The following is a 57,181-nucleotide window of genomic DNA, read 5'->3' as shown; positions in this document are numbered from 1 at the left end:
TGTGCCGGGTGAGCGGGGTGAGGTCGGCGCGGGCGAGGTGGGCTTCGCGTTCCGCCGGTGGCAGGTCCGCGAGCAGGACCCGGCCCATGGAGGTCGGGTGGGCGGGGAAGCGGGTGCCCACGGTGATGTTGACGCTCATGATCCGTACGGTGGGGACCCGGGCCACGTACTGGATGTCCGTACCGGACAGCACCGCCATCGACGCCGAGTCGTGCACCTGCTCCACCAGCGCGGCGAGGTGGGGCCGGGCGATGTCGGGGAGGGTCAGGCCCGAGAGCGGGGCGAAGCCCAGTTCGAGGATCTTCGGGGTGGGGCGGAAGAGGCGGCCGTCCGTGGTGAGGTAGCCGAGGTGTTCGAGGGTGATCAGGGCACGGCGCGCGGTGGCGCGGGCCAGGCCGGTGGCTTCCGCCACGGCGGTCAGGGGGAGTGCGGCCCGGCCGGTGCCGAACGCGGTGAGCGTGAGCAGGCCGCGGGCCAGGGACTCGACGAACTCCGGTCCCAGTTCCTGTTTGGAGGCGCGCATCCAGGAGGCGTGGTGTCGGGTGGTGGACGGCCCGGGGGGTACGGGCGTAGGTGCGGTGGTGGGCGGAAACGGCGCGGCCAGGGAGCGTTCCATTTCTGTGACGGCTGCGCGTAGTCGGGGGAATACGGCGGCGGGGAGGTCGCCGGCGGCCAGTCGGCTGGTGTGGCTGACGACGCTCACCGCGCACACCGGGCGGCCCCGTGCGTCGCGTACCGGCATGGCGATGGCGACCAGGCCCGGTTCGATCAGCTGATCGTCCAGTGACCAGCCGGTGGTCCGGGCCGCTTCGACGCGGGAGGTGAAGTCCGCGGTGATGGCGGCTGGTTCGCTGCCGCGGTCCTCGTTCCGACGAGGTGGTACGGCTGGGAAGCCGGCGTCCGTGGGGTCCGCTGCGCGCCGTTCCCGCCAGCGCTGCCAGGCGTCCTCGTCCCAGCCGGCGGCGAACAGCGGGCCGACCGCGACCCGTTCGGCGGGCAGCAGGTCGCCGATGCGGAAGGCGAGTGACATCGCGCGCCGCCGCGTCGCCTGGTGGACGAAGCGCACCCCGTCGCCGTCCGGCACGGCGAGCGAGACCGACTCGTCGAGCGTGTCGGCGAGCCGTTCGGCGGCCGGGGCGAGCCGGTCGGGCAGCTCGGAGGCGGCCAGATAGGCGTTGCCGAGTTCCAGCAGGCCGGGGGCGAGCACCGCGTCCCGGCCCTCGACGCGTACGTGGCCGAGGCGGGCGAGGGTGCTCAGGACGCGGTCGACGGTGGAGCGCGCCAGGCCGGTCGCGCGGACGAGGTCGCCGACGGCCTGCCGTCCGCCGCCCGTGGAGAGCGCGCGCAGTACGGACAGGCTCCGCATCAGCGGGCCCACCGCTTCGTGGGGTGGTGGTGAGGGTGGCGTGTCGGTGGCGGGGTGCGTCATGGGCTCTCCACGGTGCGGAAATCTCGTCGGAACCGTACCCGCCGGGCCGTTGACAGGGCTGGGAGAGGGGGACAAACTCGGGGCGCGCTCAATTATGAACGGAAGTTCACTTGGCGAACATGGGGTACCGGGTGGGGCGGGGTGGTGGCGGCTCCGCCGGGCGCCGCGTTGGCGCCACGTGACGACGTGAGGGCGAGGGCATGGCCGATATCCGTTCCCTGCACCGCGCTGTACGGGACCTGGTGAGCGAGGGGGACACCGTCGCGCTGGAAGGCTTCACCCACCTGATCCCGTTCGCCGCGGCGCACGAGATCATCCGGCAGGGCATCACCGGCCTGACGCTGGCCCGGATGACCCCCGACGTGGTCTACGACCAGCTGATCGGCGCGGGCGCCGCCCGCAAACTGGTCTTCTCCTGGGGCGGCAACCCCGGCGTCGGCTCGCTGCACCGCTTCCGCGACGCGGTCGAGAACGGCTGGCCGCACCCCCTGGAGCTGGACGAGCACAGCCACGCGGGGATGCCAACCGCTATGTCGCGGGCGCCTCGAAGCTGCCGTTCGCGGTGCTGCGCGGCTACCGCGGCAGCCACCTCCCCCGCCGTACGGACACCGTCGCCACCGTCACCTGCCCCTTCACCGGCGAGGAACTGGCCGCCGTGGCCGCCCTCAACCCGGATGTCACGGTCATCCACGCCCAGCAGGCCGACCGGGACGGCAACGTGCAGCTGTGGGGCCTGACCGGGGTGCAGAAGGAAGCGGTGCTGGCCGCCGGGCGGGTGCTGGTCACCGTCGAGGAGATCGTCGAGGGCGCCCTGGAGCCCCGGCCCGGCTCGGTGGTGCTGCCCGGCTGGGTGATCGATGCCGTCGCGCTCGTGCCCGGCGGCGCCCACCCGTCGTACGCTGCCGGGTACTCGGTCCGGGACAACGACTTCTACCAGGAGTGGGACGCGGTCTCCCGCGACCGCGACACGTTCCTGCGGTGGCTCGACGACCACGTTCGGAGTACCACGGAGGGTGGGGCCCGATGAGCGGTACGGACGGCGGCGCGCGCTGCGGCCGCGACGAGCTGATGGAGGTCAACGCGGCCCGCGCGCTGGCCGGCGCGCGGAGCTGCTTCGTCGGCATCGGGCTGCCCGGCACCGCCGCCAACCTGGCGCGCCGCACCGTCAACCCGGGCCTGGTCCTGGTGTACGAGTCGGGGACCATCGGCTCCCGGCCGACGCGGCTGCCGCTGTCGATCGGCGACGGCGAACTGGCCGACACGGCCGACGCGGTGGTGTCCGTGCCGGAGATGTTCAACTACTGGCTGCAGGGCGGCCGGATCGACGTGGGCTTCCTCGGGGCCGCCCAGCTCGACCGGTTCGCCAACATCAACACCACGGTCGTGGACCGCGGCCCGGACCGGCCCGAGGGCCGGCTGCCCGGTGCGGGCGGCGCCCCCGAGATCGCCACGAACTGCGGCGAGGTGCTCATCGTGCTGCGGCACACCCGCCGCAACCTGGTGCCCGCGCTCGACTTCGTCACCACCCTGGGGCACGGCTCCGGACCGGGCGACCGCGCCGCCCTCGGGATGCGCGGTGCCGGACCCACCGCCGTCATCACCGACCTCGGCATCCTGCGTCCGCACCCGGACACCGCCGAACTCGTCCTGACCGCCCTGCACCCGGGTGTGACACCGGCGCAGGCACGGGAGGCGACCGGCTGGGACCTGCGGGTGGCACCGGACCTGACGGTCACTCAGGCGCCGACGGCCGCCGAACTGTCCGCGCTGCGCGCTCTCAAGGGACGAGATCTCCTGATGACTCCACCCAGCGCCTCCGCCGCCCCGCCCACCCCGGCCCCCGAACCGCAGTCCGTCATCGACCGTGAGATCGCCGAGCTGCACACGGCCGCCGTCCGCGCCCGTACGGCCGGTGGACCCGTACCGGCGCACCCCGGGCGCGACTTCGCGCCGTACCGCAGCACCCGTCTGCGCCACCCCGTCCAGCCGTCGGCCGTGATCGACGCGCCGTACGACCCGGAGGCCGTCGAACTGTCCGGGCCCGCCTTCGGCGTCACCGACGTCACCGCCCTGGACGCCGACCTCACCCGGCAGCACGCCGGCGAGCCGCTCGGTGAGCGGATCACCGTCACCGGCCGGGTACGGGACCGTGCCGGACGTCCGGTGCGCGGCCAGCTCGTCGAGATCTGGCAGGCCAACGCCGCCGGCCGGTACGCCCACCGGCACGACCGGCATCCGGCGCCGCTCGACCCGAACTTCACCGGCGTCGGCCGCTGCCTGACGGACGACGAGGGCGGGTACGCGTTCACCACCGTCCGGCCCGGCGCCTACCCGTGGCGCAACCACCACAACGCCTGGCGCCCGGCCCACATCCACTTCTCGCTCTTCGGCACCGCCTTCACCCAGCGGCTGGTGACCCAGATGTACTTCCCCGGCGACCCGCTGTTCCCGTACGACCCGATCCTCGCCTCGTGCACCGACCCGCGGGCCCGCGAACGGCTGGTCTGCGCGTACGCACCGGAACTCGGGCGCGCGCAGTGGTCCCTGGGCTACCGCTGGGACATCGTGCTGGACGGACCGTCCGCCACCTGGACCGAGGAGGACCGCTGATGCCCGCCGCACCCCACGAGGCCGCACCCCACGAGGCCACATCCTCTGAGGCCGTGCCGCGCCGCGAAAAGGCACCCGTCGGCGAACCGCGGCATGAAGGCGTCCCGCAGCAGCCGGGGCCGGGATCGCCCGAAACCCCAGAGACACCCGCGACACCCGCGACACCCGGAACACTCGCCCCCACCCCCTCCCAGACCATCGGTCCCTTCTACGGCTACGCGCTGCCGTTCCCCGGCGGCGGGGAAATGGCCCCGGCAGGCCACCCCGACACCGTCACCCTGCACGGCAGGGTCCTGGACGGCGCGGGGGAGCCGGTGCCGGACGCGCTGCTGGAGTTCTGGCAGGCCGGTCCGGACGGGAGCCTGCGCGGCGCGCCCGGGTCGCTGCGCCGCGACCCGGCGACCGGCGCGGCCATCGGCCGGGACGGCGTGGACTTCACCGGCTTCGGCCGGGTGCCCACCGACGCCGACGGCCGCTATGTCCTGCGGACCCTGCCCGCCACGGCCCCGGCGGGCCGCCCGGTCGCGGCACCGTACATCGCGGTGTGCGTCTTCGCCCGCGGCCTGCTGCACCACCTGTTCACCCGGATCTACTTCCCCGGGGACGCGGCGGCCCACGCGGCCGACCCGCTGCTGTCCCGGCTTCCGGCGCACCGGGCACGCACCCTGGTCGCGCGGGCCGACGGCGAGCGGCGGTACCGCTTCGACATCCGGCTCCAGGCGGCCGGCGCCGGGGGCGGGGCCGCGGACGGCGGCGAGGAGTGCGAAGAGACGGTTTTCCTTGAGTTCCGCTGACCACGGCCTGCTGGCGCCGGGCCGGGCAGGGTCCGCCGTCGAGGCCGCCACCGGCGACGCCGGATACGTACGCGCCCTGCTGAACGCGGAAGCGGCCTTGACCCGGGCGCAGGCAGCGGTCGGGCTGGCGCCCGCCGCGGCGGCCGAGGCCGTCACCGCCGCCGCGCGTGACACCGGCCGCTACGACGCCCGCGACCTCGCGGTACAGGCCCGCTCCGGCGGCAACCCGGTCATCCCGCTCGTCGCCGCGCTCACGTCCGCCGTGGCCGGGCACGACGCCGCGGCCGCCGCGTACGTCCATCGCGGCGCGACCAGCCAGGACATCCTCGACACGGCCACGATGCTGGTCTGTTCGCACGCCCTGGACGCCGTCCTCGGCGACCTGGACGACACCGTCGCCGTCCTGGCCCGGCTGGCGGCCGAGCACCGCGACACCCCCATGGCGGGCCGTACGCTCACCCAGCAGGCGGTGCCGATCACCTTCGGCCTCAAGGCCGCCGGGTGGCGCGGACTGGTGCAGGACGCACGGGACCGGCTCGCCGGCGTACAGGCCGCCCTGCCCGCGCAGTTGGGCGGGGCGGCGGGCACCCTCGCCGCGTTCCACGCGTTCGCGGAGGCGGACGGCGGCGGGCCGGATTCCGGGTCCGGCACGGACCTCGGGCTGCGGCTGCTCGCCGCGTACGCGGCCGAGACCGGCCTCGCCGAACCCCTGCTGCCCTGGCACACCCTGCGCACCCCGGTCGCCGACCTCGCGGGCGCGCTCGCGCACACCGCCGGCGCACTCGGCAAGATCGCCGCCGATGTGCTGGCCCTGTCCCGTACGGAGACCGGGGAACTGGCCGAGGACAGCGGCGGCGGCTCCTCCGCCATGCCGCACAAGTCCAACCCGGTCCGGGCCGCGCTGATCGCCGCCGCGGCCCGGCAGGTCCCGGCCCTGGCCGGGGTGCTGTACGGGTCGCTGACCGCCGAGGACGAACGGCCGGCCGGGGCCTGGCACGCCGAGTGGCAGCCGCTGCGCGACGCCCTGCGCCTGGTGGGCGGCGCGGCCCGGGACGCCGCCGGACTGACCGCGGGCCTGCGGGTGCACCCGGAGCGGATGCGCGCCAACCTCGCCGCGACCGGCGGGCTGATCGTCACCGAGCGCCTGGCGGCCGTACTCGGCGTCCACCTCGGCCGGGACACCGCGAAACGGCTGCTGACCGAGGTGGCGCGCCGGTCGGCCGAGGAAAGCACCGGCCTGGCCGAGTCACTGGACCGCGCCCTGCGCGAGGACCATCCCGCCGTGGCGGCGGACTTCCCCGCGGCACGGCTGCGGGAACTGGCCGACCCCGCCACGTACACCGGCTCGGCCGGAACGCTCGTGGACCGCGCCCTGCGCCGCCCCGGCGCCCACTGTCCGGCACCGTCCCCGCGGGAGCACCCATGACCACATCGCCGAACGCCCGGCCCGGGCCCGCCTTCTCGCTCCCGCACCACCGTGAGGACGGGCCCGCCGACGCGCCCCCGCTCATCCTGGGCCCGTCCCTCGGCACCTCACTCCAGGTGTGGGAGCCCCAGATGGCGGCATTGGCGCGCCGGTTCCGCGTCGTGCGCTGGGACCTCCCGGGGCACGGCGGGACACCGTACGGCGTGCTCACGGGCACGGATACGGGTACGGGCACGGATACGGGTAGGGAAACAGGTACCGGTACGGGCACAGGTACCGGTACGGGCACAGGCACCGGTAGGGGTACGGGCACGGGGCGTACGGGCGAGCCCTGCACGGTCGCCGGCCTCAGCGGCCTCGTCCTCGCCCTCGCCGACTCCCTCGGCATCGACCGGTTCGCGTACGCGGGCATCTCCCTGGGTGGCGCGGTCGGTGCCTGGCTCGCGATCCACCACCCCGAGCGCGTCGCGTCCCTCGCTCTGATCTGCTCCTCCGCCCGCTTCGGCGAGCCCGCGGCGTGGCACGAACGGGCCGCGCTGGTACGGGAGCAGGGCATCGCGCCGGTAGCCGCCGCGGCCGCCGGCCGCTGGTTCACTCCGGCCCGCACCGGGGCACCGGCGGCGGACGCGCTCCTGGCCGAACTGCGGACCGTGGCGCCCGAAGGGTACGCGGCCTGCTGCGACGCGCTCGCCACGTACGACGTGCGTGGCGAACTGGGCCGGATCGCCGCGCCCACCCTCGTCGTCGCCGGCCGCGACGATCCCGCGACACCACCCGCCCACGCCCGCGAACTCGCCGACGGCATCCCGGGCGCGAGCCTGACCGAGGTCGCCGGTGCCGCCCATCTGGCCGGCTTCGAGCAGCCGGTGGCCGTACTCGCCTCGCTCCTTGGCCACTTCACGGCGCACCCGCCGCTGGAGCAGCCCACCGACGACCGCGCGCGGCACGCCGCCGGTATCGCCGTCCGCCGCGCCGTCCTCGGTGGCGACCCTGTCGACCTGGCCGACCGCGTCCTCGCCGAGCACCGCGAAGGAAAGTGACCCCGATGCGCCCCTCAGCCCCCGCCCCCGCCACGACCACCGTCGGCATCGTCGGCGGCGGGCCGGCCGGACTGCTCCTGGCGCGGCTGCTGCACCGCTCCGGCGTCGACAGCGTCGTCCTGGAGAGCCGCGACCGCGCCCACGTCGAGCGGCGGCAGCGCGCCGGAGTCCTGGAACAGGGGACCGCCGACACGCTGCGCGCGTGCGGCGCGGGGGAGCGCCTGGACCGGGAGGGGCTCGTCCACCACGGCATCCAGCTGCGCTACGGCCGCCGCTCGCACCGCGTCGACCTTCCGGCCCTGACCGGCGGCCGCAGTGTGGTCGTGTACGCGCAGACCGAGGTGGTCAAGGACCTCATCGGCCTCCAGCTCGCGGACGGCGGGCCGCTGGTCTTCGGGGCGCGGGCGCTCGCGGTGCGGGGCGCGGACACCGCACGGCCCGTGATCCACTATGCGCACGAGGGTCGCGAACACACTCTGACCTGCGATTATGTTGTGGGCTGCGATGGCTTCCACGGCGTCACCCGTGATGCCGTACCGGCCGGGGCGCGGCGTACGTACGAGCGCGGCTACCCCTACTCCTGGCTCGGCGTCCTCGCCGATGTGCCGCCGTCCTGCGACGAGTTGGTGTACGCGCACTCCGAGCGCGGCTTCGCCCTGTTCAGCATGCGCTCGCCCACCGTCAGCCGCCTCTACCTCCAGGTGCCCAACGGCACCGACCCCGCCGACTGGCCCGACGAGCGGATCTGGGACGAACTCGGCGCCCGCTCCGCCACTGACGGTCCCTGGACACTGGCACGCGGCCCGATCACCGCCAAGTCCGTCCTGCCGATGCGCAGTGTGGTCACCGAGCCGATGCGGTACGGGCGGGTGCTGCTCGCCGGGGACGCGGCGCACATCGTCCCGCCGACCGGCGCCAAGGGCCTGAACCTCGCGGTCTCCGACGTCACCGAACTGGCCCGGGCCTTCGCCCGGCTGCGGGACACCGGCGGCACCGGGCTGCTGGACGACTGGTCCGACTCCTGTCTGCGCCGGGTCTGGCGCGCCGAGCACTTCTCGTACTTCATGACGACGGCGCTGCACACCGCGCCCGGCCAGAGCGCCTTCGACACCCGTCTGCAGACCGCCCAGCTCGACCGCATCACGTCCTCCCCGCACGCCGCCGCCGAACTGGCCGAGAATTACACGGGTCTCCCGCTGGCGTCCGGGCCCTGGTTCGTCCCCGCGGCCGGGGGTACCCGCCGCGGCTCCGGAACACTGCTGGCACCACCGCCGTGACGGAGGTACACGGACATGAGTGAACAGCCGGACGTCGTCGAACTGCTCAAACAGCAGCACCGGCAGATCCGCGAGCTTCTCGACGAAGTGAGTGATTCCAAGGACGCGGACCGCGCGGACGCCTTCCACCGCCTCGTGCGCCTGCTCGCGGTGCACGAGACGGCCGAGGAGGAGGTCGTCCACCCGTACGCCCGCCGGCACATCGACGGCGGCGACCGGGTGGTCGGCGAACGGATCGAGGAGGAGGAACGCGCCAAGCAGACGCTGAGCGAACTGTCGTCCCTGGAGACCGGGGCACCGGAGTTCCACGACCGGTTCACCGCGCTGCAGCAGGACGTGCTGGCCCACGCGGACGCCGAGGAGCGGACGGAGTTCGCCCGGCTGCGGGACGTGACGGACCGGCGCGGCCTGGAGACCCTGGCGCGCGCCGTCAAGGCCGCCGAAGCCCTGGCGCCGACCCGGCCGCACCCCGGCACGGACACCGCGGCCAAGAACCTCGCGGCCGGGCCGGTTGCCGCGGTGATCGACCGCACCCGGGACGCCGTACGCAAGGCCATGGGCAACGCCTGACCCGCCGGGGCCACCGGCCGCCGGGCAGGGCGTCCGGTCGAGCGGCCGGCCGGGTGGCGGCCGGGGTCCTCACCCCGGCCGCTCCCTGACCACCTCCGACGGCTTCTTGTCGTCGCGCAGGCCCAGAAACCGCGGATGGCGCAGCTTGCCGTCCCGCGTCCACTCGGTGAAGCCGATCTGCGCGACCAGCTCGGGCCGTACCCAGTGCACATGCTGCTCGCGCACCTCGTCGGCGAACGGGGTCCGGGGTGTCTCCAGCGCGTCCATCCGGCGGCGCAGATCGCGCAGCAGCCGGTGGTCGTAGCCCGTGCCGACCTTGCCCGCGTACCGCAGCCGCTCGTCCTCGTGATAGCCGACGAGCAGCGCGCCGAAGCCGCTCCGGCTGCCCGCGGGCTCGGTGAACCCGCCGACCACCAGCTCCTGGCCCGCCTCGCACTTGAGCTTGAGCCAGTCGGGGGAGCGGCGGGGCACATAGCGCCCGTCGGCCCGCTTGGCGATCAGTCCTTCCCAGCCGCGGGCGCATGCCTGGTCGAGCTGTTCCCGGCCGCCCGCGTTGCGGTGCGGCGTCAGCCGCAGCGGCCGGCGGAACTCCAGCGCCCGCCGCAGCAGTGATTTACGGGTCCGCAGGGGCAGCCGCGCGGTGTCCTGCCCGTCCAGGCGCAGCAGGTCGAAGAGGTAGTACGTGACGGCGACGCCGCTCGCCCGCGCCCGGTCCGGGTCGGTGAGCTGTATCCGCTGCTGGAGGCGGGCGAAGTCGGTGCGGCCCCGGTGGAAGGCGACGATCTCGCCGTCCACGGTGAAGTCGGCGCACGGCTGCTTCGCCAGTGCCTCGATGATCTCCGGGTAGGTGTCGTTCAGTACGTTGCCGTTGCGGGACAGCAGCCGTACGCGGTCGCCTTCCCGTACGGCCAGTACCCGGATGCCGTCCAGCTTGCGCTCGAAGACCCAGCCGTCGTCGAACTCCCGCCGGTCGCTGAGGACCGCCAGCATGGGGCGGACGGCCAGTTCCGCACCGGGCGGCGCGGCGGTCAGCAGGCCGTGCTGGGCCGCGGGCAGCCCGTCGAGCAGGGAACTCACGCGTGGCCTTTGCCTTGGGTGCTCTTGCCGTTGCTGTTGCCGGATCGCCCGCCGTCCTTGCCGGACTTCTTGCCGTCCGCGCCGGACTCCTCCGCGACGTCCGCGGCCACCTGTTTGAGCGTGTGCCCGCTGAGCGCCGAGCGGGCCCGCTTCGGGTCGGGCGTGCCCTGCCCGTCGGCCTGTTCGTCGGCCGCCTTCACCAGCAGCCACGATTCCCGCTCGTCGCTGTCCGGGCCGCCGCGGAACCGGGTGAGGGCATAACCGCCGCGCAGTTTCTTCCCTTCCAGCCAGAATCTCGCGTGGCCCTTTTCCAGGGATTCGGCGAACGGTACGGATCGGCCTTTCTTGTCGTGCGACATCGGGCGGTAGTGGCCCTGGTCCCACACGATGACGGTGCCGCCACCGTACTCGCCCTCCGGAATGACACCCTCGAAATCCCGGTAGTCCAACGGGTGGTCCTCGGTGGGCATGGCCAGCCGTTTGTCCTTCGGGTCCGTGGACGGGCCTTTCGGTACGGACCACGACTTGAGCACCCCGTCGACCTCCAGCCGGAAATCGAAGTGCATGGTGCTCGCGTCGTGGATCTGGACCACGAACCGCGGCTCCCCGGAGGACTCCGACGAGCCGCCCCGGGGCTCCGAGGTCCGGTCGAAATGCCGCTTGGACAGATAGGTCCGCAGCGGTCCCTCACTCATCGCCGGCCTGCCGGTTCAGCGGCCGAGCGCCTTGGCCAGCTGGTCCTTGTTCATGTTCGACCGGCCTTCCACCCCGCGCTGCTTGGCCTCGTTGTAGAGCTGGTCGCGGGTCGGGCCCTTGGAGCCGGTGCGGTTGCCGGAGCGCTGGCCGCCGCGCTCGGGCGCCGACTTGCGGTCCTGGGTCGAGGACTTGCTGGCCGACTTGGACTCGCCGGAGCGGGCGCGTTCCTTGTTCACGGTGCGGGCGGCGATCTCCTTCGCCCGGCCCTTGGACGTACCGCGCTTTTCGGCGCCTTCCTTGATGTGCTCGTACTGGCGCTCACGCTTGGAGTTCGATCCTGCGGGCATGGTGCTTCTCCTCTGTCTCGCACACGCCCCGGACACGTACGGCGTACCTGTCCGGGGCCTGCCGTAAACCGTTTCTGGGTCTACGGTTACCCGTGAACGGAAGCCTGTAACGAATGGCTCCCGCGACTGCCCCGACGGGCCGAACCCGGCGGAACACAAGGATGGTCACGGGCCCGTTCTCACGCACCGGCCTTGCGCGCCCGGACGCACCGGATGAATTCCTCCGCGTACGGCAGGGCGACGAAAGCCCCCACCCCCGCCGCGATCCCGGCGAGGTATTTCTTGGGCAGCGGCCGTTCCTTGGGCAGCAGTTTCCAGGCGTCCGGCTGCTTTCCGCCGTGCGCGAGGTCGCGTACGGACTCCCAGTGCAGGCAGGACGTGATGATTACGGCCGCCAGCGGCAGTACCTCCAAGAAGCTGTGGATGTGCTGTTCCACCGGCCGCACCTCGCGGTCCTCGGTGGCCACCGTCACGTCCCAGATGGCGGTCGCGCTGTGCACGGCGGCGGCCCCGCCCATCATCGACAGCACCAGCGGGTTGACGCGCGCGACCAGCCCGGCCAGCACCGGCACCCCGGCCTCCGCCATCATCAGCGCGTGGATCGCCGACTCCTTGACGCCGGTGGTCTTCTCGATGTTCGTACGCCGGTGCATCACCCAGTCGGCGACGGCCGGCACGAACCACATGGGCAGTACGCCGTACATCAGGACGCGCTGGGTCGCGTTCTCCACGTCGTCCGCGCCGGGGGCGGGCCGCAGGGCCCGCCCCCGCCGCCAGTGCCGCCAGTCCTTCAGCGCCGTCAACCTGGCCACGGGTCCTCCTCGCGATTCGACTTGGTCGGTGTCGGCCGGGGGCCGGGGCCCGGCATCCGCCGCCGGGCCCCGGCCCGCCGGTCAGTCCTTGCCGTCCCCGCGGCCCTTGCCGCCCGGCAGGAATTCCTGGATCTTCGCCTTGACGCCCTGCTTGAGCACCCCGGCCGTCTCCGGGTCGCCCTTGAGGATCGCGCTCGCCGCCGCCTCGATCTGGTCCAGCGTCGCGTGCGGCGGGATCGGCGGCACGTTGGGGTCGGTACGGAAGTCGATGACGAACGGCCGGTCGGCGGCGAGCGCCTGCCGCCACGCGCTCTCCACCTCCTCGGGCCGCTCGACCCGTACGCCGCCGAGGCCGATGGAGCGCGCGAAGTCGGCGTACGGCACGTCCGGGATGCGCTGCGACTCCTCGAACTGCGGCGCCCCGGACATGGCCCGCATCTCCCAGGTCACCTGGTTGAGGTCCTCGTTGTTCAGGACGGCCACGATCAGCCGCGGGTCGCTCCACTCCCGCCAGTACTTGGACGCGGTGATCAGCTCCGCCATGCCGTTCATCTGCATCGCCCCGTCACCGACGATCGCCAGCGCGGGCCGCTCCGGATGGGCGAACTTGGCGCCGATGACGTACGGCACGCCCGGCCCCATGGTGGCCAGCGTCCCGGACAGCGAACCGCGCATCGAGCCGCGCAGCCGCAGGTGCCGCGCGTACCAGTTGGCCGCCGAGCCGGAGTCCGCGGCCAGGATCACGTCGTCGGGCAGCAGCGCGTCGAGGGCGTGCACCACGTACTCCGGGTTGACCGGGTCGGCCTCGACGGCGGCGCGCCGCTCCATGACCGTCCACCAGCGCTCGACGTTCGACTCGATCTGCTCCCGCCACTTGCGGGCCTTCTTGTGCTTGAGCAGCGGCAGCAGCCGCTCCAGCGTCTTGTCCGCGTCGCCGACGAGGTTGACCTCGAAGGGGTAGCGCAGTCCGACCATGAACGGGTCGATGTCGATCTGCACGGCGCGGGCCTGCCCGTACTCGGGCAGGAACTGGGAGTACGGGAAGCTGGAGCCGATCACCAGCAGCGTGTCGCACTCCTGCATCAGCTCGTAACTGGGCCGGGTGCCCAGCAGCCCGATGGCGCCGGTCACATACGGCAGCTCGTCGGAGAGCGCGTCCTTGCCGAGCAGCGCCTTGGCCACCCCGGCACCCAGCACCCCGGCGATCTCCTCGACCCGCTCGCGGGCGCCCCGGGCGCCCTGCCCGACCAGGATCGCGACCTTCTCGCCCGCGTTGAGCACCTCGGCGGCGCGCCGCAGCTCCTCGTCGGCCGGCACCGGCGCGTACGGCGACACGCCCAGGCTGGACGGCACCATCTTGAACTCGTGCGTCGGCGCGCTGTACTCCAGCTCCTGCACGTCGCCGGGGACGATGATCGCGGTGACGGTGCGCTTGGCGTAGGCGGTGCGGATCGCCCGGTCGATGACGTTCGGCAGCTGCTCGGGGACGGTCACCATCTCGCAGAACTCCGACGCGACGTCCTTGTACAGGGCCATCAGGTCGACTTCCTGCTGGTACGAGCCGCCCATCGCGCTGCGCGCGGTCTGGCCCACGATGGCCACCACGGGGACGTGGTCCAGCTTCGCGTCGTAGAGCCCGTTCAGCAGGTGGATCGCGCCGGGTCCCGAGGTCGCCGCGCACACGCCCACCTTGCCGGAGAACTTGGCGTACCCGACGGCCTCGAAAGCGGCCATCTCCTCGTGCCGGGCCTGCACGAACTTCGGCTGGTTGTCCGCCCGTCCCCAGGCCGCGAGCAGTCCGTTGATGCCGTCCCCCGCATAGGAGAAGACATGGTCGACGTCCCATTCGCGCAGGCGCTGGAGGATGTGGTCGGAGACTTTGGTGGTCATGCGGTTCTTTCCTCTCCCAAATCGCGACGGCGGGTGCCGGCCCGGCTATCCGTGTGCCCGTCCCTGCCTTACGGATGCACGGCCGAAGGAACGGTTCTCAAACGGACGTACATCTCACAAACGGACATCCGATTCCCGGCCGCGATCAGCGGTGCGGTCTGCGCACCAGCAAACGGGTGACGGCCGCCAGCGCGCCGCCGGCGGCCACGGCCGTGGCGGCGGTCAGCAGGCGTCCGGTGCCGGCCGCGGGCGGCGCGGGGCGGTCGGCGGTCCGCTCCGGATGGTCGGCGGGCAGCCGCCGGTCGAGCCCCAGGGCCAGGGCTTCGGCCAGGTGCACGGGCCGCCGCCCGGTGCCGCCCTGCTCGATCTGCGTACGGCAGCTGAAGCCGTCGGCCAGCACGAGCGCGCCGGGCGGGGTGTCCCGTACGGCGGGGAGCACACCCTGTTCCGCGATGGCCTTCGAGAGCCCGTGGTGCCCGCGCTCGAAGCCGAAGTTCCCGGCGAGTCCGCAGCAGCCGGCGTCCAGCACGTCGGCGTCCACCCCGGCCCGGCGCAGCAGTTCCCGGTCGGCGTCGAACGCCAGCACCGCGTGCTGGTGGCAGTGCGTCTGCACGGTCGCCGACCGGTCCAGTGACGGTGGCTGCCAGCCCTCGGAGGCGTGGTTGACCAGCTGCTCGGAGAAGGTACGAAACTGCCGCGCCAGCCGCTGCACGTCCTCGTCGTCCGGCATCAGCTCGGGCGCGTCGGCGCGGAAGACTGCGGTGCAGGACGGCTCCAGCCCGATGACGGGCGTGCCGGCCTCCATCCACGGCCGCAGTACGTCCAGGGTCCGCCGCAGCACCCGTCCGGCCGTGTCCAGCTGGCCGGTGGAGATCCACGTCAGCCCGCAGCACACCGCCCGCTCCGGCACGGCGACCCGGAATCCGGCGTCCTCCAGGACCCGGACCGCCGCCTTGGCGACACCCGGATGGAAGTACGTACTGAACGTGTCGGGCCACAGCACGACCGTCCGCGGGTCCGCCGGGTCCGGTTCGCCGGTGCCGCGCGCCCGCCACCACTGCACAAACGATTCCCGCGCGAAGACCGGCGCGTCCCGCTCGGCGGCCACCCCGGCCACCCGCTTGCCGAGCCGGGCCAGCCCCGGCGCGTTCAGCGCGGCGTTGACCAGCCCCGGAGCGAGCCGGGAGAGGCGGGCCCACAGCGGCAGCCAGCCCATCGAGTAGTGCGCGGCGGGCCGCAGCCGCCCCGCGTAGTGGTGGGACAGGAACTCCGCCTTGTACGTCGCCATGTCGACACCGACCGGGCAGTCCGACTTGCAGCCCTTGCACGCCAGGCACAGGTCCAGGGCGTCCCGTACCTCGGTGGAGCGCCAGCCGTCGGTGACCGGGGAGTCCGCGTGCCCGCCCAGCATCTCGAACAGCAGCCGGGACCGGCCGCGGGTGGAATGTTCCTCCTCGCCGGTCGCCCGGTACGAGGGGCACATCACGCCGCCCTCCTGCGTACGGCAGTTGCCGACGCCGACGCAGCGCATCACGGCCTGCGTGAAGCTGCGGTCGTCGTCCGGGTACGCGAAGTGGGTCTCCAGGCTCCGCGGCCGCCACCCGGCGCCCAGCCGCAGGTGCTCGTCGACCCCGGCCGGGTGGACGACCTTGCCGGGATTCATCCGGTCGTCCGGATCGAACAGCCGCTTCAGCTCCCCGAACGCCGTCATCAGCCGCTCGCCGAACATCCGCGGCAGCAACTCCCCGCGCGCCTGCCCGTCACCGTGCTCGCCGGACAGCGACCCGCCGTACGAGACGACCAGGTCGGCCGCGCGGAAGAGGAAGGCGCGGAAGTCCGCGACACCGTCGGCGCTCTTGAGGTCGAACGGGATGCGGGTGTGCACACAGCCCTGCCCGAAGTGCCCGTACAGCGCCGCGTGGTCGTACCCGAACTCCGCGAAAAGCCGGTGCAGGTCCCGCAGGTAATCGCCGAGCCGGTCCGGCGGCACGGCGGAGTCCTCCCAGCCCTCCCAGGTCTCCCGGTCGTCCGGCGGCCGGGCGGTCACCCCGAGCCCCGCCTCCCGCGCCTTGAGCATCTTCTGCTCGCGCGCCGGATCGTCGGAGAAGGCCACCGACGCGTCGTCCTCGGACCGGCCGATCCCGTCCAGCAGCGCCTGGCACTGGGTGTCCACCGCGTCCCGGCTGTAGCCGCCGAACTGCAGCAGCAGCCAGCCGTCGCCCTCGGGGAAACGTTCCAGCGAATCCAGGTAGGCACCTTCTTCCCGCATCAGCTGCGCCATCCGGCCGTCTATGGCCTCCAGCTGCGTCGGGTCGCCGTGCTCCAGCAGACGGGGCACGTCGTCGGCGGCCGTGCAGATGTCCGGGTAGCCGAGGACGAGCATCGCCTCGTAGGGCTGTACGGGGACGAGCTCCAGCTCCGCGCGCAGGACGGTGACCAGCGTGCCCTCGCTGCCCACCAGCGCGCGGGCGAGGTTGAAGCCATGCTCCGGCAGGAGCGCGTCCAGGTTGTAGCCGGAGACCCGCCGGGGAATGTCGGGAAAGCCGCGGCGGACATCGGCCATGTAGCGCGTGGCGAGGCTGCGCAAACCCTCATAGAGCTGCCCCTTGCGCCCGCCCCCGGCCACTGCCTCCTCGTACGCGTCCTCGGACGTCGGGCCGACCCAGCAGCGCAGCCCGTCGTACGTCAGGATCTCCAGCCGCCGCACGTTGTCCGCCGTCTTGCCGTACGCCTGCGCGGACGCGCCGCACGAGTTGTTGCCGATCATGCCGCCCAGCGCGCAGTGGCTGTGCGTCGACGGCTTGGGCCCGAACTTCAGCCCGTGCGGCGCCAGCAGCCGGTTCAGCTCGTCCAGCACGATGCCGGACTCGACCACACACGTACGGCGGTCGGGGTCCACGGACAGTAACGCGTTGCAGTACTTGGTCCAGTCGATGATCACGGCGGTGTTGGTGCACTGCCCGCCCAGGCTCGTCCCGCCGCCCCGGGACAGCACCGGCGCGCCGAACTCGGCGCACACCGCGACGGCCGCCGCGCCCGCGTCCGTGGTCCGCGGCACGACCACGCCGATCGGCACCTGCCGGTAGTTCGACCCGTCGGTGGCGTACGCGCCCCGGCTGCCCGCGTCGAACCGCACCTCACCGTCCACGCGGGTGCGGAGCGCCGCCTCCAGCGCCTCGGAACGTCCGTCCGGCCACTGTGCGGGGTGGCGCCCGCTGCCGTCCGCCCCCGCCGTCATCGCCGTTCCGGCGCCGCGAGCAGGCTGCCGTCCAGCCGCTCGACCAGGTCCGCCGGACCGTCGTACACCTCGTGCGCGCCCGCCTCCCGCAGATCGCGCTCCGGGAAGCCGCCGCTGAGCACCCCCAGGCACGGCACACCGGCGCGGTGGCTGGCCCGTACGTCCCAGACGGTGTCACCGATGAAGACGGCGGAGTCCGCGGCGACGCCACTGTGTTCCAGGGCGCTGTGCACCAGGTCGGGAGCCGGCTTGCTCGCCGACACGTCGTCGGAGCTGGTGACCGCGGTGATGGCGTCCTCGGCGTCCAGCGCCCGGCGCATGGCCTCCAGCTCGGGGCCGTGCGCCGAACTCGCCAGCACCACCGTCCAGCCGCGCTTGGCGCAGGCCCGCAGCAGCTCGGCCGCGCCGTCGAGCGGGGCCAGCCGCTCCCAGTACTGGGCGAAGAGCGTGCCGTGCGCCGTCCGGATGGTCTCGTCCTCGTCGCCGTCCCGGTCCTCGCCGAGCAGATGGCCGATCAGATGGTCGGACCCCATGCCGATGGTCCGGTGGATGTCCGCCATGGCCACCCGGTGGCCGGACTGCCGGAACGCCTCCCACCAGGTGACCGCGTGCAGGTAGGTACTGTCGACCAGCGTTCCGTCGACGTCGAAGAGTGCGGCTCCGCGTGAGCTCACCGTGATTCCTTCCGCGAGGGCCGGCCGCGCACGGATCCGGCCGTATTGCCTTGTTGCCCGCCGCCCGGACCCGTGCGAGCCGGGCCGGTCGCCGGTCAGCGGGAGGGCGGCGCCACCTTCCCGCACTGGTTGAGACGCCCGGCGGCCCGGTCGTTGAGCGCGCTGAACACCTTGCGCAGCCGCGAGGCGGGCGCCCGCCCGCCGTTCTCCACCGCGACCCCCTCGGTCACGCCCGGCTCGCCGACGGCGTCCCGCGGCAGGACCCGCGCCAGCACCGACGACAGGCGGGTGGTGGTGACGGGCGCCAGGCCGTGCGCCTTGGCGGCGAGGTGGGCGGCCGGGGTCAGGACGACGCGGGGGCGGCGGCGCTGTACGCCGGAGACGATGCGCTCGGCGGCGCGTCCGGCGTTCATCGACAGGACCGGCGTGCCCGCCAGCGCCGAGAACCAGGCGTACTCCCTCGGCGCGTCCCCGCCGAACTGCGCGTGCAGATGGGACCCGGTCCGCATCAGCCCCGGATGCACCGCCGTCACCGACACGCCGTACCCGCTCTCCTCCGCGTGCAGCCCCTCGGCCAGCGCGGCGACCGCGAACTTGGCGCAGGAGTACGGCAGCAGATGCGGTACGGCCAGCAGGCCGCCGACCGAACCGATCAGCGCCAGCCGCCCGCCGGCCGGGCTGCGCCGCAGGTGGGGGAGGGCCGCCAGGGACGTGTTGAGCGCACCGTCGAAGATCGTCTCCATGGCGTCGTGGAACGCCTCGTGGCCCATCGACGCCGACGGGCCCACCTGGATGACCCCGGCGTTGGCCAGGACGACATCCAGCCCGCCCTCGCGCGCCGCGACGTCCTCGACGACGGCCGAGACCGCCGCCCGGTCACGGACGTCGCACACCGCCGTACCGACCGGCGGACCACCGGGCCGGCGCAGCGACCGGGCCGCCTCCTCCAGTTCCTTCCCGTCGCGCGCCAGAATCGTCACCCGGCAGCCACGCGCCGCGAGCTGACGGGCCAGCAGCAGGCCCAGGCCGCGCGACCCGCCCGTCACCAGGGCCGAAAGCCCCGCGATCGGCGGCGCGGCAGCGAAATGCGGCATGACCGGTCCTTTCACCTCGCCCCGTGGGTCCTCCGGCGTGCCCCGTACCGTCCCGTCACGGGGTGAACAGCACCTTGATCGCGCCGTCGGTCTTCTTCTGGAACATCTCGTACGCCTCCGGCGCCCGGTCCAGCGGCAGCCGGTGGGTGGCGAAGTCGTCCACGCCCAGCGGGTCCTCGTCGGTCAGCAGCGGAATGATGTCGTCCGCCCAATGGCGCACATTGGCCTGGCCCATCCGGAACGTGAGCTGCTTGTCGAACATCACCAGCATCGGCATCGGGTCGCTCATCCCGCCGTACACGCCGCTGATGGAGATCGTGCCGCCGCGCCGCGCCATCGCGATCGCCAGATGCAGGGCGCTCAGCCGGTCCACCCCCGCCTTGCTCATCAGCTTCTCCGCCCAGCGCGACGGCATCAGCCCGGCGGCCTGCTGCGCCAGCTTCCCGGCCGGGCTGCCGTGCGCCTCGGTGCCCACCGCGTCGATAACGGCGTCCGGGCCGCGGCCGCCGGTGACGTCCTTGACGGCGTCCAGCAGCCCGTCCTCGTCGTCGAACGCGTCCAGGTCGAAGACGGTCGCCCCGTCGCGGCGCGCCCGCGCCAGTCGTTCGGGTACGTGGTCGACGCCGATCACCTGCTCCGCGCCCAGGTGCCGGGCGATCCGGCAGGACATCGCGCCGATCGGCCCCAGCCCCAGGACGGCGACGCTGCTGCCCTTGGTGACACCGGCGTACCGAACGGCCTGCCAGGCGGTGGGCAGTACGTCCGACAGATAGACGAAGCGGTCGTCGGCGGGGCCGTGCGGCACCTTGATCGGCCCGTACTGGGCCTGCGGTACGCGCAGGAACTCGGCCTGCGCGCCCGGTACCGAACCGTAGAGCTTGGTGTACCCGAACAGCGCTGCGCCCGAGCCGTGCTCGCGGACCTGCGTGGTCTCGCACTGCGTCTGGAGCCCGTCACGGCACATCCGGCAGCTGCCGCAGGCGATCTGGAAGGGGATCACCACCCGGTCGCCCGGGCTGAGGTTCGTCACCTCGGAGCCGACTTCCTCCACCACCCCCATCGGCTCGTGCCCCAGGATGTCGCCGGGGGTCATGAACGGGGTGAGGACCTCGTACAGATGCAGGTCCGAGCCGCACAGGCCACTGGACGTGACCTTGATGACCGCGTCGGTCGGCTTCTTGATCTGCGGGTCGGGGACGTTCTCCACGCGGACGTCGCGCTTGCCGTGCCAGACGTTCGCTCGCATCGCGGATCTCCTTGTTCTGGCGGCCGGCCCACCGGACAGCCCCGGTCGGGGATCGTCGACCTCCGGCAGCACAAAAGCCGCCTTTGAGTCTAAAACGGTGTTCTCCGTCGTGGCAGCTCCAGTACCCGGATCGCCCGGGCCGAATCGTTTCCGTACGCCGCCGACACGGACCCCGGCAGCCGCCGAACGGGTTTTCCCGGCCCGGAAAGGGTTACCCGCCGCAGCACCCAAGGGGGCGACCCACCAGCCACCCACCCCGGCCCTCCGCGGGCCGTCGAGACCGCACGGAGCCCCGATGACCGACTACGGATACTTCCTCTCCTGCGAGGAACACAGCCCGGCGGAGCTGGTCGAACAGGCCCGCATGGCGGAGCAGGCCGGCTTCACCAGACTGTGGATCTCCGACCACTTCCACCCGTGGAACGACGCACAGGGCCAGAGCCCCTTCGTCTGGTCGGTGATCGGAGCACTGTCCCAGGTCACCTCACTGCCCGTGGAGACCGCGGTGACCTGCCCCATCATGCGGCTGCACCCCGTGGTCACGGCCCAGGCGGCAGCCACCAGCGGAGTGCTCCTCGACGGCCGCTTCCGCCTCGGCGTGGGCAGCGGCGAGGCCCTCAACGAGCACATCCTCGGCGACCACTGGCCGCAGGCCTCGGTACGCCTGGAGATGCTGGAGGAAGCCGTCCAGGTGATGCGGCAGCTCTTCGAGGGCGGCGAGGTCAGCCACCACGGCAAGCACTACACCGTGGAGAACGCCCGGCTCTACACCGTGCCCGACGAACCGGTGCCCATCGACGTCTCCGCGTTCGGCCCCAACGCCACCGAACTGGCCGCCCGCGTCGGCGACGGCTTCGTGACCATGACCCCCGACGCGGACGCCGTCGAACGCTTCCGGCGGGGCGGCGGCGGCAACAAGCCCGTCCTGGGCGGCGTGAAGGTCTGCTGGAACCCGGACCGCGACGAGGCCGTGCACACCGCGCACCGCCTGTGGGCCAACGAACAGCTCCCCGGCGAACTGCCGCAGATCCTGCCCACGCCCCGCCACTTCGAGCAGGCGTCGCAACTGGTCACCCCCGAACGCGTCGCGGAGGCGGTCACCTGCGGCGACGACGTGGACGCCCATGTGTCCGCGCTCCGCGCGTACGCCGAGGCGGGGTTCGACACCGTCTACGTCAACCAGATCGGCCCGGAACAGCGGGGGTTCTTCGACTTCTACCGTACGAAGGTGCTGCCGCAGCTCACGGACTGAACCGCGCCGGCGGACCGAACTGCGGGGCCGGAGTGGCGGGCCGTGTGCGACGGACGTGGCCGCCCGTCCGGCGCACCGCCGTCACCCGGCCTTCCGCCGGCCGGCCGCCCGGTGCCGCGCCACCGCCGCCCGCAGCTCCGTACGCACCGGTCCCGGCGCGACGGGCCCGGCGGCACCCGCGACCACCTCACCGGCCACCTCGCGGATCTTCGTGTTCGAGCGCTGGGACGTCTGCCGCAGGATGTCCCACGCCTGTTCGGCGGAGCAGCCCTCGGTGGCCATCAGGATGCCACGGGCCTGGTCGATCACCGGCCGGGTGTCGAGCGCCTGGCGCAACTGCGCGTTCTCCGCCCGCAGGTGACCGACCACCGCGTCGTCGGGGCGTGTCACCGCGTCGTCCGGGCCACCAGACGCCTCCTTCGCCTTCATGCGCCGCGCACCCGAGGCGGTGACGAGCCGCAGGGCCGCCAGGGAGCGCCGCCTCACTGCGGCTCCTGAACCGCCGCCGGCACTCCGACAGGCGCCACGCGGCCGAGGAACTTGCCCGGCTGGGGTGTGCCGGGCCACTTGCGGGCCAGTTCCATCACGCGCCGGGGCTGCCGGCGCAGGTTGAGGGCCCGCACGGGGATGCCGCGTCGCTCGCCGTAGGCGTCCAGGCGCCGCAGGAAGTGCAGTCCGGCCGCGTCCATGAACGTGACTCCGGTCATCTCCAGCACCACACTCCCCAGGCCGGACGGCAACGCTTCGACCGCCTCGTCCAGGACCGGCACGGTGCCGTAATCGATCTCGCCCCGTACGGTCAGGACGGCACACGGGCCGAACAGTTGGGTACGGACCCCCAGGGCATCCGGACCGGCCAGGGAAGACCGGTCTGTCTGTAGGGACATGGCCCCATCGTGGCAGGAGTCAAACCGGTCTGTCCACGCCTACACTGGGGCCCACCATGACGACCGAGTGCGCGCCGGCGGCGTCGCACGCCGGGGCTCGTCCCGGCGCCCGCGAACGGGTGCTGAGCGCCGCCTATGACCTGTTCTCGCGCCGCGGGATCCGCGACGTGGGGGTCAACGAGGTCATCCACCGCTCCCAGGTGGCCAAGGCCACCTTCTACCGGCACTTCCCCTCCAAGGACGACTTGGTCCTGGCCTTCCTCGACCGCCGCGAACAGCGGTGGACCCACGGCCTGGTGGAGGCCGGCGCCCGGCGGCGCGGCGACACCCCCGAGGAACACCTGCTGGCCGTCTTCGACGTCTTCGACGAGTGGTTCCGGCACGCGGACTTCGACGCCTGTACGTTCATCAACGTCCTGCTGGAGATGGGCTGGCAGCACCCACTGGGCCAAGCCAGCATCCGCTACCTGGACAACATCCGGACCCTCGTACGCACCATGGCGGAGGAGGCCGGCCTGCGCGACTGCGACGCCTTCGCCCGCTCCTGGCACATCCTGATGAAGGGCTCCATCATCTCCGCGGCCGAGGGCGACCGGCACGCCGCCCGGCGCGCCCAGGCGATGGCGCGGTGCCTCATCGAACAGCACCGGTGAGGGACGGCGTTCCCCGGGGCGCGTGAGCCGCCCCGGCCGTACTCTGAGAGCATCCTCGAATGATCAAGAGCGGCCACCGGGCGGCGCGGCGGGGTGCCGCCACCGAAGCCCCGGCCTTCCGCGGGGAATTCGAGACACACCTGACCGTACGGGACACGGGCACGGCCACCCTGGACGGGCCCGCCGGCCTGGAGGCCCATGCGGCCGCGCGCGGCCTGAAGTGGGTCCACATCGTGCTGGACCGCGGCGCCACGCCCTCCCAGCCGATGCTGACCCTGCGCGACAGCGGACCGGAGCGGCACATCCGCGCCCGGGCGGCGGCCGAGGCCGCCGAGCTGCGCGCCGCCGGTTTCGACGTGGTCCGTACGAAGATAGAGACGACGCCGTGGGCCGACGGCGTACCGGTCACCGACGAAGCGGCGGCCGCCCTCGGCCCGGACTTCTACTTCGAACACCACGTCAAACTCCTGCTGGCCCCCGCCGGACCGGCCACCCCGCACCCGTACCCCGGCCTCACGTCCCTCGCCTGCCGGCACGCCGCGCATCTCTCCCGCAACGCACGGCGGGTCCGTGCCGACGGACGCGAGGAGCGCTTCGTGACCCAGCGCTGCCGCGCGGTCGGCCGCGACACCGCGGAACGGCGCCTGACCGCCCTGCTCGCGGAACTGCGCGCGACCGGCCATGACATAGCCTCCACCGAACGGGTGTTCGTCGTCCTCGACAGTGCCGCGTCGCTGGACGACGGCTGGATCGACGAGCAGCACGGGGCGGGAGCGGGCGCATGACGCAGCCAGGACAGCAGGGCACCGACTGGCGGGCCTTCTCCTTCGGACCCTGGCCCGGTACGGCCGTCGTCCCCGCCACGCCTCCGGACGAGGCGACCCGCGCCGCGATGGACCTCCCGGCCACCCTGCTGCCCGTGCCGGGCGGCGGAGCCGTCCAGCCGCCCGTGTTCGATCCGTCGGTCTGCCACCGCGCCCATGCCATGCGGCTCGGCGAGCCCCGGTTCGCCGACGCGGCCACCGGCGAGCGGTGGTACGCCGCCCGTCGGCACGCCCTGCACCACGCCCTGACGGCCGTCGCCGGGTCATCGTGGGCCGACCACCTCGTGCTGCGCGGAAGCGCTGCTCAAGGCCTGGTTCGGGGCCGAGGCCCGGGAGCCCGGCGATCTGGACTTCGTCGTCGTGCCGTCGGCCTGGAGCGAGGCGGACAGCCGCACGGACCGCATGATCGGTGACATCGCCCGGGCGGCCGAGGACGTGTCCCTGCGCGGCGGCCCGGTGCGGCTGGACGCGGGCGGCGCGATCGGCGACGAGATCTGGACGTACGACCGGGTCCCCGGGCGGCGGCTGGTCATTCCGTGGACGGCCCACGACGAGGACGTGCCGCCGGGCACCGTGCAGCTCGACTTCGTCTTCAACGAGGAACTGCCCGCCCCCGCCGCTCCCACCGAGGTCCCCGGCCCCGACGGCACGGAACCCGCCCGTATCGGTGCCGCGACCCCCGAACTCTCCCTCGCCTGGAAGATCCTGTGGCTGGTCTCCGACCGCTTCCCGGAGGGCAAGGACCTGTACGACGCGGTCCTGCTGGCCGAATCGACCGAGCTGCCCTTCGACCTGCTCCGGGCCGTCTTCCGTGGCGTGGACGACGGGTTCTACGACCGCTGCCCGGTCCTCCTGGAAAGCCTCAGGCGGACCGAACAGGACTGGGACGAGTTCCGCAAGGACCACCCGGAACACGACGACTTCGCCGAGTACGCGTACGTCGACCGCCTCGTCACGGCCCTCACGCCGACCTTCACCTTCGACGACGGCAGCGGCGCTTCCCCCGCCTACCAGCAGCGGGCCGCCTGGCTGGCACCACTGACACAGGAATGCCGGGACATCCTGGCGCTACGGGGCATGGACGCGGTCCAGGAACACCTGGCGAAACGGCACGTCCCCGTCGACAGCGCCATGGTCGTCACGGCGGAACTGCTCGACGGCCCGCTCGGCGACCGGTTGGCGACCACGGCCGAGGCCGTGGCGGCGTACCGGACGGCCCACGCGGAGCCCCGGGAGAGGGAGCGGGTGGTGGACAGCCTGTACGAGGCGGTGCACACGCTCGTACCGACCGAGGACGAGACCGACGAGTGAACCGAGGACGAGTGAACCGAGGACGAGTGACACGGGAAAACCGGCGGACCGGAATTCGTTGGCGCCGGGTTCCGCGGCCGGTCTAAGGTGAGGCCGTTCCCCACGGTGGCCGTCGGCCGCCGTGGCCGGCTGTGGAAGAACCAGGAGGTGTGACCCGATGGCTGTCATTGCGCTGGGCGCTGCCCGCATTCAGAAGACCATCAGTTCCACTTCCGTGGTCTCCGGCTGACCTTTCCACACTTTCCGCCGCGCGCTGGGCGCGTGGGGCCGGGGCCACCCTTGTGAAGGGTTTCCCTTGCAGTCGTCTTCCGTTTCATCCTCCGCTTCGCCGCACCCGCTGACCTCCTACGGCTGGGTCGACGACATCGCGGAGAGTTTCGCCACCCATGCCGCACAGGGGTACGTGCCCGGCCGGGTCATCCGTGTCGACCGCGGGCGGGTGGACGCCGTGATTCCCGACGGGGACGGCGTCCGGACCGTGCTGGCGGACACCGCGCTGGTGGCGACCAGCGACCCCATGCGGGTGCCGTGCACCGGCGACTGGGCCGTGATCGACCTCGGCGAGGTCGGCGCGGGCCGGGACGGCGCGGTGCGGGCGCTGCTGCCGCGGCGTACCGCGTTCGTGCGGTCCACCTCCTCCAAGCGGTCCGAGGGGCAGGTGCTGGCCGCCAACGTCGACCACGCCGTGGTCGCGGTCTCGCTCGCCGTGGAGCTGGACCTCGGGCGCATCGAACGCTTCGTCTCCCTGGCCTGGGAGAGCGGGGCGCAGCCGCTGGTCGTCCTGACCAAGGCCGACCTGGCCGGCGACCCCGCCGGGCTGGCACACCTGATCGCGGATGCGGAGACCGCCGCGCCCGGAGTGCAGGTGCTGGCGGTCAGCTCGGCCACCGGCGAGGGACTCGACGTCCTCGCGGCGGTGGTCGCCGGCGGCACGACCGTCCTGCTCGGGCAGTCCGGCGCGGGCAAGTCCACGCTCGCCAACGCCCTGCTGGGCGAGGACGTCCAGGACGTACGCGCAGCCCGCGACCGGGACGGCAAGGGCCGGCACACCACGACCACCCGCGACCTGCTGGTCCTGCCCGGCGGCGGGGTGCTCATCGACACCCCGGGGCTGCGCGGCGTCGGCATGTGGGACGCCGACGCGGGCCTCGCGCGCGCCTTCTCGGACGTCGAGGAACTGGCCGCGCGCTGCCGCTTCCATGACTGCGCGCACGCTACGGAACCGGGGTGCGCGGTGCTGTCGGCCGTGGACAGTGGCGTACTGCCGCAGCGGCGCCTGGAAAGCTACCGCAAGCTCCTGCGGGAGACCGAGCGCATCGTGGCCAAGACGGACGCCCGGCTGCGCGCGGAGATCCGCAGGGACTGGAAGCAGAAGCAGGCGCTGGGCCGGCACATGGGGGAGCGGAAGAGGGGAGCCAGGGGCTGAGCCTCGCTCCCGACCGTGGTGTCCGATATCCGCCAGTGAGCGTCCGGGCAGTGGCGCACACTGGAACCTGTGATGGATGACGAGACCAGGTACGAGGCGGTGTCCAGCCGGGACGCGCGCTTCGACGGGGAGTTCTTCTTCGCCGTCGTGACGACCGGGATCTACTGCCGCCCGAGCTGCCCGGCCGTCACCCCCAAGCGCGCGAACGTACGGTTCTACGCGTCAGCGGCGGCGGCTCAGGGCGCCGGGTTCCGGGCCTGCCGCCGGTGCCGCCCGGACGCCGTGCCGGGATCGGCGGAGTGGAACGTCCGGGCCGACCTGGTCGGCCGCGCCATGCGCTTCATCGGCGATGGCGTGATCGACCGGGAGGGCGTCGGCGGTCTCGCGCGGCGGCTGGGCTACAGCGCGCGCCAGGTGCAGCGGCAGCTCACGGCCGAGCTGGGCGCCGGGCCCGTGGCCCTGGCGCGGGCCCGCCGTGCGCACACCGCGCGGCTGCTGCTCCAGACCACCGGCCTGCCGGTCACCGACCTGGCCTTCGCCGCCGGATTCGCCAGCATCCGGCAGTTCAACGACACGATGCGGGAGATCTACGCCAGTACGCCGAGCGAGCTGCGCGCGGCGGCAGGCACGGGCGCGTCCGGCGGCGGCGCGCGGCACGGCGCGCCCGCCGGGGTTCCCCTGCGGCTGGCCTACCGGGGCCCGTACGCGGCCGCCGAGATCTTCGACTTCCTCCAGGCGCGCGCGGTGCCCGGCGTGGAGGAGGTGCGCGGCAGGCGAGGCGCCCGTACGTACCGCCGTACCCTGCGCCTGGACCACGGCAGCGGCATCGCAGAGATCGACGAGCACACCGGGGCCCGGCAGCCGCGCCGGCCACGCGCCGGACTGGTGTGCCCGGCCGCCCGGGGCGCGGACGGCGGCTGGCTGGAATGCCGCCTGCACCTGACCGACCTGCGGGACCTGTCCACGGCCGTCCAGCGGCTGCGCCGCCTGTTCGACCTGGACGCCGACCCCTTCGCCGTCGCCGAGCGACTGGGCGCCGACCCGCTGCTCGGCCCGCTGGTCGCGGCCCGCCCGGGACTGCGGTCGCCGGGCGCCGCCGACCCCGAGGAACTGGCCGTACGGACCGTCCTCGGACTCGGCGGGCAGCCCGAGCGCACTGCCGAGCTGGTACGGGCGTACGGCAAGCCGCTGGACACGGCGGACGGCGCGCTGACCCACCTTTTCCCCGAGCCCGCCGCGCTGACCGGCGACGGAGTGCCGGAGGCGGTGCGCGCTCTGTGCGCCGCGCTCGCGGACGGCACGGTCACGCTGGACGCGGGCGCGGACCGGGACGCCGCCGAACGGGCGCTGCGCGGTCTGCCCGGGGTGAGCCCGGCGGCCGCCGCGTACATCAGGATGCGGGCACTGGGCGACCCGGACGTGGGGCCGGTGGGCGACGGCGGCGGCCCGTCCCCGGAGACGTGGCGGCCGTGGCGGTCCTACGCCCTGCACCATCTGTGGCAGGCGGCGGGCACCCTTCACCCGGATCAGCTCACGATGACCGCGCCCGTCCAGGCACCGACCACCAGCAGGCAGGCGAGAAGTTCGGTCAGCACGGCGAACCCGATGGACCGCATGACCGTACGGATGGCCGCCCACGCGTCGCCGTGACTGCCCAGCCGCGACCGTTCCAGCAGGTAGAGCACACCGACCGAGCCCGGTACGGCCCCCACCACGGGCACCAGGAAAAAGCCCGCGATGCCCGCGACGCCCGACAGCAACAGCGTGCGGTACGGCGCGCCCGCGGCCCCCAGGTCACGGGGCGGCAGCAGCCACTTGAGGACCTGGTTGAGCAGCAGCACGGCGCTCGCACCGAACAGGACGTACCAGGCCAGGGCGGTCTGCTCGGTCATCGCCCACCACAGCACGCCCGCCCAGACGATCGGCGGCCCCGGAACCCCGGGAATCAGCACGCCGAGCAGGCCGAACAGGAAAACCAGCCCGACCGCGAGCAACTGCCACACGCCCATGGACCCAGCCTGCCGGAAGCGGGACGGGCGCGCCCCTCGGCCGGTGCGGCGGCGTCGCTCGGCCGCAGGTGCGCGGCTGCCGCACAGGCTAGAGAACGGCGCGGTCGAGCGGGCCGGCGTCCCGTTCCATGGCACCGGTCGAGGACCTGGCCCCGATCCCGTCCACCCATGCGTACAGCCCGGACGCTCCCCGCACCGGGCACTGTTCCCACGTTCGTACGATGGCGGAGACGTTGTGGCGCACGGCACTGACAGCCGGTCACAGCGCGGCGCGGAGGCGTGGGGCCGCCGGTCTCGCCGTGGCGGGACGCACCGCCGACTGAAACGTCTCTGTGGCGGATACCGGCCTGGCGCCCCCAGCCCCCTCCGTGGCGCGTACCCGCCGGGCCGCCCGCCCGGCGGTCCTCCGTGCCCTGTTTCCGGGCCGCCGGCCGGTGGACAATACGCCGCATGAACCCACAGGGGGATCGGCGCCACCATGAGAACTCCTGGTGGCGGGAGTTGTACGAGGACGACAGCGAAGCGGCGCGGGACACCGGCCCCGTGACGGCCCCGGACTCGCTCGACGACCGTGTGGACTCCGCCTTCCGCGCGGTGGGCCAGGCACTGGAGGCGTCCGGCGCCCCCTCCCCGGCCCCCGAGCCGATGGCTCTGCCCGCCGCGGACCCGGGCGCGCTCGACGACCTCGTGCCGGACACGGAGCTGGACGGCGCCGGGTACGGGCCGCTCACCCTGCGCGCCGCCTCGCTGCGCGGCGAGACCGCCCGGCACCGGGCCGAGCCGCGCGGGGACGCCCTGCTCACCGCCCGGTTCGGCGCCGGGCAGCAGGCGCTGATCATGGTCGCCGTGGCCACCGCGGCCCCCGGCGACGGCCCTGCGTACGCGTACGGTGGCGCCCATCGCGCCGCCCGCGACATGTGCCACTGGATCGGCGGCGCCGTCGGCCGCAGCTACACCCGGCTGGCCGAGGACATCCGTACGGGCAACCGCGGCGCCTTGAAGTCCGGCCTGCACCGGCTCACCGACCGTGGCTACGGCAAGCTCCGCGCGTACGCGGGCGAGCACGGCATGGAGCCCGAGCAGTACACGGCCGCGCTGCGCTGCATGCTGCTGCCCGCCGATCCGGCCTGCCGCACCCGGGTGTTCTTCGGCGTCGGCGCGGGCGGCTTCTTCCGGCTGCGCAACGGTGTCTGGCAGGACCTGGAGCCCCCACCGCCCCGGGAGGATCCGGCGGGCGGCCCGGCCATCGGGTTCGGTGCCGAGCCGCCGGGGGACGAACCCGCCGAGGGTGAGGCGTGCGGGCAGGAGCCGCCCGGCGCCGCGCCGCCGTGGCCGGTCCCCGGCGACCCCGCCCTGGACGAGTCCCGCCAGGGTCCGCGGCCATCCGGCACTCGCCCTGGCCTGCACCAGCCGTCCGGCACCCGCCCCGACCTGCACCAGCCGTCCGATACCCGCCCCGACCTCGTCCGGCCGCCGCTGGACCTGGGTGACACCCTCCCCGGCCTGCCCCGCGTCCCGTCCGGGCAGCCGTGGCAGCCGCCGTACGAGTCCGTGCTGCGGACGACGCCGGAGCCGTTCCGCTTCCGGACCTGTGTGACCCGGCCGGGCGACGCTCTGCTGCTGTGCAGTGCCGGGTTCGCGGGCCCGCTGACCGAGGCGGCCGGGTTCGCCGGCCGGCTGGCGGCCCGCTGGGCGGGGGCCGGGCCGCCGGGGTTCGCGGCGTTCCTGACCGATGTCCGGCTGCACGCGGAGGGGTACGGGCAGGACCGCACGGCCGTGGCGGTGTGGGAGGCAGGGGAGATGGGGGAAGCGGCGGGGCCGGAGTGACGCGGCAGGCGTAGTCGGGCCGGACAGAAGTCCGGGGGAGTGGTAGAACCGAAGGAATGCCGCAGAACGGGCCATTGTCGGGCATGCGTCTGCCCCTCGGTCCAGTACCGGAGGAGCGAGGCGACATGGCGAAACAGACCGTGGCCGGGCAGTTCGTCGACATTCTGGTGCGCGCCGGCGTGCGGCGGCTCTACGGGGTCGTCGGCGACAGTCTCAACCCCGTCGTCGACGCGATCCGCCGCAACGCCGCGATCGACTGGGTCCAGGTCCGCCACGAGGAGGCCGCCGCCTTCGCGGCGGGCGCCGAGGCCCAGGTCACCGGCCGGCTGACGGCCTGCGCCGGCTCCTGCGGCCCCGGCAACCTGCACCTGATCAACGGCCTCTTCGACGCCCACCGCTCGATGGCCCCGGTGCTCGCGCTCGCCTCGCACATCCCCTCCAGCGAGATCGGCACCGGCTTCTTCCAGGAGACCCACCCGGACCGGCTGTTCACCGAGTGCAGCCACTACAGCGAGATGATCTCCACCCGCGACCAGATGCCGCGGGTGCTGCAGACCGCCGTCCAGAACGCCATCGGGCTCAGCGGCGTCGCGGTCGTCTCGCTGCCCGGCGACATCGCCGACGAGGAGGCGCCCGAGCGGTCCATCGAGACCGCGCTGGTCACCTCGCGCCCCTCCGTGCGCCCCGGCGACGCGGAGATCGACCAACTGGTCCGGATGATCGAGGACGCCGGCAAGGTCACGCTGTTCTGCGGCAGCGGCACCGCGGGGGCGCACGCCGAGGTGATGGAGTTCGCCGAGCGTCTGAAGGCTCCGGTGGGCCACGCGTTGCGTGGAAAGGAGTGGATTCAGTACGACAATCCGTATGACGTCGGCATGAGCGGGCTGCTCGGGTACGGCGCGGCCTACGAGGCGACGCACGAGTGCGACCTGCTGATCCTGCTGGGCACGGACTTCCCGTACAACGCCTTCCTGCCGGACGACGTCAAGATCGTGCAGGTCGACGTGCGACCGGAGCGGCTGGGCCGCCGCTCCAAGCTGGATCTAGCGGTCTGGGGCGACGTACGTGAGACGCTGCGCTGCCTGAACCCGCGCGTCACGCCCAAGAAGAGCCGCAAGTTCCTCGACCGGATGCTAAAGAAGCATGCCGACGCCCTGGAAGGCGTCGTCAAGGCGTATACGCGCAAGGTCGAGAAGCACACGCCGATCCACCCGGAGTACGTCGCCTCCGTGCTGGACGAGGAGGCGGCCGACGACGCGGTCTTCACCGTTGATACGGGGATGTGCAACGTATGGGCCGCGCGCTACATCAGTCCCAACGGGCGGCGTCGCGTGATCGGTTCGTTCACCCACGGCTCGATGGCCAACGCCCTGCCGCAGGCGATCGGCGCGCAGTTCACCGACCGCCGCCGCCAGGTCGTCTCGATGTCCGGCGACGGCGGTTTCACCATGCTGATGGGTGACTTCCTCACCCTCGTCCAGCACGACCTGCCGGTGAAGGTGGTCCTCTTCAACAACTCCTCGCTCGGCATGGTCGAACTGGAGATGATGGTCGCCGGCCTGCCCGCGTACGGGACCGACAACCACAATCCGGACTTCGCCGCCATCGCGCGGGCGGCCGGGGCCCACGGGGTACGGGTGGAGAAGCCCAAGGAACTGCGCGGCGCGCTGCGCGACGCCTTCCGGCACAAGGGCCCGGCGCTGGTCGACATCGTCACCGACCCCAACGCCCTGTCCATGCCGCCGAAGATCAGCAAGGACATGGTCCAGGGCTTCGCGCTCTCGGCCGGCAAGATCGTGCTGGACGGCGGTGTCGGCCGGATGCTCCAGATGGCCCGCTCCAACCTCCGCAACATCCCGCGCCCCTGAGAGCCGGCGCCTGACGGACGTTCTCCGAGGTGAGCCGCGGGCACATGCCTGCGGTCTGCCGTTGCGCCGTCTCGCGGGCCGAAGCATGGCGCCGGGCCCGATGGGAATGCATGACCGTGAAGCTGTTCGAGACCACGGCACGGAAAAGCGTACGGGGCGGGGAGGATGAAGCGTCAGTCTGTGCGGCGCGAGGACAGGGCCGGACCGGTGGACGGACGCGCCGGCGTCCGCAACGGGACCCGGCTGCCGGGGAAGATGGAGCGCACACTGCGGCGTGCGGACCTGACGGCGGTGGCCGGCGTACGCGCCGAACTGCGTCAGCTGCTGCGCCAGTGGGGGGAGCACGCGGACGCCGACATAGCGGAACTGCTCATCAGTGAGCTGGTGACCAATGCCCTCGTCCACACCAACGGGGGTGCCGTCGTGACCGCCACGGTCACCGACCGGCTGCGGGTGGAGGTACGGGACTTCGTCGGGCGGCGGCCCAGACTGCGCCCGCCGACGACGGACGGCACCTCGGGAAGGGGACTGATGCTGGTGCACTCCCTCGCGGACGCGTGGGGGGTCAAGGCCCACGGCGTGGGCAAATGCGTCTGGTTCGAGCTGGGCGGCGGACCGGCCTGACAAAAGGCCGGGGGTGCGGGCACGGTCCGCCGCGGGTCAGCCGAACTGCTTCTCGATCTGGGCCAGTTTCTCTTCCAGGGAGTCCAGCCTGGGCAGTGCCTGGGTGTCGTCCTCGGCGGTCAGGTCCACGGTCCGCTGGTACGGGCCCGCGGGATCGGCGCCGGGGGCGTGCACGGCCTTCAGCGCCGGGCGGGAGGCCGGCTGCAGAGGGTCGGACCCCGCGGGCAGCGGTCCGGGCGGCAGGGATTCCGGGCCGCCGGATATCGCAGGTTCCGCGCCGGCCTGCTGGGCAGCGGCGGGGGTGCCGTGTGCCGTCGGGACGCCCGCCGTCAGCGGTACCTGCCGGCCGCCGCGGCCGCGGCTCCAGTGGCGGTGCTGGCGGTTGATCGCCTTGATGCGGGCGCGGTCCAGCTTGTCCCGCTCCCGCCTGCGGTGACGGTTCTGCTCCTTCTGCCGCCGGTCCTCGCGCACCTCTTCGACCGCTTCGTCCAGTGTGCGTACGCCTTCCAGCAGCATCAGCGACCAGGCGCCGAAGGTCTCCCGGGGGGCCCGCAGCCACCGTACGACGCGGATCTGCGGCAACGGGCGCGGCACCAGGCCCTGTTCACGGAGCGCGGCCCGCCGGGTCTGCTTGAGCGCCCGGTCGAAGAGGACCGCCGCCGACAGGGACATCCCGGCGAAGAACTGGGGCGCGCCGTCGTGGCCGAAGCCCCTGGGCGCGTGCACCCAGTTGAACCAGGCGGCGGCGCCCGCGAACAGCCAGACGAGCAGCCGTGAGCCGAGGGCCGCGTCACCGTGGCTGGCCTCGCGCACGGCGAGCACGGAGCAGAACATCGCCGCTCCGTCGAGCCCGAACGGCACCAGGTACTCCCAGCCTCCGGAGAGGTTGAGGTTGGTCACGCCGAAGCCGACCAGCCCGTGGAAGGAGAGGGCCGCCGCCACCGCCGCGCAGCAGAACAGCAGCAGGTACGAGGCGGTGCCGTACACGGCCTCCTTGCGGCGCCGGCGTTCCTCGGTGCGCTCCCAGGAGTCCTCGCCGCCCGCCGTCGCTTCGGCCGAGCGCTTGCCGCGCAGGAGCACGAACACGGTGGAGAGGATGCCGACGAGCAACAGGATGCCCGGCGCCAGCCAATTCAGCGATATATCGATAATTCTCACCCTGGGACCCCTTGCTTCGGCGAACGCGGTTTCGCGCGACATCCTGGCGGAATCCGTCCGCCCGTCCGGGGGTTTCCCGGCAAGAGAACGCCTAGGGGGCGTGGAGGCCTACGGATAGGTGTGTTCGGCTCGAACTCCCGCAAGGGCGAGCAGGTTTGAGTTCGAATCCGACGACTCGATCGGGTGGTGTGGGTGTCAGGTGGTTGCGGTGAGGCGCTTGATGCGATCCGCGTCGCACGTACGCGGGCAGGTCACACAGGTGTCCTCCGGGCGCAGCGTGTAGAACATGCAGCAGCTCGCCCGGTCCCGGGTGGGCAGCGCCGCGCCGTCCGGACCGGTCAGCTCGCGGAAGGCGGCGCTGCCCGGGTACGGGGCCGTGCCGCCCGGCAGCAGCCGCTTGAGCTCGGCCACCGCGCGCTGCTCCTCGCCCAGCAGATGGCCCAGGTACCACAGGCCCTCGGCGATCTCGTCCGACACCATGCCCCACAGGGCCCGGGGCCCGCGCCGCATACGGGGCCGGAACGCGTCCAGGACCGGCCCGAGGTGCTCGGCGACCGCCTCGCGCACCTCGGCGCGCAGGGCCTCCTCGCCCCGTACGACCCGGGCGCCGGGCAGTTCCGCGGCCGGGTCGCCGGGAAGGCACGCGAACGAGCGGACGCGTACGGCCATCCGGCCCTGCTCGCGGTGGTGGGCGACGTCCTCGACGGACAGCCGCGGCACCCGGCGGTGCAGGAACCAGGGGATGGTGATCAGCAGGCAGGCGGGCCAGGCGTAGCGGTGCAGGGCGAAGGTGGCGACGACGTCGGGGCGGGCCCGTCGGCCGTAGTCCTGCACCACCTGTGCGTCGTCCCAGGCCAGGAAGGCTTCCAAAGTCGCCGGGTCGGTGGTCAGGCCGGCGGTCGTGACCCAGCCCTCGCCCGGGGGCGGCGCGGTCTCCCAGCCGGTCACCCGCAGGCCGGGAAACACCTCGGTCAGCCGGGCGTACGCCCCGGTGAAGGGCTCGATGCGCGGCCGGGCGGCGAGCAGAGGGGCCATACGGGACACCACCGATATCGCGGTCGTTGGCAGGTAAGGCTTACCTTACCCGATCTTCGGTGGTTTTGAGCCGGGTTTGAACTGTCACAGGGGGCGCCTAAGGTGCTGGAGGACGTGAGGAGGAACCCGCATGGAGCAGGGCAGAGCGGAACCGGCGCCGCGGCTGCGCGCACAGGTGCCCGCGCAGGGCGGCTCGCAGCCCGTGCGGGGCGAGCACACCGGGCACGACGGGCGCCCGGCGCGTCCCGCCGCGCACACCCTCCCCGACGCGCCCCCGGACACGGCGTACGAGCACCGGCCCGGCGTACCGGACCCCGCCACGGCGTTCGTGCCCGCGCCGATGTCCCCTCTCACCGCCGTACCGGGGACGGCTCCCGGCGGCCCACGGGGAGGGACGGTGGCCGCGCACGCTCCCGGGACCGACGCCGCGCCGCGCAAGCAGCCGCAGCGGCATTCCGTGCGGGGCCAGGTGCTGGCCGCCCTCCGCGAGGCCCTCATATCCGGCGAACTGGTCCCCGGCGAGGTCTATTCGGCCCCCGCGCTCGCCGTCCGCTACGGAGTCTCCGCCACGCCCGTACGCGAAGCCATGCAGCTGCTCGCCGGCGAGGGCGCCGTCGAAGTCGCCCCGAACCGCGGTTTCCGCGTCGCCGAGCGCACCCACCGCGACCTCGCCGAGCTGGCCGAAGTCCGCGCGATGCTGGAGATACCGGCGCTGCTGCGGCTGGCGCGGGCACTGCCGGCCGAGCGGTGGGAGGAGCTGCGCCCGCTGGCCGCCGCCGGTGTCGCGGCCGCCGCCCGCGGTGACCGGGCCGGTTACGCCGAGGCCGACCACGTCTTCCACCACGCGCTGCTCGCACTCACCGGCAACCGCCAGCTCCTGCTGGTCGCCGACGACCTGCACCGCCGTACGCAGTGGCCGGCGCCCGGCGGCCGCGCTCCCCGCACGGCCGACCTGCTGGCCGCCGCTTCCGAGCACACGGCGCTGCTGGACGCCCTGATGGCACGGGAGTACGCGATCGTCGAGCGGATCGCCCGCGAACACCTGGCCGCGGCCCGCCGCCCGCACTGAGCGCGCAGTGCTCCACGAGTCGCAGTGCTCCGCGAGCCGCGGCACCGCGCGCTCCAGAGGACGGCGGAGCCCGGCCGGACGCCTCTCCCCGGCGGCGTACTTCAGGGAAGCAGCCGCTCCAGGGGCAGCGCCGCCACGTCCGCCGCGGGCCTGGAGAGATAGAGGTCCGCGTGGTAGAAGCCGTCCGACTCCTTGCCCTCGGTGTCCAGACCCCGCGCCTGGAGCGCGCCGAAGGCGGCCCGGCGCTCCGCGAGGTCGGCGAACCGGCGCTGGCGGAAGGTGCGCGCGGGCAGCCGCTCGGTCACCAGGCCCGCGTCCGCGAGCAGCGCGGTGACCGGCGCGTACGACACGGTCCGCAGGACGAAGGCGGCGACCCAGGGCGCGGTGGGCGTACAGGCGAGCAGCCGCCCGAAGGTGGTGGCGGAGATGTAACCCACGCCGCCCGTCACGGTGATCAGATCGGTGCCGGCCATGGTGCGGCGCAGCCGCTCGGAGGGCTCGGCGGCCTCCAGGTTCTCGGCGAACCCGGCGTCCAGCAGGCCGACGCGCTCCGCGTAGCCGACCGCCTGGCCGGCCGCGTCGATGCCGATGGCCCGTACCGCTTCCGGACGGCGGAGCTCGTCGAAGAACGCCCGGTCCTCGACGGCCAGCCGGCCCGGCGGCAGTCCGCCGGTCTCCTGGGTGTCGGTGTACCGCTCGTACAGGTCGACGAGGCCCAGCTTGTGGTTCAGCAGCGCGGCGTTGACGCCGTAGGAACAGCACAGGTCGACGACCTGGAGCGGTGAACGTTCGGTCCGGCGCCGTTGCAGGGACTCGGTCAGGGCGCGGAAGACGCCCTGGCCGTGGTGCGGGATCTGGTAGTCGAGCGGACCCAGCGTACGGAAGTACGTACGCGGGTCAGGACAGTCGTAGATGGCCTCGAAATCCGCCTTTCCCCAGTCCGGGCCGGCCGATGGGTGCGGTGCTCCTGCTGCCAAGGTGTGGCCTCCTGAAAGGCGCTGCCGAAGGTTGGGAGTCAACCGCACCAGCATCCAGTGCCAAGTCGCACACGGACAGTGCGACTTGAGGCCAAATTCGGGGTGCGAGGGACGGGCGGAGCGGAATATGCCCCGTCGCGCGCCCGGCCGCCGGTGGCCGGGCGCGCGGATGCGGGCGCCCGCGGTCCCGTCTACGAGGGCGCCGGTGCCACCGGGACGTCGGCCAGGTGCCCGGCGAGCCAGGTCGGTACGCCGTCCATGAGGCGGAAGAGGCGGGCGGCCTCCGCGCGCAGTCCCTCCGCTTCCTCCGGTGGTGCCGCGTCGGCGAGCGCGACCAGTGCCGGTGCCGTGCCGACCAGGAAGCCCAGCTCCTCCCGGATGCGCAGCGACTCGCCGAAACCGCGCCTCGCGTCCGCCAGTTCGCCGTCGCGCAGGGCCAGTCCGGCGAGGTGGCGCCAGGTGGAGGACAGCAGCAGGGTGTCGCCGTGCGTGGTGGCGCCCGCGTGGGCGCGGCGGTAGGCGGCGCGGGCGGACTCCGGGCTGTCGGCGACGTGTTCGGCCATCAGGCCGCGCCGGAAGTCCAGCAGCGGGCGGCCGGGTGCCGTCGGCGCCAGCAGCGCCGCGGCGCGGCCGAGCGCGGAGCGGGCCTCGTCGGCGCGGTCGCGTACCCCGAGGACCGTGGCGGCGTACGCCAGCTGGCCGCGCTCGCAGGCCGCGGCGCCCCGCTCGTCGTCGTCGCGGGCCAGCGCTTCGGCGGCGCGCAGCGCGTCCTCGGCCGCCGACCACCCGGTGGCGGTGAACATGCAGCGTTCCACGAGGAGCGCGGCACGGTGGATCGCGTACGGGGGGAATCCCGCCGCGTGTGGTTCCAGCAGCGCCGCCGCGTCGTCCCAGCAGCCGCGCGACCGCAGCCGCCACACGGCACGGTCCAGGGCGTCCGCCCCGGCCGCCGACCTGGCCGCCGGGATTTCCGGCACCGATTCCGCGGGATCCGCTGTTCCCGCGGACTCCGCGGCTCCTGACATGGCGGTGTCCGCCACATTGCCCTCCCCGAGCGCACCGTTGAGCTGGACCTGAGAAGCAGTGGGCGCATCTCAGCACGGATTCCGCCGCCCGGCCAAGGGGGAAGGTGAATGATTTCACAATCTCTTGGGTGCCGTCCGGGGTTGACGAGACGCTCCGGGAACGGGCAGGGCGTGGCGCTCCGGAGGGATCGGGGTGCCGGGCGCACCGTCCGGCAGAGCTGCCGGGATACGCCCGAACGGGTGACGGCGCTCCAGGGGCCCCGGCATTGACTGACGCAAAGTCAACTGGCAAAGCACGCCGACCCGTTGCGTGTCGGCCGCCGGATGGCGCATACGAGCCATTCCGGCATGGCCGGATGTGCACCCCGCCGCCCGGCGCCGCGGTGACCGGCGTCCGAGGCGGCGCGGCGGGCCGCCGCTCAGCTCATCCGCAGCGCCAGGAAGAAGTCCAGCTTGTCCTCCAGGCGGGCCAGATCGCGGCCGGTCAGCTGCTCGATGCGGCCGACCCGGTAGCGGAGGGTGTTGACGTGCAGGTGGAGGCGGGTGGCGCAGCGGGTCCAGGATCCGTCGCAGTCGAGGAAGGCTTCCAGGGTGGGGATCAGCTCGGCGCGGTGGCGGCGGTCGTAGTCCCGCAGCGGGTCCAGCAGGCGGGCCGTGAAGGCGCGGCGTACGTCGTCGGGGACGAAGGGCAGCAGCAGGACGTGCGAGGCCAGCTCCTCATGGCCCGCCGCGCAGACCCGGCCGGGGCGGGCGGCGGCGACCCGGCGGGCGTGCCGGGCCTCCTCCAGGGCGCCGCGCAGGCCCTCCGCCGAGTGGACGGAGGCGCTGACGCCGATGGTCAGGCGGCCGTCGTCGGCCAGGCCGCGGGTGAGCGGTTCCCGGACGACGGACAGCAGGGTGTCGGCCTGGAGGCCGGTGGCTGAGGCGTCCCGCGCGTCGCCGTCCTCCGGTACGGCCGGCAGCGGCACCAGGGCCACCGCCTCGTCGCCGGTGTGCGCGACGGCGATCCGGTCGGACGGGTCGGGCCCGAACGTACCGGGGTCGACCAGCACCTCTTCCAGGAGCGTCTGGGCGACCGGCCCGCCGGGCACGTCCCCGCCCTCCCACTCGACGCGGGCGACGACGACCTGCCAGTGCGGTGCGGTGCCCAGACCGGGCAGCAGCACCGGGGCGGCCACCCGCAGGCGGGCCGCGATCTCGGCGGGCGCGGCCCCCGTCTGGACCAGTTCGAGGACCTCCTGCGCGAGGCGTCTGCGTACCGTACGGGCCGCGTCGCGGCGGTCGCGTTCGACGGCGATCAGCTGGGTGACGCCGTGCAGCAGGTCCAGGCGCTCCTCGGCCCAGTCGCCCGCGTCCGCCTCGACGGCCAGCAGCCAGTCGGACAGCACGGTCTCGCGCAGGTCCCGGCCGGTGCCGCGGATGGGGAACAGGGAGTACGTGGTGCCGCCGAGCGGGAGCCGGTAGGGGCCGCGGCGGCCGGTGCGGGACGCGGCCAGGTGTTCGCCCGCCAGCCGCGCGCCCGTCTCGGCGGGCAGCTCGGGGCCGGATCCGGCCAGGGTGGACCCGGCGATCTGGCGGCCGGTGGGGGACAGCACCCAGGCGCGCAGGTCCAGGTCGGAGCCGAGCAGGTCCAGGACGACCTCGGGGCCGCCGCCGGTGGGCCCGGAAGTCATCAGGCGGCGGTGCCGGTCGACCACGGCGGCCAGGTCGCCGGCGCGCTCGCCGGAGACCTGCCGTACGACGTACTCGGTGATCGACGCGAAGGAGACGTCCTCGACGACGGAGAACAGCGGCAGGCGGTGCCGGGCGCAGGCCACCACCAGGTCCTCGGGCACCGAACCCAGCTCGGCCTCGCCCGCGGCCAGCCCGGCGACCCCGGCCGCGGCCAGGATGCGGACGAACCGCTCGGAGTCCTCCGGCTCGCGGCGCCAGGCCAGCCCGGTCAGCACCAGCTCGCCGCCGGACAGGTAGCGGCTGGGGTCGCGCAGGTCGGTGGTCATCACGCCGCGCACCGTACGGTCCAGTTCCTCCTCGCCGCCCAGCAGCCGCAGGCCGAGAGTGCCGGTGTCCAGGAGTGCGCGGAGCCGCATGGTCTCTCGCCCGCCGTTCTTTGCTGTCCGGTGTTGCCGGTGGAATGCCGCGAGGTTTCTGGGCCCCGCCTTTCGTTCGAATCTACAAGACATGCGCCGTGGCCAGCCAACCGCTTCATGGTTTCGGTGACTGCACCCGGCGGGTCCCCGGCGCGTTCACTGGGCCCAACCGCGTAAACACGACATGAACAGCCCGGTGGACGCGAGGGCCGAAGGGCCTCTTCCCGGGCAGCGGACGACCCGTTTTCGCCAGCGGAGCCGGCGCCGGCCGGCCCGGCGCGGCGACGCACCGAAAAGACGTAGTAGAAGAGAGCCTCGAATGGACTTCCTTCGCCCCGCCAGCTGGGAGGAGGCGCTCGCCGCCAAGGCCGAGCACCCCACCGCTGTGCCGATCGCGGGCGGCACCGATGTGATGGTCGAGATCAACTTCGACCACCGCCGTCCGGAGTACCTGCTCGATCTGAACCGCATCGATGACCTGCGGGAGTGGGAGGTGGGCGAGGAGACCGTGCGGCTGGGCGCGTCCGTGCCGTACACGCAGATCATGGAGCACCTCCGGGCGGAGCTGCCCGGCCTGGCGCTCGCCTCGCACACCGTGGCCTCCCCGCAGATCCGCAACCGCGGCGGCGTCGGCGGCAACCTGGGCACCGCTTCCCCGGCCGGCGACGCCCACCCGGCGCTGCTCGCCTCCGGCGGCGAGGTCGAGGCGGAGTCCGTACGCGGCCGCCGCATGATCCCCGTCGACGACTTCTACCTGGGCGTCAAGCGCAACGCGCTGGAGCCGGACGAGCTGATCCGCTCCGTGCACCTGCCCAAGGCGGACGGGCCGCAGCAGTTCTCCAAGGTCGGTACGCGCAACGCGATGGTCATCGCGGTGTGCGCCTTCGGCCTCGCGCTGCACCCGCGCACCCGGACGGTACGCACCGGCATCGGCTCGGCCGCGCCCACCCCCGTACGGGCCAGGGCCGCCGAGGAGTTCCTGACGGCCGCGCTGGAGGAGGGCGGCTTCTGGGAGTCGGGGCGGCCCGTTCCGCCGTCCGTGGCGAAGCAGTTCGCCGAGCTGGCGGCCGGTGCCTGCAACCCGATCGACGATGTGCGCGGCAGCGCGAAGTACCGGCGCCACGCGGTAGGGATCATGGCGCGCCGCACCCTCGGCTGGACCTGGGAGTCCTACCGCGGCAACGAGAGGAGCGCCCAGTGCGCGTGAACTTCACCGTCAACGGCCGCGAACAGCAGGCCGACGACGTCTGGGAAGGCGAGAGCCTGCTGTACGTGCTCCGCGAGCGGATGGGCCTGCCGGGTTCGAAGAACGCCTGTGAGCAGGGCGAATGCGGTTCCTGCACGGTCCGCCTGGACGGCGTGCCGGTGTGCTCCTGCCTGGTCGCGGCCGGTCAGGCCGAGGGCCGCGAGGTCGTCACGGTCGAGGGGCTCGCGGACTTCGCCGAGGAGCGCGCGCGGCGCGGCGGCTGCGCCACCGGCGCCTGCGGTACCGCGTCCGGTACGAGCACGGACGCCGCGCAGCGCTGGCAGGCCAAGCCGGCGGGCACCGACGGCCGTACGGGTGAACAGGCCGGACTGTCGCCGATCCAGCAGGCGTTCATCGACGCGGGCGCCGTCCAGTGCGGCTTCTGCACGCCCGGCCTGCTCGTCGCCGCCGACGAACTGCTGGAGCGCAACGCCGAGCCGTCCGACGCGGACATCCGCGAGGCGCTGTCCGGCAACCTGTGCCGCTGCACGGGCTACGAGAAGATCCTCGACGCGGTCCGGCTCGCCGCCGCCCGCGGCGACGCGCAGACCACCGGAACGGGGGCCTGACCATGGCCGGAGTCACCCGCACACCCACCCACCTCACCCAGGGCGGCAGGACCGACGCGGGCATCGGCGCGTCCACGCTGCGCCCGGACGGCACCCTCAAGGTGACCGGCGAGTTCGCGTACTCCTCGGACATGTGGCACGAGGACATGCTGTGGGGCTTCACCCTGCGCTCCACCGTCGCGCACGCCGAGATCGTCTCCATCGACACCTCGGAGGCGCTCGCCCAGTCCGGCGTCTACGCGGTCCTGACCTACGACGACCTGCCCACGGACGTGAAGAACTACGGCCTGGAGATCCAGGACACGCCCGTACTGGCGCACGGCAAGGTCCGCCACCACGGCGAGCCGGTCGCGCTGGTCGCCGCCGACCACCCGGAGACCGCCCGCCGCGCCGCCGCCAAGATCAGAATCGAGTACGCCGAGCTGCCGCTGGTCACCGACGAGGAGTCGGCGACCCGCGAGGGCGCCCCGCTGGTCCACGAGAACCGCGACGACCACCACGCCGGGCACGTACCGCACCCGAACATCGTGCACCGCCAGCCGATCGTGCGCGGCGACGCCGAGGCGGCCGCCCGCCGCGCCGACGTGATCGTCACCGGCGAGTACGTCTTCGGCATGCAGGACCAGGCGTTCCTGGGCCCGGAGTCCGGTCTCGCGGTGCCCGGCGAGGACGGCGGCGTCGACCTGTACGTCGCCACCCAGTGGCTGCACTCCGACCTGCGCCAGATCGCGCCGGTCCTCGGCCTGCCCGAGGACAAGGTCCGGATGACGCTCTCCGGCGTCGGCGGCGCCTTCGGCGGCCGCGAGGACCTGTCGATGCAGATCCACGCCTGTCTGCTCGCGCTGCGCACCGGCAAGCCCGTGAAGATCGTCTACAACCGGTTCGAGTCGTTCTTCGGACACGTCCACCGGCACCCCGCCAAGCTCTGGTACGAGCACGGCGCCACCAAGGACGGCAAGCTCACCCACCTCAAGTGCCGCATCGTGCTGGACGGCGGCGCCTACGCGTCCGCCTCCCCGGCCGTCGTCGGCAACGCCTCCTCCCTCGCCGTCGGCCCGTACGTCGTCGACGACGTGGACATCGAGGCCATCGCCCTGTACTCGAACAACCCGCCCTGCGGTGCCATGCGCGGGTTCGGCGCCGTCCAGGCGTGCTTCGCGTACGAGGCGCAGATGGACAAGCTGGCGAAGGAACTGGGCCTGGACCCGGTCGAATTCCGGCAGCTCAACGCCATGGAACAGGGCAGCCTGCTGCCGACGGGCCAGGAGGTCGACTCCCCGGCGCCGGTCGCCGAACTGCTGCGCCGCGTCAAGGCGATGCCGCTGCCGCCGGAGAACCAGTGGGAGACCACCGAGGGCGCCGACGTCCGCGCGCTGCCCGGCGGGCTGTCCAACACCACACACGGCGAAGACGTCGTACGCGGCATCGGCTACGCCGTCGGCATCAAGAACGTCGGCTTCTCCGAGGGCTTCGACGATTACTCCACCGCCCGCGTCCGCATGGAGGTCGTCGGCGGCGAGCCCGTCGCGACCGTGCACACCGCGATGGCGGAGGTGGGCCAGGGCGGCGTCACCGTCCATGCGCAGATCGCCCGTACCGAACTGGGCGTCGAGCAGGTCACCATCCACCCGGCGGACACCCGGGTCGGCTCGGCGGGCTCCACCTCCGCCTCCCGGCAGACCTATGTCACCGGCGGCGCGGTGAAGAACACCTGCGAGAACGTGCGCGAGAAGGTCCTGGAGCTGGGCCGCCGCAAGTTCGGCTCGTACCATCCGGCCTGGGCCACCGCCGAACTCCTGCTGGAGGGCGGCAAGGTCGTCACCGACGGCGGCGAGGTGCTCGCCGATGTGGCGGACGTACTGGAGGACGAGGCCGTCGACCTCGAACTCGAATGGCGGCACCGCCCCACCGAACCGTTCGACCTTCGCACCGGCCAGGGCAACGGCCACGTCCAGTACTCCTTCGCCGCACACCGCGCGGTCGTCGAGGTGGACACCGGACTCGGCCTGGTCAAGGTCATCGAACTGGCCTGCGCCCAGGACGTCGGCAAGGCGCTCAACCCGCTCTCCGTCGTCGGCCAGATCCAGGGCGGTACGACGCAGGGCCTCGGCGTCGCGGTGATGGAGGAGATCATCGTCGACCCGAAGACCGCGAAGGTGCGCAACCCCTCCTTCACGGACTATCTGATCCCCACCATCCTCGACACGCCGACCATCCCGGTCGATGTGCTCGAACTCGCCGACGAGCACGCCCCGTACGGGCTGCGCGGCATAGGCGAGGCCCCCACCCTGTCGTCCACCCCGGCCGTCCTCGCGGCGATCCGGAACGCGACCGGGCTCGAACTGAACAAGACTCCGGTCCGTCCGGAGCACCTCACCGGCACATAACCGTACCGGCGGTACGGCCGTACGCGGGCCCCACCCCCGTACGGCCGGACCGCCGCCGGCACCTGGGCCGTCCCCCGGGTCGTGCGGCCGATGTTTCATCCCAAATCTCGCGGCGCGGTGCGCGCGTGACGCGAGGGCCCCTATGAACCTTGGGAGTCAGGCACCATGACCCAGCAGTTCCTGGAGCCGAGGACCACGGCGGAAGACGCGGGCGCAGGCACGTGTCAGCCCGCCGGCCGGTCCTGGCTCGACCGGTACTTCCACATATCCGACAGAGGATCGACGGTCGCGCGCGAGGTGCGCGGCGGCATCACCACCTTCATGGCGATGTGTTACATCCTCCTCCTGAACCCCCTCATCCTGTCCACGCCGGACGTCGAGAAGAACACCCTGGCGAGCGCCGGGGTGGTGACGGCCACGGCGCTCGGCGCGGCGGTCTGCACCCTGCTGATGGGCTTCGTCGGCAAGGTGCCGCTGGCCCTGGCCGCCGGGCTGAACGTTTCCGCGGCGCTGACCTCGCAAGTAGTCCCGCACATGACATGGCCGCAAGCCATGGGGATGTGCGTGCTGTACGGCGTCGTCATCATGCTCCTGGTGGTCACCGGCCTCCGCGAGCTGATCATGAACGCCATTCCGCTGGCCCTCAAACACGCCATCACCATGGGCATCGGGATGTTCGTCGCCCTGCTCGGCCTGGTGAAGGCCGGCTTCGTCGGCAAGGGCACCGGCGGCCCCGTACAGCTCGGCCCGACCGGCGAACTCTCCGGCTGGCCGGTCCTCTTCTTCGCCGTCACCCTGCTGCTGATCTTCATGCTGCAGGCCCGCAACGTACCCGGCGCCATCCTCATCGGCATCGTCGTCGGCACCCTCCTGTCCGTGCTCGCCACCACCCTCGGCGGCCTCACCGACAAGGACTGGGGCGGCGCCTCCCCCGAACTGCACGGCAGCGCCGTCGCCGCACCCGACTTCGGGCTCTTCGGACACGTCGAGTTCGGCGGGTGGGACCAGATCGGCGCGATCACCGTCGGCATGATCGTCTTCACCCTGGTGCTGGCCGGCTTCTTCGACGCCATGGCCACCATCATCGGCGTCGGTACGGAGGCCGAGCTCGCCGACGACAAGGGCCGGATGCCCGGCCTGTCCAAGGCCCTGTTCGTCGACGGCGCGGGCGGCGCCATCGGCGGCGTCGCCGGCGCTTCGGGCCAGACCGTGTTCATCGAATCGGCCAGCGGCGTCGGCGAAGGCGCCCGCACCGGCCTGTCCTCGGTCGTCACCGGCCTCTTCTTCGCGGCCTGCCTCTTCTTCACCCCGCTCACCCAGCTCGTGCCCGCCCAGGTCGCCGCGGCCGCCCTCGTCGTCATCGGTTCGATGATGATGAGCGCCGCCAAGCACGTGGACTGGAGCGACCGATCGGTGGCCGTCCCGGTGTTCCTCACCGTGGCGCTGATGCCCTTCACGTACAACATCACCGCGGGCGTCGGCGCGGGCGTCATCGCCTACACCGCCATCAAGACCGCGCAGGGCAAGTGGCGGGAGGTCGGCGCCTTCATGTGGGTACTCGCCCTGATCTTCCTCGTCTACTTCTCGCTGCACCCCATCGAGAACTGGCTGGGCGTCAAGTAACGCCCGCCCCGCCACACCACCCGTAAGGAGACCGACATGCTGGACATCGCCGAAGAGCTGCACCGGTGGGCCCGGCAGGGACGCCCCTTCGCCGTGGCCACGGTCGTGGCCATCAGCGGCAGCGCGCCCCGCCGGCCGGGCGCCGCCCTGGCCGTCGACAGCGACGGCACGGCGATCGGGTCGGTCTCCGGCGGGTGCGTGGAAGGGGCGGTCTACGAACTGTGCCAGGAAGCGCTCCGGACCGGGGAAACCCTCCTCGAACGCTTCGGCTACAGCGACGAGGACGCCTTCGCGGTCGGCCTGACCTGCGGCGGCGTCATCGACATCCTCATCACTCCGGTACGGCCGTACGACCCGGACGCAGCGGAGGAGGACGGCGGCGCCCGCACGGAAGACGGTACGGACCGTTCCGCCACCCTCGCCGCCGCCCTGGCCGCCGCCGCCTCCGGCGAGGCGGCGGCGGTGGCCCGGGTCGTCAGCGGCCCGGCCCGCCTCCTGGGCGGCGCCCTGCTCGTACGCCCCGACGGCAGCGTCACCGGCACCCTCGGCGGCCACCCGGACCTGGACCGCACCGCCGCCCACGAGACCCGCGCCCTGCTGGACGCGGGCCGCACCGCCACCGTCGAGATCGGCGCCGACGGCTCCCGCTGCGGCGAACCCGTCCTGCTCCTCGTCGAGACCTCCGTACCCGCCCCCCGCATGATCGTTTTCGGCGCCATCGACTTCGCCGCCGCACTCGTACGCGCCGGAAAATTCCTCGGCTACCACGTCACCGTCTGCGACGCCCGCCCCGTCTTCGCCACCCGCGCCCGCTTCCCCGACGCGGACGAGATCGTCGTCGACTGGCCCCACCGCTACCTCGAAACCCAGAACCTAGACGCCCGCACCGCCCTCTGCGTCCTCACCCACGACGCCAAGTTCGACGTCCCCCTCCTCGAACGCGCCCTACGGCTCCCCGTCGCCTACGTCGGCGCCATGGGCTCCCGCCGCACCCACCTGGACCGCCTCGCCCGCCTCCGCGACACCGGCCTGACCGAACTCGAACTCAACCGCCTCCGCTCACCCATCGGCCTCGACCTCGGCGCCCGCACCCCCGAAGAGACCGCCCTCTCCATCACCGCCGAAATCATCGCCAACCGCCGCGGCGGCACCGGCACTCCACTCACCGGCGCGCATACGCCCATCCATCACGACAACTCCGCTTCCCTGGGGCGGATAGGGCCGGCTTCGGTGGCGTGAGGGGGGCGGGGCCGACGGCAGCGGCGGTCCCGCGGGCTCAGCAGGACGGCGAGCACGGCGGTCAGGAGCGGGACCAGGAGCGCGGTGCGGTAGGCGGTGAGCAGACCGCCGTCACCGGGGGCCGTGGCGGCGCCCGCGACGGCCGTGGCGACGGCGGTGGCCGCCGACAGGCCGAGCGCGGCGCCGAACTGCAAGGACGTGTACAGGAGCCCTGCCGCCAGCCCCTGCTCGTGCTCGGCGACACCCTCCGTGGCGGTGATGGTGAGCGGCCCGTGGACCAGCGCGAAGGCGATACCGATCAGCAGGAGGCTCGGGAACATCGCCGCGTACGCGCGGTCCATGCCGAGCGGCAGGAAGGCGGCGTACGCGACGACCGCCAGCAGCAGACCGCCCAGGATCACCCGCGCGGTGCCGAACCGCCGGACGAGCCGGGGCGTCAGGACCGGCGCGAGGACCACGTCGGCGCCCATGGCCAGCATCGCGAAGCTCGTCTGCAGCGTTGACCAGCCGCGCAGTTCGCGCAGGTAGAGCACGGCGATGAACTGGAAGCCGAAGAAGCCCGCGGTGAACAGCAGCCCGGTGAGGCCGGCGCGCACCAGTGACCGCGTACGGAAGATGCCCGGCCGCACCAGCGGCGCCGCCGACCGGCGTTCGATCAGCACGAACGCGAGCAGGAGGACGAGCGAGGCGGCGAGGCCGGCCATGGTCTGGACCGGCGGGGCGTGGGTGGCGCGCTCGACGGTCAGGACGACCAGGAGGATCGTGACGGTGACGGTGACAGCGCCGGGGAGGTCCAGATGGGGGCGAGTCGCTCTAGGCCCCGCCGTACGCGGAATGAGCGGCAGCCCCGCGGTGAGGATCACAGACGCCAGGACGACCGGGGCGAAGAACACCCACCGCCAGTCGGCCGCCGTGAGCAGGCCCCCGGCGACCAGGCCGACCGAGAAGCCGCCGCCCCCGGTGCCCGAGTAGACCAGCAGTGCCTTGGTGCGCTGCCGTCCCGCGGGGAAGCCGGTGGTGATGACGGACAGTCCGGCGGGCATCATGAACGCGGCGCAGGTGCCGGTCACGAACCGGGCCAGGACGAGCGTCCACGCGTCGCCCGCGAGTCCGCCGAGGCCGGAGAAGACCAGGAAGACCGCGAGCGGCAACAGAAACATCCGCCGCCGTCCGAACAGGTCGGCCGTCCGCCCGCCGAGCAGCATGAAGCCGCCGTAGCCGAGCACATACGCGCTCATCACCCACTGCAACTCGCCGGTGGACAGTCCGAGATCGGCCCGGATGGACGGCAGCGCCACGTTCAGCATGGCGACGTCGATGCCCTCCAGGAAGATCGCTCCGCACAGCACCAGCAGTACACCCCAACGGCGGCCGCTCATACGGCCGTCGTCCCCGGGCGGCAGGGTGACGGTGGTGAGGTCCATGGTGCGGTTCTCCCCGTGCCGGTCGGTTACCTCTTGTTACCGACCGCATCTTGCGGCACCGTGAACCACCATGGAAGAAGGCACTTCGAAGTCACCCGGGCACACCGGAGTAACCCGTCCGGCCGAGCCGTGCGGCGACGGCGTATACGGCAACGGCACCACCCCCGGAGCCGAGTGCGACTACGACGCCCGGCAGTGGGACGTACGGGAGGGCTGCGAGGTCCGGCAGATCCTGGACCGGGTCGCCGACAAGTGGTCACTGCTCGTCATCGCGCTGCTGGACCGCCGTACGCTGCGCTTCACCGAACTGCGCCGCGAGGTCGACGGCATCAGCCAGCGGATGCTGACGGTCACCCTGCGCCAGCTCGAACGCGACGGCCTCGTCCGCCGCACCGTGCACGCGGTCGTCCCGCCCCGGGTCGACTACGAGCTGACACCGCTGGGCGCGACCCTGCACGACACCATCCAGGCACTGGTCACCTGGACCGAGGAGCACCAGGGAGAGATCGCCGAGGCGCGCGCCGCGTACGACGGCCGCGAACGGGACCCGGCGCAGGAGGGCTGACGGGGGGAGAGGACTCAGCGTGCGGCGTGCAGCACCAAGTCCGCGACCAGCGCCCGGTGATCGGTGCCCGGCAGGTCGAGGAAGCGGGCGATGCGTGGGTGCAGGGCGTCGCTGACCAGGATGTGGTCGATCTGGGCGCCGAGTACGGGGGCGGTGCGGGCGGGCCAGGTCGGGGTGCGGGGGCTGCCCGTGCCGGAGGCGCTGTCGTGCAGGCCGGTGTCGAGGACGGCCCGGAACGCGGCGTGGTCCTGGGAGGAGTTGAAGTCGCCCGCGATGATCAGCGGGTCGGGACCGCGGGCGGCCGCCAGGTCGCGGAGGCGGCCGAGTTCGGTGCGCCAGGTGGCCAGGGAGGCGGGCAGCGGCGGCATCGGGTGGGCGACCTGGAGGCGCAGGCGCCGGCCGGCGACGGTGACGGCCGCGCGGGGCATGGCGAGTTCACCGGTGACCCTGCCGTCCGGGGTGAGCGGGTACCGGCTCAGTACGGCGGAACCTTCGGATGCGCCGTGCCCGGTGAGCAAGCGGTACGGATAGGCCGCGCGCACCTCGGGGGAGTCCAGGGCCGTGGCGCAGCGGTCCGGATCGCATTCCTGGACCGCGACGAGGCCGGGCCTCTCCCGGGCCAGTGTGGCCAGCAACCCGTCGGTCGCCCGGCCGAATTCGAGGTTCGCGGTCAGGACCCGGAGCCTGGCGATGGCCGGTCCGTGCGGCGGGGGCGTGCCGGAGCCGTACGAGGGGATGAACGCGGCCGTGCCGAGCACGGCGGCGGCGGACCAGAACAGGCCGGGGCGCCAGCGGGCCACGAAGGACAGCGCCAGGCCGAGCCCGGCGGGCATCAGCAGCCAAGGCAGGAAGGCCAGCAACTGCGGTACGGGTGTCACGCCGTCCGAACCGGCGGCGCGGAAGAGCAGGGGGACGGTGGCAATGAGGAGAAGTACGCCCGCGACGGCCGTGGCCGCCCGCCGCCGTGGTGCCGCGCCGCTGGGAACGGCCGATGAATTCCCCGTCGCCATAGGACGATGATGCCGTACCGGCCGACCGGTGCGAGGTGAATCACACGGGTGCTTGGGGAATTCTTGGCCGAAAGGGGAGAGGCCGGCGGGCCGGGTATGGCATTATTCGGTGGTGAGGGTGCCGGAGCATGTGGTGCCCGGGTTTGTGTCCGCGCGAGCAAGGAGGTGATCGGGATGAGTCCCGAAGGAAGTCCTTGCCGCAGCGTTGCAGTGTGCTGACTGCTGATTTCACCGTGAGCTGAGCTGACACCGGCGCCCCGTAGGGGCCCGGTGTGCCGCCGCGCTGTGTGCCCGTTCTGCTGGGAACTGCCGAGGGGTGCTGTCCTCTGCTCCCGGTCGGTGTTTCGCCGCGTTCCGTCTTTCCATGCCCATTTCCGTGCGTCGTGCGTTGACCCGCCGTGCACGGAAATGCGTACGACTGTGCCGTGGTGAATTCCAGCGTGCGCTCTTTTTCCTTTCCCGTGATGTCACCTCACCGATAACCGAAATTCCCTGTGCCGGGGCCCCGCGCCACCGGGCCATGCCGTCATGCCCCGGTGCCGCCGCGCCCCGCACGGAGGGAGGTTCTGTCATGACCAATCTGCTCACCTCTGAAAAGCTCGCGCCGCCGGGCCGTCGTCCGCCCCGCCGGGAGCGGAAGGCCGCCGAGCTGGCGGCCCGTACCCGTGCCGTCGCTGAGAACCTGGCCGCGATCAGCGCGCGTCCGGCGTCCCGGGTCCTCCAGGATCTGCACGCCGGGCGCGACGGCCTGCTCCATGAGGACGCCGTGGTCCGCCTGGAGCGTTACGGCCCCAACGTCATCGCGCACGAGCGGCCGCCGCGCTGGTACGTGCAGCTGGCCAAGGCGTTCTGGAACCCGTTCATCCTGGTGCTCGCCGCCCTGGCCGCCGTCATGTACGTGCAGTGGCTCCAGGTCGCGGACGAGGAGCCCTTCGACCCGAAGATCCCGATCCTCGGCGCGATGGTGCTGATCAGCGCACTGCTGCGGTTCTGGCAGGAGTACCGTTCGGGCAGCTCCGCCGCCGCGCTGCGCGCCCTGGTCACCACGACCACCGCCGTACAGCGCCGGGCAGGGCGGGCACAGGCCCCGACCACCGTCGAGATCCCCGTGGCGGACGTCGCCCGCGGCGACATCGTCAAGCTGGCCGCCGGTGACCTCGTACCGGCGGACCTGCGGCTGTTGTCCGCCAAGGACCTCATGGTCGCCCAGGCCGCGCTGACCGGTGAGTCGCTGCCGGTCGCCAAGGCCGACACCCGGACCGAGGACGGCGGTCAGCATCTGACCGCCGATCCGGCGGAGGCGGACAACCTGGCCCTGGCGGGTACGTCCGTGACGTCCGGTACCGCGGCCGGTGTCGTCGTGGCCACCGGCCGGGACACCTACTTCGGGTCGATGGCCGGTTCGCTGGCGGGCGAGCGCCCGGAGACGGGTTTCGACGCCGGGGTGAAGAAGGTCAGCTTCCTGCTGATCCGGTTCATGCTGGTGATGGTGCCGCTGGTGTTCGCCGTCAACGGCCTCACCAAGGGCGACTGGGCCGAGGCGGTCACCTTCGCGGTGGCCGTCGCGGTGGGGCTGACGCCGGAGATGCTGCCGATGGTGGTCACCACCAACCTGGCGCGCGGCGCGGTCGCGATGGCGAAGCGCAAGGTCGTCGTCAAGCGCCTGAACGCCATCCAGAACCTCGGCGCGATGGACGTGCTGTGCACGGACAAGACCGGCACGCTGACCGAGGACCGCGTGGTGCTGGACCGTTACCTCGACGTACGCGGGCACGAGGACGGCGAGGTACTGGAGTACGCCTACCTCAACAGCCACTTCCAGACGGGGCTGCGCAACCTCATGGACCAGGCCGTCGTCGACCGGATGCACGAGGCCGAGGAGGTGGTCGTCGATGCGCGGTTCACGCTGGTCGACGAGGTCCCCTTCGACTTCGCGCGGCGCCGGATGTCGGTGGTGCTGCGGCGCAACGACCTCGAAGGGCCGGCCGCCGAACACCTCCTCGTCACCAAGGGCGCGGTGGAGGAGGTCCTGGCGCTGTGCACCCATCTCGTCGACGACGGGCGGCGTGTGGAGCTGACCGAGGCGCTGCGCCGGCAGGTCACCCTGACGGCCGAGGATCACAACCGGCGCGGACTGCGGGTCCTGGCGGTGGCGACCCGTACGCTGCCCGCCACCCGTGAGACGTACGGCGTCGACGATGAGACCGGGCTGACCCTGCGGGGCTTCCTGGCCTTCCTCGACCCGCCGAAGCGGGACGCGGCCGAGGCACTGCGGGCCCTGGCTGACAGCGGCATCGCCGTCAAGGTCGTCACCGGCGACAGCGAACTGGTCGCGGCGCGGGTGTGCGACGAGGTCGGCATCGAGGTGGGCACCGTCGTCACGGGTCCGTACCTCGATCTCCTCGACGAGCCGGAGCTGGCCGCGCTGGTCCGTACGACGACCGTGTTCGCCAAGGTCACCCCCGTGCAGAAGGCCCGGATCGTCCGCGCGCTCCGGGGCGCCGGGCACACCGTCGGCTTCCTCGGCGACGGCATCAACGACGCCGCCGCGCTGCGCGAGGCGGACGTCGGGGTCTCGGTCGACACGGCCGTGGACATCGCCAAGGAGTCCGCGGACATCATCCTGCTGGAGAAGGACCTGACCGTCCTCGGGCAAGGCGTTCTCCAAGGACGCCGGACCTTCGGCAACACCATCAAGTACATCAAGATGACGGCCTCCTCGAACTTCGGGAACGTCTTCTCGGTACTGGCCGCCTCCGCCTTCCTGCCGTTCCAGCCGATGCTGGCCACCCAGCTGCTCGTACAGAACCTCTGCTACGACATCTCGCAGCTCGCCACGCCCTGGGACCGCATGGACGAGGAGTACGTACGCAAGCCGCGGACCTGGGACGCCCGGGGCATCGGCCGCTTCATGCTCGTCCTGGGGCCGACCAGCTCGGTCTTCGACATCACCACCTTCCTGCTGATGTGGCACGTCTTCGGGGCGGACAGCGAGGCGCACCAGGCGCTGTTCCAGTCCGGCTGGTTCGTCGAGGGGCTGCTGACGCAGACGCTGGTGGTGCACATGCTGCGCACCCGCAAGATCCCGTTCGTCCGGTCCCGGGCCACCCGGCCGGTGCTGCTGATGACCGCCCTGGTCATGGCGTTCGGCATCGCCCTGCCGTTCTCGCCGCTGGCCCCGGCACTCGGCCTGCAGGCGCTGCCGCTGGGCTACTTCCCGTGGCTGGCCGGGACGCTGCTGGCGTACTGCCTGCTCACCCAGGGCGTGAAGACCTGGTACATCCGCCGGTTCAACACCTGGCTGTGAACCGCCGATGGAGAAAGGGGGCCGCCTCCGGGCGGCCCCGCACCGGCGCATCGAGGAGGAGCGCGGATCATGGTGAACGAGTGGCAGCTGGCCGGCAACATCGCCGCCGGCCTGGGATTCGGGGCGGTCATCGGCCTGGAGCGGCAGTGGCGTGCCCGGATGGCGGGCCTGCGCACCAACGCGCTGGTCGCCGCCGGTGCCGCGCTCTTCGTCCTGCTCTCGCAGTACGGCTTCGCGGCCGCGACCAGTACCACGGGGTACGACGGTTCGCGGGTCGCCGCGCAGATCGTCTCCGGCATCGGCTTCCTCGGCGCCGGCGTCATCATGCGTGACGGACTGAACGTACGCGGCCTGAACACCGCCGCCACCCTGTGGTGCTCGGCCGCGGTCGGCGCCCTGGCCGGCACCGGGCTGTACGTGGTCGCGGCACTCGGCACGGCCGGTGTGGTCGGCGCGAACCTGGTGCTGCGCCCGCTGGGCCGGCGGATGGACCGGGAGCCCGGCGGCGGCGCGGAGATCGCGACGGATTACTACTTCGAGGCGGTGTGCGCCGAGCAGGAGGAGGCACACATCCGGGCGCTGGTCGTGCAGGCCGTCAGCCGCCCGGGCTTCCGGCTGCGGGCGGTGCACAGCCGCGACGACGGCGCGGCGCGGCCGGACGACGGGACGCCGCCGAAGGTCACCGTCGCGGCCGAACTGACCACCGAGCGGCGCGACGACAGTCTGCTCGAAGAGGCGGTCAGCAGGCTGTCGCTGGAGCCCGCGGTGTCGGCCGTCAGCTGGACCGTCCTGAACAACCCGGACAGCGGCGAAGGGGACTACGGCGAGCCGTACGGCGCGGACTACGGCGACCGGACGCCGGACGGGCGCCGTCACCGGGTGCGGGATTTCTTCTCGGGGCCGGGCGGCCCCGGCGGACCATCGCGTAAAAACGGGTGACGGCGGACCGGGCCCGGAGTTAGCGTCCCCGGGTGACCACCGACATACGGGACATCCCCGAAGCACATGTCGACCGGGCCCTCGACCTTGCCTATCTGGCCTTCCACGAGAAGACCGGCGACGCCACCCGCAAGCGCCACCGCGAAGCCCTGCTCCGCTGCGAACGGGTGGGCGCGTACGACGACGAGGAGATCGTCGGCTTCGCCGCGGCACACCGCCTGGGAATCTCCGTCCCGGGCGGCGAACAGCGCGTCGCCGAACTGGACTTCGTCTCGGTCGCGCCCACCCACCGGCGGCGCGGCGTACTGACCGCCATGATGGCCGAACTGTGGCCCCGCTGCGCCGCCGACAACCGGCCGCTGGCCTGCCTGTGGGCGTCGGAGGACGCGATCTACGGCCGCTTCGGCTTCGGCCCCGCCACCGAGGCGTACAGCGTCGAGATCGACACCACCCGGCCCCTGAACCTGCGCATCACACCCGACCGGCGCGCGCTGCGGCTGATCGCCCCGGCGGACGCCGTCACCGTGCTCCCACCGCTGTACGAGGCGGGCCGGGCGCGGCGCGGCGGACGGCTCTCCCGCGACAAGGCGTGGTGGCGGCGCGCCGTGAGGTCCGGCGACGAGGACGGTGACGACGGCAAGGACGGCCCGTCGCGGATCGTCGTCCTCGGCGACAAGGGCGAACCCGCCGCCGGTTACGTCGTCTACCGGGTGGGGGAGAAGGGCACCGTCACCGTCGAGGAGCTGGAGGCTGCCGACGCGCCGGCCGCCGCGGCGCTCTGGTCCTACGTCGCGTCCATCGACCTGACGCGCAAGGTGCGGTCCTGGGGGGTGGCCCCCGACGACCCGCTGCTGCACTTCGCCGCCGACCGGGACCAGGTACGCGTCACCGGCCAGCTGCCCGCGCTGTGGCTCCGGCTGGTGGACGTGGCCCAGGCGCTGACCGCCCGTTCCTGGGCCGCGCCCGTCGACCTCGTACTGGACGTGCGCGACACCGTCCTGCCCGCCAACGCCGGCCGCTTCCGGCTGACGGCGGGCCCGAACGGTGCCGCCTACGCGCCCACCGGCGACCCGGCCGACCTGGCCCTGGACGTACGGGACCTGGCGACCTGCTACCTCGGCGGTGTCCCGCTGCGGCGGCTGGTGCGCGCCGGACTGGCCGAGGAGCGTACGCCGGGTGCGGCCCGGTCACTGGACGCCGCGCTGGAGACGGAGTACCTGCCGTTCACCGGGGATGATTACTGAAGGGTGCTCGGCCTCTGCTCTCGCCCTCGGCGACAATGGTTCCGTGCGCAGTACGTACGTGTGTGCGTACGTACGTACGGACGGGGAGGGCGGCATGGAGCTGCGGCAGGTACGGTACTTCGTCGCGGTCGCGCACGAACTGCACTTCGGGCGGGCCGCCGAGCGGCTGCACATCGTGCAGTCGGCGGTCAGCCAGCAAGTGCGGCGCCTGGAGCGGGAGGTGGGCGCCGAACTGTTCGACAGGTCGGCGCGGCAGGTGCGGCTCACCACCGCCGGTGAACGCTTCCTGCCCGAGGCGCGGGCCCTGCTGGCTGCCGAGGAACGCGCCCTCGCCGCCGTCGCCGACCTGGTCGGCGCGCGCAGCGGCACACTGCGGCTGGGGACCAGCGCGGGCCTGGGGGAACATCTCGACCGGGTCCTGGACGCGTTGGCCCGTCTCGCCCCCGACCTGGGCGTCCACCTGGTCTCCGCGCCGGCACGCGAGCGCTTGGACCGGGTGGCCAAGGGCGAACTGGACGCCGCTTTCGTCCGCGGCACGGACGGTGGCGACGCGGACGGCGTGCTCCGCCGCGTAGCGCTGTGGCCGGACCCGCTCGTCGCCGTCCTGCCGGCCACACACCCGCTCGCGCGTAACGGCGCCGCGGAAGGCGTGCATCCGGCCGACCTCGCCGCCGTACCGCTGCGGCTGACCGCGCGCCGCAACAACCCCGCCCTCGTCGACCTCGTCCTCACCACCTGCCAGGACGCGGGGTTCGAGCCCGTGTCCGTACCGGGCCCGCCGCCCGGCTCGCTCCAGGACAGCCTGGCCGCGATCGGCGCCGCCGGACCCGCCGACCCGTCCTGGACCGTGGTGTACGCCTCGCACGCCCGCCAACTGCGCACCCCGCGGGTCGCCTTCCTCCCCTTCCGGACGCCCGTCGCGCTGACCACCTCCCTGGCCGTGCACCGCACCGCGCCGCCCGAACGCCTCGACGCGTTGCTCGCGGCCTGCGCGGCCGCCGCGCACGATCTCGATCCGTGATCGCTGCGTGCTCGGGATGCTTCTTGGCCGCGCGGCCTGTCCGGGATGGACTGAAGACCTGCGGAACAGCCCCCGGAACGGCCGGGCGGCCGCCGCCGTCGAGGGAGTCACACCATGCCCGTCGTCACCGTCCAGCAGGGACCGCGCAGCGTCGAACTCAAGCGTGAGCTGGTCAGGCAGATCACCGACGCGTTCGTGGACGCGTACCGTGTACCGGCCGAGAGCGTGCAGGTCTGGATCCAGGAAGTGCCCACCGACAGCTGGGGTACGGCGGGGAAGCTGACCGCCGACAAGTAACCGGAGCGGCCGGGGGAGCGGCGCGGCGCGGTGGCCGGAAGCGGCACACCGCGCC

Annotated in this window: 47 protein-coding genes and 3 pseudogenes (1 of these 50 cut by a window edge); 30 read left to right on the top strand and 20 right to left on the bottom strand. The window is 72.9% G+C overall.

The features are described from left to right. Positions 1-1,429: the 5' portion of an IclR family transcriptional regulator domain-containing protein gene (locus ACZ53K_RS24875; protein ID WP_468840524.1), read on the bottom strand. Its footprint begins 284 nt before the window's first position; only the first 1,429 of its 1,713 coding nucleotides appear in the window; it begins with the start codon at positions 1,427-1,429; the stop codon falls past the left edge of the window. A 200-nt stretch (positions 1,430-1,629) separates the two neighbouring features. On the opposite strand from ACZ53K_RS24875, the pseudogene ACZ53K_RS24870 reads away from it, so the two are divergent. The 8 genes and pseudogenes from ACZ53K_RS24870 to ACZ53K_RS24835 all read left to right on the top strand — a co-directional run bounded on the left by ACZ53K_RS24870 (position 1,630) and on the right by ACZ53K_RS24835 (position 9,146). Then, a pseudogene (locus ACZ53K_RS24870) lies at positions 1,630-2,456 on the top strand (CoA transferase subunit A). Continuing rightward, positions 2,453-3,211 (top strand): annotated as a pseudogene (locus tag ACZ53K_RS24865) (CoA-transferase subunit beta); the annotation flags it as partial. The pseudogenes ACZ53K_RS24870 and ACZ53K_RS24865, both read left to right, overlap by 4 nt. 15 nt (positions 3,212-3,226) lie before the next feature. After that, positions 3,227-4,039, top strand: a complete 813-nt coding sequence (gene pcaH / locus ACZ53K_RS24860) for a protocatechuate 3,4-dioxygenase subunit beta (RefSeq protein ID WP_468840695.1) — start codon at positions 3,227-3,229, stop codon at positions 4,037-4,039. Beyond that, positions 4,039-4,833: a protocatechuate 3,4-dioxygenase subunit alpha gene (gene pcaG, locus ACZ53K_RS24855; RefSeq protein WP_468840522.1), complete on the top strand. Its 795-nt coding sequence runs from the start codon at positions 4,039-4,041 to the stop codon at positions 4,831-4,833. The genes pcaH and pcaG overlap by 1 nt, the downstream gene beginning before the upstream one ends. Continuing rightward, the gene (gene pcaB / locus ACZ53K_RS24850) at positions 4,820-6,259 is read left to right on the top strand and encodes a 3-carboxy-cis,cis-muconate cycloisomerase (RefSeq protein ID WP_468840520.1); all 1,440 of its coding nucleotides are present in this window, start codon (positions 4,820-4,822) and stop codon (positions 6,257-6,259) included. The genes pcaG and pcaB overlap by 14 nt, the downstream gene beginning before the upstream one ends. After that, positions 6,256-7,299 carry an alpha/beta fold hydrolase gene (locus tag ACZ53K_RS24845; protein ID WP_468840518.1) on the top strand — a complete coding sequence of 348 codons (1,044 nt, stop codon included), beginning with the start codon at positions 6,256-6,258 and terminating at the stop codon, positions 7,297-7,299. The genes pcaB and ACZ53K_RS24845 overlap by 4 nt, the downstream gene beginning before the upstream one ends. Positions 7,300-7,304: 5 nt before the next feature. After that, a complete protein-coding gene (locus tag ACZ53K_RS24840) occupies positions 7,305-8,576 on the top strand; it encodes a 4-hydroxybenzoate 3-monooxygenase (protein ID WP_468840516.1) in 1,272 nt (423 codons plus the stop codon). Between the two features lie 15 nt (positions 8,577-8,591). Next, the gene (locus ACZ53K_RS24835; RefSeq protein ID WP_468840514.1) at positions 8,592-9,146 is read left to right on the top strand and encodes a hemerythrin domain-containing protein; all 555 of its coding nucleotides are present in this window, start codon (positions 8,592-8,594) and stop codon (positions 9,144-9,146) included. A gap of 69 nt (positions 9,147-9,215) precedes the next feature. On the opposite strand, the gene ligD is transcribed toward ACZ53K_RS24835, so the two are convergent. The 9 genes from ligD to ACZ53K_RS24790 all read right to left on the bottom strand — a co-directional run bounded on the left by ligD (position 9,216) and on the right by ACZ53K_RS24790 (position 20,220). Then, entirely contained in the window at positions 9,216-10,223 is a 1,008-nt protein-coding gene (gene ligD, locus ACZ53K_RS24830) for a non-homologous end-joining DNA ligase (RefSeq protein ID WP_468840512.1), read from the bottom strand. Continuing rightward, complete coding sequence (locus ACZ53K_RS24825) at positions 10,220-10,918, bottom strand: DNA polymerase ligase N-terminal domain-containing protein (RefSeq protein WP_468840510.1); 699 nt, start codon at positions 10,916-10,918, stop codon at positions 10,220-10,222. Before ACZ53K_RS24825 ends, ligD begins: the two co-directional genes overlap by 4 nt. 15 nt (positions 10,919-10,933) lie before the next feature. Further along, positions 10,934-11,266 (bottom strand): plasmid stabilization protein, encoded by a 333-nt coding sequence (locus tag ACZ53K_RS24820; protein ID WP_468840508.1) that lies wholly within the window; start codon positions 11,264-11,266, stop codon positions 10,934-10,936. 179 nt (positions 11,267-11,445) lie between these two features. After that, positions 11,446-12,078, bottom strand: a complete 633-nt coding sequence (locus tag ACZ53K_RS24815) for a diguanylate cyclase (RefSeq protein WP_468840507.1) — start codon at positions 12,076-12,078, stop codon at positions 11,446-11,448. 81 nt (positions 12,079-12,159) lie between these two features. Further along, complete coding sequence (locus ACZ53K_RS24810) at positions 12,160-13,968, bottom strand: thiamine pyrophosphate-requiring protein (protein WP_468840505.1); 1,809 nt, start codon at positions 13,966-13,968, stop codon at positions 12,160-12,162. Positions 13,969-14,113: 145 nt separating this feature from the next. Further along, on the bottom strand, positions 14,114-17,206 hold the full coding sequence (locus tag ACZ53K_RS24805; RefSeq protein WP_468840503.1) for an FAD-binding and (Fe-S)-binding domain-containing protein: 3,093 nt from the start codon (positions 17,204-17,206) through the stop codon (positions 14,114-14,116). After that, positions 17,203-17,880, bottom strand: coding sequence for an HAD family hydrolase (locus ACZ53K_RS24800; protein WP_468840501.1), 678 nt, complete (start codon positions 17,878-17,880; stop codon positions 17,203-17,205). The genes ACZ53K_RS24805 and ACZ53K_RS24800 overlap by 4 nt, the downstream gene beginning before the upstream one ends. 95 nt (positions 17,881-17,975) lie before the next feature. Continuing rightward, positions 17,976-18,974: an SDR family NAD(P)-dependent oxidoreductase gene (locus tag ACZ53K_RS24795; RefSeq protein ID WP_468840499.1), complete on the bottom strand. Its 999-nt coding sequence runs from the start codon at positions 18,972-18,974 to the stop codon at positions 17,976-17,978. A gap of 55 nt (positions 18,975-19,029) precedes the next feature. After that, positions 19,030-20,220: a zinc-dependent alcohol dehydrogenase gene (locus ACZ53K_RS24790; RefSeq protein WP_468840497.1), complete on the bottom strand. Its 1,191-nt coding sequence runs from the start codon at positions 20,218-20,220 to the stop codon at positions 19,030-19,032. A gap of 295 nt (positions 20,221-20,515) precedes the next feature. On the opposite strand from ACZ53K_RS24790, the gene ACZ53K_RS24785 reads away from it, so the two are divergent. Next, entirely contained in the window at positions 20,516-21,472 is a 957-nt protein-coding gene (locus tag ACZ53K_RS24785) for an LLM class F420-dependent oxidoreductase (RefSeq protein WP_468840495.1), read from the top strand. 81 nt (positions 21,473-21,553) lie between these two features. Here ACZ53K_RS24785 and ACZ53K_RS24780 read toward each other — a convergent pair whose 3' ends face one another. Both ACZ53K_RS24780 and ACZ53K_RS24775 read right to left on the bottom strand, forming a co-directional pair. Continuing rightward, positions 21,554-21,958, bottom strand: a complete 405-nt coding sequence (locus ACZ53K_RS24780) for an ANTAR domain-containing response regulator (RefSeq protein ID WP_468840493.1) — start codon at positions 21,956-21,958, stop codon at positions 21,554-21,556. Beyond that, entirely contained in the window at positions 21,955-22,359 is a 405-nt protein-coding gene (locus tag ACZ53K_RS24775; protein WP_468840491.1) for an STAS domain-containing protein, read from the bottom strand. The genes ACZ53K_RS24780 and ACZ53K_RS24775 overlap by 4 nt, the downstream gene beginning before the upstream one ends. A 56-nt stretch (positions 22,360-22,415) precedes the next feature. Between ACZ53K_RS24775 and ACZ53K_RS24770 the strand changes: the two genes are divergently transcribed. The 6 genes from ACZ53K_RS24770 (at position 22,416) to ACZ53K_RS24745 (ending at position 28,223) form a co-directional block, all read left to right on the top strand. After that, a complete protein-coding gene (locus tag ACZ53K_RS24770) occupies positions 22,416-23,012 on the top strand; it encodes a TetR/AcrR family transcriptional regulator (RefSeq protein WP_468840489.1) in 597 nt (198 codons plus the stop codon). Positions 23,013-23,071: 59 nt separating this feature from the next. Further along, entirely contained in the window at positions 23,072-23,797 is a 726-nt protein-coding gene (locus ACZ53K_RS24765; RefSeq protein ID WP_468840487.1) for a hypothetical protein, read from the top strand. Then, the gene (locus tag ACZ53K_RS24760; protein WP_468840485.1) at positions 23,794-24,249 is read left to right on the top strand and encodes a hypothetical protein; all 456 of its coding nucleotides are present in this window, start codon (positions 23,794-23,796) and stop codon (positions 24,247-24,249) included. Before ACZ53K_RS24765 ends, ACZ53K_RS24760 begins: the two co-directional genes overlap by 4 nt. Then, positions 24,197-25,147 (top strand): nucleotidyl transferase AbiEii/AbiGii toxin family protein, encoded by a 951-nt coding sequence (locus ACZ53K_RS24755; protein ID WP_468840483.1) that lies wholly within the window; start codon positions 24,197-24,199, stop codon positions 25,145-25,147. Before ACZ53K_RS24760 ends, ACZ53K_RS24755 begins: the two co-directional genes overlap by 53 nt. 295 nt (positions 25,148-25,442) lie before the next feature. Further along, positions 25,443-26,573 (top strand): ribosome small subunit-dependent GTPase A, encoded by a 1,131-nt coding sequence (gene rsgA, locus ACZ53K_RS24750; RefSeq protein ID WP_468840481.1) that lies wholly within the window; start codon positions 25,443-25,445, stop codon positions 26,571-26,573. Between the two features lie 72 nt (positions 26,574-26,645). Further along, positions 26,646-28,223 (top strand): DNA-3-methyladenine glycosylase 2 family protein, encoded by a 1,578-nt coding sequence (locus ACZ53K_RS24745; protein WP_468840479.1) that lies wholly within the window; start codon positions 26,646-26,648, stop codon positions 28,221-28,223. On the opposite strand, the pseudogene ACZ53K_RS24740 reads toward ACZ53K_RS24745, so the two are convergent. Beyond that, a pseudogene (locus tag ACZ53K_RS24740) lies at positions 28,109-28,582 on the bottom strand (DUF456 domain-containing protein); the annotation flags it as partial. The gene ACZ53K_RS24745 and the pseudogene ACZ53K_RS24740 sit on opposite strands and share 115 nt — an antisense overlap. A 450-nt stretch (positions 28,583-29,032) precedes the next feature. Here ACZ53K_RS24740 and ACZ53K_RS24735 point away from each other — a divergent pair. From ACZ53K_RS24735 to ACZ53K_RS24725, 3 genes are all read left to right on the top strand, one after another. After that, positions 29,033-30,409 (top strand): protein phosphatase 2C domain-containing protein, encoded by a 1,377-nt coding sequence (locus tag ACZ53K_RS24735; RefSeq protein ID WP_468840477.1) that lies wholly within the window; start codon positions 29,033-29,035, stop codon positions 30,407-30,409. Between the two features lie 125 nt (positions 30,410-30,534). Continuing rightward, positions 30,535-32,277 carry a pyruvate dehydrogenase gene (locus ACZ53K_RS24730; RefSeq protein WP_468840475.1) on the top strand — a complete coding sequence of 581 codons (1,743 nt, stop codon included), beginning with the start codon at positions 30,535-30,537 and terminating at the stop codon, positions 32,275-32,277. Between the two features lie 165 nt (positions 32,278-32,442). After that, positions 32,443-32,901: an ATP-binding protein gene (locus ACZ53K_RS24725; RefSeq protein WP_468840473.1), complete on the top strand. Its 459-nt coding sequence runs from the start codon at positions 32,443-32,445 to the stop codon at positions 32,899-32,901. 36 nt (positions 32,902-32,937) lie between these two features. On the opposite strand, the gene ACZ53K_RS24720 is transcribed toward ACZ53K_RS24725, so the two are convergent. After that, positions 32,938-34,059, bottom strand: coding sequence for a DUF2637 domain-containing protein (locus tag ACZ53K_RS24720; RefSeq protein ID WP_468840471.1), 1,122 nt, complete (start codon positions 34,057-34,059; stop codon positions 32,938-32,940). A 195-nt stretch (positions 34,060-34,254) separates the two neighbouring features. Next, complete coding sequence (locus tag ACZ53K_RS24715) at positions 34,255-35,094, bottom strand: (2Fe-2S)-binding protein (RefSeq protein ID WP_468840469.1); 840 nt, start codon at positions 35,092-35,094, stop codon at positions 34,255-34,257. Positions 35,095-35,224: 130 nt separating this feature from the next. Here ACZ53K_RS24715 and ACZ53K_RS24710 point away from each other — a divergent pair, with 130 nt between their 5' ends. Further along, a complete protein-coding gene (locus ACZ53K_RS24710) occupies positions 35,225-36,163 on the top strand; it encodes a GntR family transcriptional regulator (RefSeq protein WP_468840467.1) in 939 nt (312 codons plus the stop codon). Between the two features lie 101 nt (positions 36,164-36,264). On the opposite strand, the gene ACZ53K_RS24705 is transcribed toward ACZ53K_RS24710, so the two are convergent. From ACZ53K_RS24705 to ACZ53K_RS24695, 3 genes are all read right to left on the bottom strand, one after another. Next, a complete protein-coding gene (locus ACZ53K_RS24705) occupies positions 36,265-37,140 on the bottom strand; it encodes a hypothetical protein (protein ID WP_468840465.1) in 876 nt (291 codons plus the stop codon). Positions 37,141-37,331: 191 nt separating this feature from the next. Next, positions 37,332-38,180 (bottom strand): hypothetical protein, encoded by an 849-nt coding sequence (locus ACZ53K_RS24700; protein ID WP_468840463.1) that lies wholly within the window; start codon positions 38,178-38,180, stop codon positions 37,332-37,334. Positions 38,181-38,584: 404 nt separating this feature from the next. Next, positions 38,585-40,255 (bottom strand): PucR family transcriptional regulator, encoded by a 1,671-nt coding sequence (locus ACZ53K_RS24695; protein WP_468840461.1) that lies wholly within the window; start codon positions 40,253-40,255, stop codon positions 38,585-38,587. A gap of 319 nt (positions 40,256-40,574) precedes the next feature. Between ACZ53K_RS24695 and ACZ53K_RS24690 the strand changes: the two genes are divergently transcribed. The 5 genes from ACZ53K_RS24690 (at position 40,575) to ACZ53K_RS24670 (ending at position 47,319) form a co-directional block, all read left to right on the top strand. Further along, positions 40,575-41,462 carry an FAD binding domain-containing protein gene (locus ACZ53K_RS24690; RefSeq protein WP_468840459.1) on the top strand — a complete coding sequence of 296 codons (888 nt, stop codon included), beginning with the start codon at positions 40,575-40,577 and terminating at the stop codon, positions 41,460-41,462. Beyond that, positions 41,453-42,070 carry a (2Fe-2S)-binding protein gene (locus tag ACZ53K_RS24685; protein WP_468840457.1) on the top strand — a complete coding sequence of 206 codons (618 nt, stop codon included), beginning with the start codon at positions 41,453-41,455 and terminating at the stop codon, positions 42,068-42,070. The genes ACZ53K_RS24690 and ACZ53K_RS24685 overlap by 10 nt, the downstream gene beginning before the upstream one ends. Positions 42,071-42,072: 2 nt before the next feature. Beyond that, entirely contained in the window at positions 42,073-44,457 is a 2,385-nt protein-coding gene (locus ACZ53K_RS24680) for a xanthine dehydrogenase family protein molybdopterin-binding subunit (protein ID WP_468840455.1), read from the top strand. Positions 44,458-44,622: 165 nt separating this feature from the next. Further along, positions 44,623-46,080 (top strand): NCS2 family permease, encoded by a 1,458-nt coding sequence (locus ACZ53K_RS24675; protein WP_468840453.1) that lies wholly within the window; start codon positions 44,623-44,625, stop codon positions 46,078-46,080. A gap of 36 nt (positions 46,081-46,116) precedes the next feature. Beyond that, positions 46,117-47,319, top strand: coding sequence for an XdhC family protein (locus ACZ53K_RS24670; protein WP_468840451.1), 1,203 nt, complete (start codon positions 46,117-46,119; stop codon positions 47,317-47,319). On the opposite strand, the gene ACZ53K_RS24665 is transcribed toward ACZ53K_RS24670, so the two are convergent. Beyond that, positions 47,268-48,698 carry an MFS transporter gene (locus ACZ53K_RS24665; protein WP_468840693.1) on the bottom strand — a complete coding sequence of 477 codons (1,431 nt, stop codon included), beginning with the start codon at positions 48,696-48,698 and terminating at the stop codon, positions 47,268-47,270. The two genes, ACZ53K_RS24670 and ACZ53K_RS24665, sit on opposite strands and share 52 nt — an antisense overlap. Before the next feature lie 115 nt (positions 48,699-48,813). On the opposite strand from ACZ53K_RS24665, the gene ACZ53K_RS24660 reads away from it, so the two are divergent. Beyond that, positions 48,814-49,308, top strand: a complete 495-nt coding sequence (locus tag ACZ53K_RS24660; RefSeq protein ID WP_468840449.1) for a winged helix-turn-helix transcriptional regulator — start codon at positions 48,814-48,816, stop codon at positions 49,306-49,308. 14 nt (positions 49,309-49,322) lie between these two features. On the opposite strand, the gene ACZ53K_RS24655 is transcribed toward ACZ53K_RS24660, so the two are convergent. After that, the gene (locus ACZ53K_RS24655) at positions 49,323-50,318 is read right to left on the bottom strand and encodes an endonuclease/exonuclease/phosphatase family protein (protein ID WP_468840447.1); all 996 of its coding nucleotides are present in this window, start codon (positions 50,316-50,318) and stop codon (positions 49,323-49,325) included. A 571-nt stretch (positions 50,319-50,889) separates the two neighbouring features. Here ACZ53K_RS24655 and mgtA point away from each other — a divergent pair. From mgtA to dmpI, 5 genes are all read left to right on the top strand, one after another. After that, positions 50,890-53,625 (top strand): magnesium-translocating P-type ATPase, encoded by a 2,736-nt coding sequence (gene mgtA / locus ACZ53K_RS24650; RefSeq protein ID WP_468840445.1) that lies wholly within the window; start codon positions 50,890-50,892, stop codon positions 53,623-53,625. 69 nt (positions 53,626-53,694) lie between these two features. Next, positions 53,695-54,564 (top strand): MgtC/SapB family protein, encoded by an 870-nt coding sequence (locus tag ACZ53K_RS24645; RefSeq protein ID WP_468840443.1) that lies wholly within the window; start codon positions 53,695-53,697, stop codon positions 54,562-54,564. Between the two features lie 32 nt (positions 54,565-54,596). Continuing rightward, complete coding sequence (locus ACZ53K_RS24640) at positions 54,597-55,808, top strand: GNAT family N-acetyltransferase (protein WP_468840441.1); 1,212 nt, start codon at positions 54,597-54,599, stop codon at positions 55,806-55,808. Between the two features lie 94 nt (positions 55,809-55,902). After that, positions 55,903-56,829 (top strand): LysR family transcriptional regulator, encoded by a 927-nt coding sequence (locus ACZ53K_RS24635; RefSeq protein ID WP_468840691.1) that lies wholly within the window; start codon positions 55,903-55,905, stop codon positions 56,827-56,829. A 114-nt stretch (positions 56,830-56,943) separates the two neighbouring features. Further along, the gene (gene dmpI, locus ACZ53K_RS24630) at positions 56,944-57,126 is read left to right on the top strand and encodes a 4-oxalocrotonate tautomerase DmpI (protein ID WP_468840439.1); all 183 of its coding nucleotides are present in this window, start codon (positions 56,944-56,946) and stop codon (positions 57,124-57,126) included. Positions 57,127-57,181 lie beyond the last annotated feature (55 nt).

This window comes from Streptomyces sp. NPDC033221, from assembly GCF_055577005.1.
The sequence above is the reverse complement of the archived record's forward strand: the minus strand, read 5'-3'. Positions and strand labels throughout refer to the sequence as shown.

Bases quoted from the DNA above. Each gene is read 5' to 3' on its own strand.
- ACZ53K_RS24770 (WP_468840489.1), top strand. From the start codon at position 22,416: ATGACGACCGAGTGCGCGCCGGCGGCGTCGCACGCCGGGGCTCGTCCC.
- pcaG (WP_468840522.1), top strand. From the start codon at position 4,039: ATGCCCGCCGCACCCCACGAGGCCGCACCCCACGAGGCCACATCCTCT.
- ACZ53K_RS24670 (WP_468840451.1), top strand. From the start codon at position 46,117: ATGCTGGACATCGCCGAAGAGCTGCACCGGTGGGCCCGGCAGGGACGC.
- ACZ53K_RS24810 (WP_468840505.1), bottom strand. From the start codon at position 13,968: ATGACCACCAAAGTCTCCGACCACATCCTCCAGCGCCTGCGCGAATGG.
- ACZ53K_RS24790 (WP_468840497.1), bottom strand. From the start codon at position 20,220: ATGCGAGCGAACGTCTGGCACGGCAAGCGCGACGTCCGCGTGGAGAAC.
- ACZ53K_RS24820 (WP_468840508.1), bottom strand. From the start codon at position 11,266: ATGCCCGCAGGATCGAACTCCAAGCGTGAGCGCCAGTACGAGCACATC.
- ACZ53K_RS24695 (WP_468840461.1), bottom strand. From the start codon at position 40,255: ATGCGGCTCCGCGCACTCCTGGACACCGGCACTCTCGGCCTGCGGCTG.
- ACZ53K_RS24635 (WP_468840691.1), top strand. From the start codon at position 55,903: ATGGAGCTGCGGCAGGTACGGTACTTCGTCGCGGTCGCGCACGAACTG.
- ACZ53K_RS24645 (WP_468840443.1), top strand. From the start codon at position 53,695: ATGGTGAACGAGTGGCAGCTGGCCGGCAACATCGCCGCCGGCCTGGGA.
- ACZ53K_RS24835 (WP_468840514.1), top strand. From the start codon at position 8,592: ATGAGTGAACAGCCGGACGTCGTCGAACTGCTCAAACAGCAGCACCGG.
- ACZ53K_RS24710 (WP_468840467.1), top strand. From the start codon at position 35,225: ATGGAGCAGGGCAGAGCGGAACCGGCGCCGCGGCTGCGCGCACAGGTG.
- ACZ53K_RS24680 (WP_468840455.1), top strand. From the start codon at position 42,073: ATGGCCGGAGTCACCCGCACACCCACCCACCTCACCCAGGGCGGCAGG.
- ACZ53K_RS24795 (WP_468840499.1), bottom strand. From the start codon at position 18,974: ATGCCGCATTTCGCTGCCGCGCCGCCGATCGCGGGGCTTTCGGCCCTG.
- ACZ53K_RS24765 (WP_468840487.1), top strand. From the start codon at position 23,072: ATGATCAAGAGCGGCCACCGGGCGGCGCGGCGGGGTGCCGCCACCGAA.
- ACZ53K_RS24745 (WP_468840479.1), top strand. From the start codon at position 26,646: ATGGATGACGAGACCAGGTACGAGGCGGTGTCCAGCCGGGACGCGCGC.
- ACZ53K_RS24655 (WP_468840447.1), bottom strand. From the start codon at position 50,318: ATGGCGACGGGGAATTCATCGGCCGTTCCCAGCGGCGCGGCACCACGG.
- mgtA (WP_468840445.1), top strand. From the start codon at position 50,890: ATGACCAATCTGCTCACCTCTGAAAAGCTCGCGCCGCCGGGCCGTCGT.
- ACZ53K_RS24845 (WP_468840518.1), top strand. From the start codon at position 6,256: ATGACCACATCGCCGAACGCCCGGCCCGGGCCCGCCTTCTCGCTCCCG.
- ACZ53K_RS24825 (WP_468840510.1), bottom strand. From the start codon at position 10,918: ATGAGTGAGGGACCGCTGCGGACCTATCTGTCCAAGCGGCATTTCGAC.
- ACZ53K_RS24840 (WP_468840516.1), top strand. From the start codon at position 7,305: ATGCGCCCCTCAGCCCCCGCCCCCGCCACGACCACCGTCGGCATCGTC.
- ACZ53K_RS24735 (WP_468840477.1), top strand. From the start codon at position 29,033: ATGAACCCACAGGGGGATCGGCGCCACCATGAGAACTCCTGGTGGCGG.
- ACZ53K_RS24785 (WP_468840495.1), top strand. From the start codon at position 20,516: ATGACCGACTACGGATACTTCCTCTCCTGCGAGGAACACAGCCCGGCG.
- ACZ53K_RS24715 (WP_468840469.1), bottom strand. From the start codon at position 35,094: ATGGCCCCTCTGCTCGCCGCCCGGCCGCGCATCGAGCCCTTCACCGGG.
- ACZ53K_RS24775 (WP_468840491.1), bottom strand. From the start codon at position 22,359: ATGTCCCTACAGACAGACCGGTCTTCCCTGGCCGGTCCGGATGCCCTG.
- ACZ53K_RS24725 (WP_468840473.1), top strand. From the start codon at position 32,443: ATGAAGCGTCAGTCTGTGCGGCGCGAGGACAGGGCCGGACCGGTGGAC.
- ACZ53K_RS24730 (WP_468840475.1), top strand. From the start codon at position 30,535: ATGGCGAAACAGACCGTGGCCGGGCAGTTCGTCGACATTCTGGTGCGC.
- ACZ53K_RS24660 (WP_468840449.1), top strand. From the start codon at position 48,814: ATGGAAGAAGGCACTTCGAAGTCACCCGGGCACACCGGAGTAACCCGT.
- ACZ53K_RS24760 (WP_468840485.1), top strand. From the start codon at position 23,794: ATGACGCAGCCAGGACAGCAGGGCACCGACTGGCGGGCCTTCTCCTTC.
- dmpI (WP_468840439.1), top strand. From the start codon at position 56,944: ATGCCCGTCGTCACCGTCCAGCAGGGACCGCGCAGCGTCGAACTCAAG.
- ACZ53K_RS24690 (WP_468840459.1), top strand. From the start codon at position 40,575: ATGGACTTCCTTCGCCCCGCCAGCTGGGAGGAGGCGCTCGCCGCCAAG.
- pcaH (WP_468840695.1), top strand. From the start codon at position 3,227: ATGACTCCACCCAGCGCCTCCGCCGCCCCGCCCACCCCGGCCCCCGAA.
- ACZ53K_RS24805 (WP_468840503.1), bottom strand. From the start codon at position 17,206: ATGACGGCGGGGGCGGACGGCAGCGGGCGCCACCCCGCACAGTGGCCG.
- ACZ53K_RS24675 (WP_468840453.1), top strand. From the start codon at position 44,623: ATGACCCAGCAGTTCCTGGAGCCGAGGACCACGGCGGAAGACGCGGGC.
- ACZ53K_RS24665 (WP_468840693.1), bottom strand. From the start codon at position 48,698: ATGAGCGGCCGCCGTTGGGGTGTACTGCTGGTGCTGTGCGGAGCGATC.